The sequence below is a fragment of the Vibrio splendidus genome, assembly GCF_001557875.1.
GTDB classification, from domain to species: Bacteria; Pseudomonadota; Gammaproteobacteria; order Enterobacterales; family Vibrionaceae; genus Vibrio; species Vibrio splendidus_F.
This window is the reverse complement of the sequence record NZ_LNRF01000001.1, coordinates 1,211,101-1,268,771: the sequence shown is the minus strand read 5'-3', so window position 1 is coordinate 1,268,771 and position 57,671 is coordinate 1,211,101. Positions and strand designations below refer to the sequence as shown.

47 protein-coding genes (1 of these 47 running past the window's edge) are annotated in these 57,671 nt (G+C 42.9%); 29 read left to right on the top strand and 18 right to left on the bottom strand.

Annotation, left to right across the window (positions count from 1 at the left end; all coding sequences use genetic code 11):
- The first annotated feature begins 163 nt into the window (after nt 1-163).
- The 5 genes from ATB74_RS05425 to ATB74_RS05405 all read left to right on the top strand — a co-directional run bounded on the left by ATB74_RS05425 (nt 164) and on the right by ATB74_RS05405 (nt 8,146).
- Nucleotides 164-658 (top strand): hypothetical protein, encoded by a 495-nt coding sequence (locus ATB74_RS05425; RefSeq protein ID WP_060981371.1) that lies wholly within the window; start codon nt 164-166, stop codon nt 656-658.
- A gap of 60 nt (nt 659-718) precedes the next feature.
- Nucleotides 719-2,527, top strand: a complete 1,809-nt coding sequence (locus tag ATB74_RS05420) for an HD domain-containing phosphohydrolase (protein WP_061017055.1) — start codon at nt 719-721, stop codon at nt 2,525-2,527.
- Nucleotides 2,528-2,879: 352 nt separating this feature from the next.
- The gene (locus tag ATB74_RS05415) at nt 2,880-3,605 is read left to right on the top strand and encodes an HAD-IA family hydrolase (protein ID WP_060981369.1); all 726 of its coding nucleotides are present in this window, start codon (nt 2,880-2,882) and stop codon (nt 3,603-3,605) included.
- A gap of 351 nt (nt 3,606-3,956) precedes the next feature.
- Complete coding sequence (locus tag ATB74_RS05410; RefSeq protein WP_061017053.1) at nt 3,957-5,057, top strand: efflux RND transporter periplasmic adaptor subunit; 1,101 nt, start codon at nt 3,957-3,959, stop codon at nt 5,055-5,057.
- 5 nt (nt 5,058-5,062) lie between these two features.
- Nucleotides 5,063-8,146, top strand: coding sequence for an efflux RND transporter permease subunit (locus tag ATB74_RS05405; protein WP_061017051.1), 3,084 nt, complete (start codon nt 5,063-5,065; stop codon nt 8,144-8,146).
- 145 nt (nt 8,147-8,291) lie between these two features.
- Here ATB74_RS05405 and ATB74_RS05400 read toward each other — a convergent pair whose 3' ends face one another.
- Both ATB74_RS05400 and ATB74_RS05395 read right to left on the bottom strand, forming a co-directional pair.
- Nucleotides 8,292-9,716, bottom strand: coding sequence for a methyl-accepting chemotaxis protein (locus ATB74_RS05400; protein WP_061017047.1), 1,425 nt, complete (start codon nt 9,714-9,716; stop codon nt 8,292-8,294).
- Nucleotides 9,717-9,864: 148 nt separating this feature from the next.
- Nucleotides 9,865-11,088, bottom strand: coding sequence for an aromatic amino acid transport family protein (locus ATB74_RS05395; protein WP_061017045.1), 1,224 nt, complete (start codon nt 11,086-11,088; stop codon nt 9,865-9,867).
- 445 nt (nt 11,089-11,533) lie between these two features.
- Here ATB74_RS05395 and ATB74_RS24470 point away from each other — a divergent pair, with 445 nt between their 5' ends.
- The 3 genes from ATB74_RS24470 to ATB74_RS05385 all read left to right on the top strand — a co-directional run bounded on the left by ATB74_RS24470 (nt 11,534) and on the right by ATB74_RS05385 (nt 13,783).
- Nucleotides 11,534-11,662, top strand: coding sequence for a hypothetical protein (locus ATB74_RS24470; RefSeq protein ID WP_017059831.1), 129 nt, complete (start codon nt 11,534-11,536; stop codon nt 11,660-11,662).
- 174 nt (nt 11,663-11,836) lie between these two features.
- The gene (locus ATB74_RS05390; protein WP_061017043.1) at nt 11,837-12,448 is read left to right on the top strand and encodes an ACP phosphodiesterase; all 612 of its coding nucleotides are present in this window, start codon (nt 11,837-11,839) and stop codon (nt 12,446-12,448) included.
- Nucleotides 12,449-12,505: 57 nt separating this feature from the next.
- The gene (locus tag ATB74_RS05385) at nt 12,506-13,783 is read left to right on the top strand and encodes a DEAD/DEAH box helicase (protein WP_061017041.1); all 1,278 of its coding nucleotides are present in this window, start codon (nt 12,506-12,508) and stop codon (nt 13,781-13,783) included.
- A gap of 146 nt (nt 13,784-13,929) precedes the next feature.
- Here the strand turns inward: ATB74_RS05385 and ATB74_RS05380 are convergent, their stop codons facing one another.
- The gene (locus tag ATB74_RS05380) at nt 13,930-14,676 is read right to left on the bottom strand and encodes a TetR/AcrR family transcriptional regulator (protein ID WP_061017040.1); all 747 of its coding nucleotides are present in this window, start codon (nt 14,674-14,676) and stop codon (nt 13,930-13,932) included.
- 150 nt (nt 14,677-14,826) lie between these two features.
- Here ATB74_RS05380 and ATB74_RS05375 point away from each other — a divergent pair, with 150 nt between their 5' ends.
- From ATB74_RS05375 to ATB74_RS05365, 3 genes are read left to right on the top strand one after another with little or no spacing between them, the layout of a single operon-like run.
- Nucleotides 14,827-15,915: an efflux RND transporter periplasmic adaptor subunit gene (locus tag ATB74_RS05375; protein ID WP_061017038.1), complete on the top strand. Its 1,089-nt coding sequence runs from the start codon at nt 14,827-14,829 to the stop codon at nt 15,913-15,915.
- Nucleotides 15,915-16,970 (top strand): efflux RND transporter periplasmic adaptor subunit, encoded by a 1,056-nt coding sequence (locus ATB74_RS05370; RefSeq protein WP_060981360.1) that lies wholly within the window; start codon nt 15,915-15,917, stop codon nt 16,968-16,970. The genes ATB74_RS05375 and ATB74_RS05370 overlap by 1 nt, the downstream gene beginning before the upstream one ends.
- On the top strand, nt 16,967-20,026 hold the full coding sequence (locus ATB74_RS05365; protein ID WP_061017036.1) for an efflux RND transporter permease subunit: 3,060 nt from the start codon (nt 16,967-16,969) through the stop codon (nt 20,024-20,026). The genes ATB74_RS05370 and ATB74_RS05365 overlap by 4 nt, the downstream gene beginning before the upstream one ends.
- A gap of 185 nt (nt 20,027-20,211) precedes the next feature.
- Here the strand turns inward: ATB74_RS05365 and ATB74_RS05360 are convergent, their stop codons facing one another.
- Together ATB74_RS05360 and ATB74_RS05355 are read right to left on the bottom strand one after the other, a co-directional pair.
- Nucleotides 20,212-20,949: an EAL domain-containing protein gene (locus tag ATB74_RS05360; RefSeq protein WP_081090060.1), complete on the bottom strand. Its 738-nt coding sequence runs from the start codon at nt 20,947-20,949 to the stop codon at nt 20,212-20,214.
- Between the two features lie 576 nt (nt 20,950-21,525).
- Nucleotides 21,526-22,158, bottom strand: coding sequence for a hypothetical protein (locus tag ATB74_RS05355; RefSeq protein WP_060981357.1), 633 nt, complete (start codon nt 22,156-22,158; stop codon nt 21,526-21,528).
- 252 nt (nt 22,159-22,410) lie between these two features.
- Between ATB74_RS05355 and ATB74_RS05350 the strand changes: the two genes are divergently transcribed.
- The 3 genes from ATB74_RS05350 to ATB74_RS05340 all read left to right on the top strand — a co-directional run bounded on the left by ATB74_RS05350 (nt 22,411) and on the right by ATB74_RS05340 (nt 23,947).
- Nucleotides 22,411-22,656 (top strand): DUF2164 domain-containing protein, encoded by a 246-nt coding sequence (locus ATB74_RS05350; protein ID WP_061017032.1) that lies wholly within the window; start codon nt 22,411-22,413, stop codon nt 22,654-22,656.
- Nucleotides 22,657-22,841: 185 nt separating this feature from the next.
- A complete protein-coding gene (locus tag ATB74_RS05345; RefSeq protein WP_061017031.1) occupies nt 22,842-23,381 on the top strand; it encodes a cytochrome b in 540 nt (179 codons plus the stop codon).
- Nucleotides 23,378-23,947 carry a YceI family protein gene (locus ATB74_RS05340; RefSeq protein ID WP_061017029.1) on the top strand — a complete coding sequence of 190 codons (570 nt, stop codon included), beginning with the start codon at nt 23,378-23,380 and terminating at the stop codon, nt 23,945-23,947. The genes ATB74_RS05345 and ATB74_RS05340 overlap by 4 nt, the downstream gene beginning before the upstream one ends.
- A 259-nt stretch (nt 23,948-24,206) precedes the next feature.
- Here the strand turns inward: ATB74_RS05340 and focA are convergent, their stop codons facing one another.
- Nucleotides 24,207-25,658 (bottom strand): formate transporter FocA, encoded by a 1,452-nt coding sequence (gene focA / locus ATB74_RS05335; protein ID WP_061017027.1) that lies wholly within the window; start codon nt 25,656-25,658, stop codon nt 24,207-24,209.
- A 273-nt stretch (nt 25,659-25,931) separates the two neighbouring features.
- Here focA and ATB74_RS05330 point away from each other — a divergent pair, with 273 nt between their 5' ends.
- Together ATB74_RS05330 and ATB74_RS05325 are read left to right on the top strand one after the other, a co-directional pair.
- Nucleotides 25,932-26,837, top strand: a complete 906-nt coding sequence (locus ATB74_RS05330; RefSeq protein WP_010429535.1) for a LysR substrate-binding domain-containing protein — start codon at nt 25,932-25,934, stop codon at nt 26,835-26,837.
- Nucleotides 26,838-27,042: 205 nt separating this feature from the next.
- The gene (locus tag ATB74_RS05325) at nt 27,043-27,537 is read left to right on the top strand and encodes a DUF1097 domain-containing protein (protein ID WP_017059817.1); all 495 of its coding nucleotides are present in this window, start codon (nt 27,043-27,045) and stop codon (nt 27,535-27,537) included.
- A gap of 188 nt (nt 27,538-27,725) precedes the next feature.
- On the opposite strand, the gene ATB74_RS05320 is transcribed toward ATB74_RS05325, so the two are convergent.
- Nucleotides 27,726-29,477: an ATP-dependent endonuclease gene (locus ATB74_RS05320; RefSeq protein WP_061017025.1), complete on the bottom strand. Its 1,752-nt coding sequence runs from the start codon at nt 29,475-29,477 to the stop codon at nt 27,726-27,728.
- Between the two features lie 238 nt (nt 29,478-29,715).
- Between ATB74_RS05320 and ATB74_RS05315 the strand changes: the two genes are divergently transcribed.
- From ATB74_RS05315 to ATB74_RS05300, 4 genes are all read left to right on the top strand, one after another.
- A complete protein-coding gene (locus tag ATB74_RS05315) occupies nt 29,716-31,455 on the top strand; it encodes a bifunctional metallophosphatase/5'-nucleotidase (protein WP_061017024.1) in 1,740 nt (579 codons plus the stop codon).
- Between the two features lie 561 nt (nt 31,456-32,016).
- Complete coding sequence (locus ATB74_RS05310) at nt 32,017-33,018, top strand: TerC/Alx family metal homeostasis membrane protein (RefSeq protein ID WP_061017022.1); 1,002 nt, start codon at nt 32,017-32,019, stop codon at nt 33,016-33,018.
- 313 nt (nt 33,019-33,331) lie between these two features.
- Complete coding sequence (locus ATB74_RS05305; RefSeq protein ID WP_017059812.1) at nt 33,332-33,520, top strand: hypothetical protein; 189 nt, start codon at nt 33,332-33,334, stop codon at nt 33,518-33,520.
- A gap of 355 nt (nt 33,521-33,875) precedes the next feature.
- On the top strand, nt 33,876-35,165 hold the full coding sequence (locus ATB74_RS05300; RefSeq protein WP_061017020.1) for a DEAD/DEAH box helicase: 1,290 nt from the start codon (nt 33,876-33,878) through the stop codon (nt 35,163-35,165).
- 109 nt (nt 35,166-35,274) lie between these two features.
- Here the strand turns inward: ATB74_RS05300 and ATB74_RS05295 are convergent, their stop codons facing one another.
- Genes ATB74_RS05295 through ATB74_RS05285 form a run of 3 tightly spaced genes read right to left on the bottom strand, consistent with a single transcriptional unit; the run spans nt 35,275 to nt 37,727 of the window.
- Nucleotides 35,275-36,630, bottom strand: a complete 1,356-nt coding sequence (locus tag ATB74_RS05295; RefSeq protein ID WP_061017018.1) for an FUSC family protein — start codon at nt 36,628-36,630, stop codon at nt 35,275-35,277.
- Between the two features lie 13 nt (nt 36,631-36,643).
- The gene (locus tag ATB74_RS05290; RefSeq protein ID WP_061017015.1) at nt 36,644-37,504 is read right to left on the bottom strand and encodes an HlyD family secretion protein; all 861 of its coding nucleotides are present in this window, start codon (nt 37,502-37,504) and stop codon (nt 36,644-36,646) included.
- Nucleotides 37,505-37,514: 10 nt separating this feature from the next.
- Nucleotides 37,515-37,727: a DUF1656 domain-containing protein gene (locus tag ATB74_RS05285; protein ID WP_004730923.1), complete on the bottom strand. Its 213-nt coding sequence runs from the start codon at nt 37,725-37,727 to the stop codon at nt 37,515-37,517.
- Between the two features lie 237 nt (nt 37,728-37,964).
- On the opposite strand from ATB74_RS05285, the gene ATB74_RS05280 reads away from it, so the two are divergent.
- Complete coding sequence (locus tag ATB74_RS05280) at nt 37,965-38,879, top strand: LysR family transcriptional regulator (protein ID WP_061017013.1); 915 nt, start codon at nt 37,965-37,967, stop codon at nt 38,877-38,879.
- 72 nt (nt 38,880-38,951) lie between these two features.
- Here ATB74_RS05280 and ATB74_RS05275 read toward each other — a convergent pair whose 3' ends face one another.
- The 3 genes from ATB74_RS05275 to ATB74_RS05265 all read right to left on the bottom strand — a co-directional run bounded on the left by ATB74_RS05275 (nt 38,952) and on the right by ATB74_RS05265 (nt 43,514).
- Complete coding sequence (locus ATB74_RS05275) at nt 38,952-39,509, bottom strand: PhnA domain-containing protein (RefSeq protein WP_061017011.1); 558 nt, start codon at nt 39,507-39,509, stop codon at nt 38,952-38,954.
- A gap of 228 nt (nt 39,510-39,737) precedes the next feature.
- Nucleotides 39,738-42,242, bottom strand: a complete 2,505-nt coding sequence (locus ATB74_RS05270; RefSeq protein WP_061017010.1) for a VolA/Pla-1 family phospholipase — start codon at nt 42,240-42,242, stop codon at nt 39,738-39,740.
- 18 nt (nt 42,243-42,260) lie between these two features.
- Nucleotides 42,261-43,514 (bottom strand): outer membrane protein transport protein, encoded by a 1,254-nt coding sequence (locus ATB74_RS05265; protein ID WP_061017008.1) that lies wholly within the window; start codon nt 43,512-43,514, stop codon nt 42,261-42,263.
- Between the two features lie 357 nt (nt 43,515-43,871).
- Here ATB74_RS05265 and ATB74_RS05260 point away from each other — a divergent pair, with 357 nt between their 5' ends.
- The gene (locus tag ATB74_RS05260; RefSeq protein WP_061017006.1) at nt 43,872-44,954 is read left to right on the top strand and encodes a site-2 protease family protein; all 1,083 of its coding nucleotides are present in this window, start codon (nt 43,872-43,874) and stop codon (nt 44,952-44,954) included.
- A 137-nt stretch (nt 44,955-45,091) separates the two neighbouring features.
- On the opposite strand, the gene ATB74_RS05255 is transcribed toward ATB74_RS05260, so the two are convergent.
- A complete protein-coding gene (locus ATB74_RS05255; protein ID WP_061017004.1) occupies nt 45,092-45,880 on the bottom strand; it encodes a M48 family metallopeptidase in 789 nt (262 codons plus the stop codon).
- 139 nt (nt 45,881-46,019) lie between these two features.
- Between ATB74_RS05255 and ATB74_RS05250 the strand changes: the two genes are divergently transcribed.
- The 5 genes from ATB74_RS05250 (at nt 46,020) to ATB74_RS05230 (ending at nt 49,802) form a co-directional block, all read left to right on the top strand.
- The gene (locus ATB74_RS05250) at nt 46,020-46,445 is read left to right on the top strand and encodes a hotdog fold thioesterase (RefSeq protein ID WP_004730936.1); all 426 of its coding nucleotides are present in this window, start codon (nt 46,020-46,022) and stop codon (nt 46,443-46,445) included.
- A gap of 65 nt (nt 46,446-46,510) precedes the next feature.
- Nucleotides 46,511-46,744 (top strand): DUF3389 domain-containing protein, encoded by a 234-nt coding sequence (locus tag ATB74_RS05245; RefSeq protein WP_017064605.1) that lies wholly within the window; start codon nt 46,511-46,513, stop codon nt 46,742-46,744.
- A 154-nt stretch (nt 46,745-46,898) separates the two neighbouring features.
- Nucleotides 46,899-48,590 (top strand): SgrR family transcriptional regulator, encoded by a 1,692-nt coding sequence (locus ATB74_RS05240; RefSeq protein ID WP_061017002.1) that lies wholly within the window; start codon nt 46,899-46,901, stop codon nt 48,588-48,590.
- Between the two features lie 30 nt (nt 48,591-48,620).
- Nucleotides 48,621-49,529 (top strand): DMT family transporter, encoded by a 909-nt coding sequence (locus ATB74_RS05235; RefSeq protein ID WP_061016999.1) that lies wholly within the window; start codon nt 48,621-48,623, stop codon nt 49,527-49,529.
- A gap of 21 nt (nt 49,530-49,550) precedes the next feature.
- On the top strand, nt 49,551-49,802 hold the full coding sequence (locus ATB74_RS05230; RefSeq protein WP_017060071.1) for a hypothetical protein: 252 nt from the start codon (nt 49,551-49,553) through the stop codon (nt 49,800-49,802).
- Nucleotides 49,803-49,911: 109 nt separating this feature from the next.
- Here the strand turns inward: ATB74_RS05230 and ATB74_RS05225 are convergent, their stop codons facing one another.
- Complete coding sequence (locus ATB74_RS05225; protein ID WP_061016998.1) at nt 49,912-50,520, bottom strand: DUF2238 domain-containing protein; 609 nt, start codon at nt 50,518-50,520, stop codon at nt 49,912-49,914.
- Between the two features lie 201 nt (nt 50,521-50,721).
- On the opposite strand from ATB74_RS05225, the gene ATB74_RS05220 reads away from it, so the two are divergent.
- Both ATB74_RS05220 and ATB74_RS05215 read left to right on the top strand, forming a co-directional pair.
- On the top strand, nt 50,722-51,567 hold the full coding sequence (locus ATB74_RS05220; RefSeq protein ID WP_061016996.1) for an isopenicillin N synthase family dioxygenase: 846 nt from the start codon (nt 50,722-50,724) through the stop codon (nt 51,565-51,567).
- 308 nt (nt 51,568-51,875) lie between these two features.
- Complete coding sequence (locus ATB74_RS05215; RefSeq protein WP_061016994.1) at nt 51,876-52,496, top strand: DNA-J related domain-containing protein; 621 nt, start codon at nt 51,876-51,878, stop codon at nt 52,494-52,496.
- Nucleotides 52,497-52,627: 131 nt separating this feature from the next.
- Here the strand turns inward: ATB74_RS05215 and mrdA are convergent, their stop codons facing one another.
- The 3 genes from mrdA to ATB74_RS05200 form a co-directional block, all read right to left on the bottom strand.
- Nucleotides 52,628-54,526 (bottom strand): penicillin-binding protein 2, encoded by a 1,899-nt coding sequence (gene mrdA / locus ATB74_RS05210; protein ID WP_061016992.1) that lies wholly within the window; start codon nt 54,524-54,526, stop codon nt 52,628-52,630.
- Nucleotides 54,527-54,894: 368 nt separating this feature from the next.
- On the bottom strand, nt 54,895-56,550 hold the full coding sequence (locus ATB74_RS05205; RefSeq protein ID WP_061016989.1) for an ABC-ATPase domain-containing protein: 1,656 nt from the start codon (nt 56,548-56,550) through the stop codon (nt 54,895-54,897).
- Nucleotides 56,551-56,670: 120 nt separating this feature from the next.
- Nucleotides 56,671-57,671, bottom strand: partial view of a sensor domain-containing phosphodiesterase gene (locus ATB74_RS05200; protein WP_060981334.1) — the 3' portion only. 907 nt of this gene lie beyond the right edge of the window; only the last 1,001 of its 1,908 coding nucleotides appear in the window; its start codon lies beyond the right edge, outside the window; it ends in the stop codon at nt 56,671-56,673.

Sequence of the window (57,671 nt, the reverse complement as noted above, 5' to 3'; positions counted from 1 at the left end):
TTAAAGGGGGTTGTTGGATGATGAAAAAGATGAAGTATTTAAAGTACTTGTTGGCCTTGGTCATGCTCTGTATGCTTTCTGCTTGTAGCTCGGCACCTCAGCCGACCCTATGTCTTCCAAATAACTGCGATATTTGGGGATACTAACCGTAGGTACTAAAAGAATGAATAACGAAATACCTGAAATAGCACATAAGAAAAATCAATGGCTGTTTAGTCAGCTCGACATTGCTTACCCCGCAAAAGAGAGCCTCCTAGGCCGTGAACTTTATCAAAGCAAACTCCCATCCAAGTCATACCAACTCCTAGCTCAAGATCAAACGCCTTCCCAAATTGATGAACTGCATAAAGTCGATTTCCATAAACTGACCGTTCTGTTCTCGCTTAACCAAGCCAGTGTGTACCAAGATGAAGCCGAAAGGGCGCACATGCTTGAGTTCTTGAGCCAAATTATGCTGTCTGATGATCATGTTTTATATATTGGTACTCAAAATGGTGACGTGGTGGCGAGTGCAATTGTCACAGCAGCGGAAGGTTCGCTGTTGATATCGGACGTGGTTGCTGGGAGTGGTCAAAGTATCAACGACTTTGCTAAGCAGTTACACGATTTTTGGGCACAAGATCATGCTTCTTGCGATAAAGTGTGGATCGAGAACTAAAGATTCTTTGACAAAGCGTTAATCTAAGTACAATACCCCATCTTATTTAAAGGGTATTGTATGTACAAGCTATTGATATCAATCGCTGTATTGTGTATTAGCGCTTATTCTTCACTCAGTTTTGCTAACGACTGGGATATCAAACGCATCCTAGTTTTACACTCATACGAACCTTCTTACCAATGGACCGCTGATTTCCAAAAAGGGATAGACAGTGCGTTCAGCAAATCTCAAACCGAAGTTAAACTCTCGATCGAGTATTTGGATTCAAAGCGTATCCATAGCCCTGACTATTACGGCTCTCTCTCGAACTATTTGAAAGTCAAATATGCTGGCTACGAATTTGACGGTGTAATTGCTACTGACGATAATGCAGCCAATTTCCTTGAATCATTAAGCACTTTAATTGATCGTTCGACACCAGTGGTGGCCGTTGGGATTAATGACACCAGTACAGATATGTATGCAGTATCTGACAGAGCAACTGTGCTTTACGAGAACGATCAGATAGACGTAAATATCCAGCTGATTTCTAAACTAAGACCTAATCTAAAGAATCTCTATTTCATAAATGATTACAGTGTCACTTCTGAGCTGATCCGTAAAGAAATGAATATCAGGATGGCCAAATTCCCAAATATTAATTTGGTAGAAATACGCGATTTATCACTCGAACATACAAGCCAATTTTTGAAAGGAATTTCTGCTGACGACGCAGTTTTACTTAGTCACTACAACACCGAGTTGAAACAAGGTGTCTATCACACTTATCAAGAAATTGCGGACACTTTGTCTACGGCAAGTGCAGCTCCTGTGTTTGCTTTGTGGCAGTTCTACATTTCAGGTGATGTACTCGGTGGGTATGTTAACCATTCACAAAGTATGGGTGAAGAGGCAGTCGATGCACTCGATAAGTACCTTCCTCTTGGTTTTACGACACCGTTGACCCCCGGAGACAATAAACGTTTTGTATTTAATTACCTTGCAATGAAACGACACGGGATTAGCACAAACGCTTTGCCAGATGAGGCTGTATTTATTAACGAGCCTTCATCTTTCATTCGCAAAAATTTTCAGTTGTTATTGGGTTTATCGATGGTGATTGCGGGTTTGAGCCTGATTATTTTGATGCAATTTGTCACTTTGCGCCAAAAGAAAGAACTCGCGAAAAAGAATAAACGAATTTTAAAACTACAGAAACAAACGCTGAATATTCAGAAAGATATGATCCACGTTTTAGGGGAGGCGATTGAAACTCGCTCCGGCGAAACCGGTAATCACGTTAAGCGTGTTGCCAAACTATCGGCATTGCTTGCTAAGCAACGTGGCTTAAGCCATCGTGAGGTCGAAATGATTGAGATCATCAGCCCGATGCACGATGTGGGTAAGATTTCAATCCCAGAATCAATTTTGGATAAACCAGGTAAGTTAACCGATCAAGAGTGGGAAGTAATGAAACTTCATACCACTGCAGGTTATAACTTATTAAAGAGCGGATCTGGCGATATTACTAATTTGGCAGCAATCATTGCTAACGAACACCATGAGCGCTGGGACGGGACTGGATATCCTAGTGGTAAGGTGGGGGAAGACATTCATCTGTTTGCTCGTATCACGGCGGTTGCGGGTGTGTTTGATGCGCTACTTAGTACTCGTTGTTACAAAGAGCCGTGGCCATTAGAGATGGTTGTCGATTTGTTCGAGCGAGAAAGTGGCTATCAATTTGATCCTCAGCTTACTAAGCTTTTATTGAACCACTTACCAGAGTATGTTGCTATCCGTGATTCGTATCCAGACACAGGTAGTATTGAGCTGGTGCCTATGCCCGTGACCGAAACTAAAGTTTCGAAAGAGTCGACTATTATTTAACGGCCTTTTCTCATTTATCTTCGTTCCAGCTTAATCATCTTGATATAAATAGGTGATTGAGCTGGTTCTTATATCTCTAGTTCATCTGCCTGTTATCCTTCGTACCATCCTCTATCGTAAATTTACATTTTCAACTGCAATTGGGCTAACTTTGTATACCTATCAAGGCTTGACTTTGTAGAAACCTTGTCAATTTGGTGAAAACTGTTGCTTATGCTGAGTCATAAAGTGATCAACTGCATATTTCGCGAAGTGAAATAAGCTTGTGTCGGTAAAGTGTTACCTTAATCATCTCGACACTTCACATAACCCTATAGGATAAGGGATTGAATTCAATACGAGTGAGAGAGCTATGCGGTTAGAACAGACTAAATGTGTAATTTTCGATTGTGACGGGACACTCATCGATAGCGAAAAGCTATGTTGCCAAGCCTTGGTGAATGTATTCTCTGGCTTTGGGGCGAAGTTAAACGTTATTGATTGCTATGCCCACTTTCAAGGTGGAAAATTGGCTGACATCTTAATGGATACACAAGAACGTTTAGGGTTATCTATCTCGATTGATACACTTGAACCACTTTATCGCACTGAATTAGAAGCACTGTTCCAACGTCATTTAAAGCCGATGGATGGTGCTATTGAGCTTATTGAATTTCTAAAGAGACAAGACATTGAGTTTTGTATCGCTTCTAATGCACCGAAATCCCGAGTGGAATCTTCTTTAGCAATGACCGGAATGCTCGACGACTTTAAAGGCAAAGTGTTTTCTGCTTTCGATGCTAATAGTTGGAAACCAGAGCCTGATCTTATTATGTACACCGCAATGAATATGGGCTTTCTACCTAATGAGTGCATCTATGTAGATGATACTTTGAAAGGAATTGAGGCGGGTGTTCGTGCGGGTATTCAATCGTTTCGATTACGTCCAAGTATTGATGAAGCAGTCGTAGATCCCGAAGCCGGCTCAACAGAGCTAGCAGTTCAGGATATCTACAGTTTGGAAGAGATTTCGGTTTGGATTAATGGCAAGCACTGCTCAAGTGGTGGTATATCGAATTCTGCAGTTTTGGTGGGGTAGAGCCTAGTGAAAGGCTGATTACCTTACTAAATTGTTTTGTGTGGAAACCACAAGATGCGCAAGTGAACTTTTCTCCACTTTCTGAAAGCAGATATTCGTCGTGTTGGCATAAAGGGCATGTAATATCGTCGGTGTTTGGTGCTTCTGTTTTATTCATTATGTGTCACCTGCAGCAAGAGGGTAAGCGAAAAAGACCCGTTCAATTAGATTACCCCTAAGCTCGAATATTAGACAGTTCTGACACCTCATAATCTCCCCTTTGCGACAAACTTCATGGTAATGATAATAGAATAGTTAAATATTATACAGTTTGCTATACTGGAATGGAGCACCATAACTTCGGACCATCCCGTGAAATCTATTGCTCTGTTATTTACTGTCTTTGCCCTAACGGGATGTAAGCAACAAACTGCTATATCGGATTCTGACGCAACTAACCCCATTCGTAGCGTCAAATACATAACCACTGTCTTTCAATCACATACGCAAACTCGTGAGCTTAGCGGTATAGTGCGCAGTGCACAAACGTCTCCTTTGAGCTTTCAAGTAGGGGGAACGGTCAGTGAGCTTAATGTTTCTAAGGGGCAACGTGTTGAAAAAGGGCAAGTGCTTGCTCGACTTGAAACGAATGATTTGGTGTTTGCGTTACGCAAAGCAAGGGCGTCATTAGGAGCGGCAAAAGTCGCTAGGTTGCAAGCCGAAGACAAGTATCAACGTTCTGCAAAATTGAGTATTAAAGGCTTTGTATCAGAATCTGAGCTGATCGCGATTCGCGCAGACTTAGATGCTAAGCAGCAACAAGAGAACCTCGCTCAAACCGACTTGTTGAATGCTGAGCTGAACTTAGAGCGTGCCAAACTATACGCGCCATTTTCGGGTCAAGTCAGTCAGGTATCTGTTGATGAATTTACTAAGGTCAATTCTGGGCAGAAGATCATCGAGCTGGTTAACGATTTCGTCTACGAAGTTGATTTATTGGTACCGGAGTCATTGATCTCTGAGGTTTATTTCGGCGAAGAAGCTAAGGTTAAAATCCCTGCACTAAATGACGGCCTATTAACTGGCATTGTCTCCGAAATTGGCGCTGTGGTTGAAAGAGGTAATGCGTATTCGGTGACATTACAACTGAGTGAGCCAAAGGTTGAATTGCGAAACGGCATGTCTGCTGAAATTCAGCTCAATATTGGTACTGAAAATCGTGGCGTTGTTTTACTTCCTATCGATTCATTTAACTTCAACGATCGCGATTCAAGCTCAGAGAGAAACAATGCTGCAATCTTTGTAGTGAATCCAGAAAGTCATGTGATTGAAAAACGTTATGTTGAAATTAATCGCAGTGTCAATACTCAAGTTGTCGTGATCGGAAACCTTTTAGAGGGTGAACATGTCGTCACTGCGGGCATTCCTTATCTTTATGAAGGCCAACAAGTCACTTTGTGGGAAGGCTTGTAAGTATCATGCATAAAATTACTGAACTCGCCCTGAAATATCATAGATTTACGCAAGTGTTCTTGGTAATGCTTTTTGTCATAGGCATTAGCACCTTTAAGAATGCGCCAAGCAAAGAAGATCCGGAAATTATAATTCGTAGTGCTGTCGTAATTGCACAATTCCCTGGTATGTCACCAGACCGTATCGAAAAGTTCATCACTAAGCCCTTAGAGCGAGAAATCAAACAGATCCCCGAAGTAACAGAGATAAAGTCCTGGTCACGGACTGGGGTTACACAGATTACCGTTACCGTTCACGATAAGTACTTCGATCTACAGCCTATCTGGGACACGCTTCGAAATCGTATGGACAGTATGAAATCAAGCTTACCAGATGGTACACAAGGTCCTTTTGTTAACGATGAATTTGGTCGTGTTTATTCGTCTACGATTGCTCTTACTGGTGATGCTTTCGATGACCAAGAGTTGAGAAAAACAGCTGAAGCACTACAGGACCGATTAAGTAGCGTTCAAATGGTGTCGCAAGTTGAACTCTATGGCGTTAATGAAGAGCGAATTTGGGTTAACGCACGAAGTGATGCATTGGCCAATGAAAAGTTTCAATTTCGTCAGATCGTATCGGCACTTCAGGCCCGTAATGTTGTGTTACCCGGTGGTTTAATTGAAACAGATACTTTGCAAATCGAGATTGAACCTACAGGCAACTTCAACAGCATAGATGAGATTCTCGATCTTGATTTGATAGAGCGAGAGTCCGGAAACTCGGTTTACTTGAGAGACTTGGCCGACGTTGAGCGTGGTTATGAAAACCCATTTAATACACCCGTTTATTTCAATGGTAGGCGCGCGATTGTCATTGCTGCGTCTATGGCGTCAGGCAGTCAAAGTGATGCTTTTGGTGCTGAAGTCTTGGAGTTTATTGAATCTGCTCAAGCAGAACTGCCGTTAGGTATGAATTTAGAGCTCGCAACTTTTCAACCAGAAAAAGTTGATGAGGCAGTGAGTTCCGCAACCAATAACCTAATGCAAACCATTGGTGTCGTTCTAGCCGTTGTGATGGTGTTTCTCGGTGTAAGAATGGGGTTGATCATTGGCAGTATTGTTCCGTTAACCATACTCCTTACCGTTATTGGGATGTCGATTTGGGGTGTTGGACTGCAAAGGATGTCTATTGCAGCGATCATCATTTCACTCGGCTTGCTGGTGGATAATGGAATCGTAATCGCAGAGTTCATCAAAAGTAAAATGGCTGAAGGTGTCGACCGTGTTGAAGCGGCAGTCTCGGCATCGAAAGCCATGGCAGTTCCGTTGTTAACGTCATCATTGACGACGATATTGGCCTTTATGCCACTGTTATTGGCCCAAGATGTTACCGGAGAGTATCTACGATCTTTGTCACAAGTGATTACTGTAGCGTTATTGTCTTCGTGGTTTCTGTGTTTATTCGCAACGCCGGTTATGTGTGTTTGGTTCATGAAACCAATCAGACAAATAGCACATGACGATAAGAAGCGATCGCTTTCTCGTTTTCATCTAGGCTACCAACGCTTTATCAGTACTATTTTAAACAAGCGCTTAGTCACTTTGGCCGTGGTGCTGAGTATCTTTGCTGCCTCGATCTATAGCTTCAAGTTCGTCACTGTACAGTTCATGCCGGGCTCAGAGCGAAATCAGTATCTCGTGTTTGTCGACCTTCCAGCAGGTACTAAAGTTGAAGAGTCTGAAAGGGTGTCCGCGAGACTTGAAGATTGGTTGTTGGATAACGAACAAAACCCGAACGTCACCAGTACTATTCGATATGTAGGAGACGGTGGGCCGCGCTTTTTCTTAGCACTTTCACCAATCGATAGAGCGCCTAATCGCGTTTTTATGGTTGTTAATACAACAGACTATAAGGCCGCGTTGGCGATGGTTAATAAAACCAACCGTTTTATTGTTGAACAGTTGCCAGAAGCGAGTGGGCAAGCCAAACGAATGTGGTTGGGGGGAACTGAGTTGGGTTTGGTTGAGTACCAAGTGGTGGGTAAAGACATATCGACCATCCAGCATATTGCGAAACAGATTGAGTTAACCTTGCGACAAGTACCCGGCGCCGTTGGAGTCTCAAATGATTGGGAAAACAACGTCCCTAAACTTATTCTCGATATAGATCAAGCTCGAGCGATTCGCGCTGGTGTGAGTAGCCGAGACATAGCCACAAGTTTAGACAGCTACTTGCGTGGTAAAGAGGTCACCAGTTTTAGAGAAAATGAAGATGTGATTCCCGTTATCGTTGGTGCAGAAGATAAAGAGAAAACCATCGACAAGCTCTTTACCAAACAGATCGTGTCTTCCACTAATGGTGAGGCTTTGCCGCTTATTCAATTTGCCACCATTAAAGCAACCAGTGAACCTTCGATCATTCGTCGTTTCGATTTACAAAGAACGGTGACTGTAAGTGTTAAGCATGAAAGCTTACAAGCGAGTGAACTTAACAAGCTGGTTCAACCTAAGCTTTCTCAGATTGAGCTTCCACCGGGCTACCATATAGCGCTAGGTGGGGAACTTAAGGGTGCAAGCAAAGCTAATGGCGCTTTGTTTGGGTATTTGCCCCAGTGCTTCGCTGTGATGATTCTGTTGTTGCTGCTTCAATTCAACTCTATTCGTCGACCGCTGATTATACTGCTGACGATTCCACTGTCTTTGATTGGGGCTGTATCGGGCCTATTGATTACTGGCGCGTATTTCACGTTTCCCGCGATGCTCGGTATTTTCAGCTTAGCGGGGATCATTATTAACAATGGAATTGTGCTGATTGATTGCATTGAACAGAATCGTAATAACGAGATGAGTGTACGTGACGCCATTATTGAAGCTTGTACGAGTCGCTTTAGACCTATTGTTATGACCACGCTAACCACCATACTTGGACTCGTGCCGTTAGCGGTTTCTGGCGGTGAGTTTTGGTATTCAATGTCTATTGTGATGATTTTTGGAATGGTAGTCGGTACTATTCTGACACTCGGTGTAGTGCCTGTGCTTTATAGCTTATTCTTTCGAGAATCAGTGAGAGAACCCAATAAGAGAGGGTTGGTGTTGCCCGCTTACTGAGTCAATTCATTAGTTAAGCTCGCTCTTTGGGTTTACCAATTAGTTAAAGAAAAAGGACTCATTTGAGTCCTTTTTGTGTTGCCATACTTGGTTTTTAGGTGCCATTTGACGAAACAAGACAGATTGAGCTGAATGTTAACCCTAATTAAGTGCGGTATCGCGCCAGCGTTTGAGACAGAGAAACCGACGCTTCTGTTAGTCTAGATACGCCATTTGACGAGTTTTGAGCGACTTCTTTAATCACATCGGATTGGCTGCGAATATCGTTAAGTTCTGCTGCAATCGTGTTGGCAACGTTACTTTGCTCGTCTGCCGAGGTTGCAATCTGAATACTCATGTTCATCAGTGCTTGGGCAGAATCCGCAATAGAGTTTACATCGTGACCAATGTTTGAAATCAAATGGCTACTGGTTTGCGCTTGATCGACTGTCTGTTCGGTGATCTTGGCGATATTCTGGCTCTCTTGCTGCAATCGTTCAATCATCGCTTGGATCTCTACCGTTGCTGACTGAGTGCGACTTGCAAGTGTTCTTACTTCATCAGCAACGACAGCGAAACCACGTCCTTGTTCGCCTGCGCGAGCAGCTTCGATTGCAGCATTTAGAGCAAGTAAGTTCGTTTGTTCTGAAATAGCGTTGATCGTCGTGATGACCTCGTTAATTTGGCTTGTGTTTACATTCAAGCTCGTAACAGAAGAAGAGGTTTGCTCAATTAAAGCGGAAAGAGTTGTGATCTCTGAAATTGCTTGTTGAACCTTCGCGTGGCTATCGTTGATCTGCTGTGCGTCTTGTTCAGTTTGCTCTGTTGAGCGTGCAGAAATGTTAGATACTTCATTCGCTGAAGCCGTCATCTGATCCATTGCAGTAGCAACAGAATCTAAAGATGCGTTCTGGCTCATGATTTGAGTCTCACTGCGCTTCATCTCTGTTTCGAAAGAAGCCGACGTTTCACTTAAGGTCGCTGCACTGTGGTTTACGTTGTTGACTAACTCACTAAGCGTGTCCATTGAGCGGTCAAGAGCACAACCAATCGTTCCAAACTCGTCACGGCCAGGGTGGAAGCCAAGGCGTGATGTTAAGTCACCATCACCAATCTTTTGTGTCGTTGAATAAAGAACCCAAAGTGCGCCACCTAGGAAAGTCGCTACCCAGTAACAAAAAAGACCAAAAGGCACACACCATAAAAAACTGAGTAATAAAGAGTAAAGTGCTTGCTGCTTTTGATTCTGTATATCTTTAATTGAAACGGTAAGTGAGTAGTAGTTACCATCCTGTGCAAGTGCTGTTGCAGTCACCGAACCATTGTTTGAAAGAGAGGTTTTGTGAGGGCTGCTTTGTTGACTAACAGAGCGAAGAGAACCGGGGGAGTCTGACGCTGATAAAATGCCTTGCAGTTGATGTTCAACCTGCTGTTTAGCACTAGTATCGATTTGTTTGATTGTGTTGACGTAGTTGAGGCCAGCAAGACTTGCCACTGCGGCGACAAAGATTAAGAAAATGACCCAAAACTTGTCGTTAATAGACATTTTAATAAACAGGTTGTCTATCGTTCGAAATTGTACTTCTTTCATAAAAACTCCACGGTAAATCCTTTACCGTGGACTCTAAATAACCGACCTTAATAAAAATGTGATATTAATCGACTAATTGTGAAAATTAATGATACCAACATATCGTTTATGAGATCTCAATCAAGTATTTTTGTGCGGTATGGATTTGTTAAGCTAGAGAAGGCAATAGCCCTACTGAAATAAGGACTTGAACCGCAATGATAAACACGCCAACGCTACCTGCTAAAAACAGTGCTTTGCTTCCACCTAACACTTGGTACGTCGCTTCTGGAGCTTGAGGTTTAACTGAGAAGTCAGTGTAACGGACCTTGTATACCATGACTGTCGGTAAAAGAATCGCGAGTACTGAAAGTGCAATGGCTGCATAGCCTAAAGCCATTATGAAACCTTGTGGGTAGAACAGGGCAAAACCTAATGGCGGTAAGAAAGTGATAGCGGCCGTCTTAACACGTTTAGCACTGCCTAGTTTCTTGCTTAACGAATCGCCCATGAATTCAAATAAGCCCAAGCTCACGCCAATAAAAGAAGTCAGCAGTGCAAGATCCGCGAATACACCGACGATGACGCTTAAGTTTGATTGATGAACGGTTTGCGATAGTGATACTAAAAGTGCCCCCAAGCTTGTATCGGACAACAATTGTTCTTGGCTAACCACACCCAAAGTAACACTCTGCCAGAAAACGTAGATAACTAATGGTAGGGCAGAGCCTGCAATCATAACCTTACGTAAAGAACGAACATCGCCGTCTAGGTATCGAACAATAGATGGGATACTGCCGTGGAAGCCAAAAGAAGTAAACACAACGGGAATCGCTGCAACAATCAAACCTTGCTGTAAAGGCATGCTTAATAGGTACTGAGATGTAATGTTTGGTGCTAGGAAGCTGAGTACTAGTACCATTGCAATCAGTTTGAGTCCGAATAAAACACGGTTAACTTTATCAACACTGTGAGTACCAATCGTAACAACGCCGGCAACTAATAGGGTAAATAGTAGTGTGGTGATTTGACCATTGAGTTCGATACCCGCGATATCCGAAATACGTTGGTTAAACTGCGCACCACCGCCCGCGATGTATGCAGCGCATAGCGCGTAAAATAGGAACATAACAGCGAAGCTCGCAATCCATTTACCTTTTGTTCCTAAAATGGTGTGAGCTAAAGTGTGTAGGGTTGCGTCAGATTCTGCAAATTGGTGAAGCTCTACCATTAATAGAGCCGTAAAGGCCATTAATGCCCATAAACCAAGCATCAAGAAAAGTGAAGTTGAAAAGCCAATACCTGCAGAAGCAAGTGGAAGGGCGAGCATGCCAGCACCGATGGTTGTGCCTGCAATGATCAAAGTACTACCAAAAACCTTTGATTTATTCATTGTATATAATTCTTTACGTTAGGGTGTGTTTTGATTGTAATTCTTCTAGCTTAAGCGCATAAACCCAAAGAATATCTCGATTTTGAAGTATTCTGATTGAGTTTAATGCCAAATGCAATGCTTAATGTAATTAAAAATATCCACTGTAAATATATATTTACATCAAAGGGCGTGGCAGCATTCAAATGACCAAAGCAAACGTTTGACTATGATCGGCTTCAAAATTTGTAGAGTAATTTGTTGTACTTGGTGTAAGGTGGCAGTACATATGTCGTTCGCGTATACCCCTTTAGCGTAAAAAGCGCTAATGATCGCGAGTAGCTTCAAGCTATAAATATGGATCGGGTAGAGTAGAGTGCTTTCATCAAAGTGACATAATATAAGTCCAAGATGGTGCACTAGTTAATCGGACATCATGTCCACACTAAGGAATAGAGGGGGCACTATGAGTGACCAATCTTACAATGACGAAAGTCTTGAGTTGTTAGATGCTATGGAAATTGGCATCGATTTATCTGACTATGAACAGACGGTTAAACAATTAGCAGAAGAACTTTTTAAGTCTTCAAACTAGGTGTCACCTGAACTAAAGGTTTCTGTAGTTCAACGTTCTCAAATTAAACAATTCTTAAACTGAGCAAATCTCATTCGCTCACACGTCATAACAAAACTATCCTCATTAAAGTTCGCGAAGATAAACGAGTACGTTTACCATGTTACTTAGTTCTCGATACTTTAATGAGGTTCAATGAACTTTCTCGCACACCTTCACATCGCCAAGCACTGTAACAGCAACTTAGCAGGTAACCTGTTGGGTGATTTTGTTAAAGGCGACCCCAATAAACAGTATTCGGATTCACTTTCTGACGGCATTAGGCTTCATCGATTTGTTGATAGCTATACTGATCGCCATGATGTATCTCGTTCTGCTAAATCGCTGTTCTCAGACCAAACACGCCGCTTTGCGCCTATCGCACTTGATGTATTTTGGGATCACTGCTTAGCCAATCATTGGGCTCAGTTCTCGCAGCAGACATTAGAGCGTTTTTGTTTAGATAGCCATCAACAGATCTTTGAACATCAAGAGCTGAACTGGCCTGAGAATTTCATTATGATGCATCAAAAAATGGCAGAACAACGTTGGTTGGAAAGCTATCAAGACATGTCGTCTATAGAGGTGGTATTACAGCGAATGGCGCTGAGAAGGCCCAAGCTCGGTATGCTCGAAGCATGTTACGATGATCTCGAACGTCATTATAATACGTTACAGTGTCACTTTAATGAGCTTTATCCCAACGTTTTAGAAGAAGCGAAGCAGTTTAATGCGCTTCAAATGAAGAAAAATCAAAAGGAAAGGTAAACAGCGTAATGCAGGTTTGCTACAATCCGCGCCTATTTAATCTTTGAGCATCATACTATGTCTGAATCTACAAAATCTTTTAACCAACTAGGATTATCTGAGCATCTTCTTGCCACACTGTCTGAGCTTAATTTTACGGCTCCTACCAATGTTCAAGAACAAGCGATTCCATTGGTATTAGAAGGCAAAGATGTAATGGCTGGTGCTCAAACGGGTACAGGTAAAACGGCTGCATTTGGTTTACCGATTATTCAAAGATTAATCGAGACGAAAGACAACGTTATTCCGAATCCTAAGCTCGTTCGTGCGCTTGTGTTAGTACCAACCCGTGAATTGGCACAACAGGTTTTCGATAACTTAACTAGCTACGCAAAGGGCACCGACATTAAAGTCGTGGTGGCTTACGGCGGCGTTAGCATGAAGGTTCAAACTGATAACCTACGCGGTGGCGCAGATATTCTTGTCGCGACGCCTGGTCGCCTTATTGATCACATGTTCACTAGAAACATCATGTTGAACCAAACGGAAGTACTGGTACTGGATGAAGCAGACCGTATGTTAGATATGGGTTTCATGCCTGACATCAAGCGTATTCTTTCTCGCATGAACGAAGTGCGTCAAACGCTGTTCTTCTCTGCAACGTTTGATAACAAAATCAAAGCGATTGCACACCGTATGATGCAGAAGCCAAGTGAAATTCAAGTTACGCCAAAAAACAGCACCGCTGAAACCGTAACACAGATGGTTTACCCGGTAGATAAGTCGCGTAAAAGTGAACTATTGGCGTATTTAATTGGCTCAAAAAACTGGCAACAAGTGTTGGTGTTCACAAAGACTAAACAGGGCACTGATGCTCTCGTTAAAGAGCTTAAGTTAGACGGCATTAAAGCGGCATCAATCAATGGCGATAAGAGCCAGGGTGCGCGTCAAAAAGCACTGGACGATTTCAAGTCAGGTAAGGTTCGTGCGTTGATCGCAACCGACGTGGCAGCTCGTGGTATCGATATTCAGCAGCTAGAACAAGTTGTGAACTATGATATGCCATTCAAAGCAGAAGATTACGTTCACCGTATCGGACGAACTGGTCGTGCGGGCAACAGTGGTCTAGCTATCTCTTTGATGAGTCAGGACGAAGCTTACCTATTGGGTGATATTGAGCGATTACTTGATACGCGCTTGCCTCAAGAGTGGCTAGAGGGCTTTGAACCAAGCTTAGAAAAAGATCTAGCGCCCGATCGCGGTGGTCGCAGCAAGAGCCGCTCATCAGAAAAGCGTAAGATGAAAGCAAAGCTTAAGATTCATCAAAACCGTGGTAAAGCGAAAGCACGTCGCTAATTCTTTTGGTGGTTGATGCTTATCGCGTTATTGACGCGAAGACATCAATCTAATCCAATATAAAAATGCCCCATTACTGTCATTCAGTAATGGGGCATTTTCGTATTAAGTATTAAGTATTAAGCATTGAATTTGAAGCAGCGTGTTTAGTGTTTACTTTGCTCGTGTTCGCACTTCCACACGCAAGGTACTTCATAAACTAGCTCTTCAATCGAACTTGGATTCAATACCCATTCATCACTGATATTGAACGTATTGATCATTTGCGTGTTGAAAAGTTGCCAATGCTTTAACAACGCTTCTTCCGGTGTCGATTGCATGTCACCTTCATTCCATGTGCTTTCCATGAAAGGGGTTAGGCATACCGCTCCGTGTGCATACATAATCATTTGCCATTTAATTTCATAAATGTTGATCAAGTTATCTGGGTTCGCATCATTATATTCTTCTGCCAACATATTGATTTCTTTTTCGACATCACCAACATTGTCGATAAAGTAATCGACCAAGTTGTCTTTTTGGCGCACAGAGTCAGTGATAAGTTGCATTGGCTTACGTGAATGAATCATGTTGCTAAAGAGGCGCATGCTAAATAGATAAATAGTAATACTAGGCGCAACACCTTTTGGTAGCTCTTCCATGATTTTAGCAATGTAAGACTGAAAATATTCGTGTAAACAATCGCTTATGGAGTGCCAGATCTTTTCTTTACTACCAAAGTGATGGCGAATAAGGCTATGCGAGACGCCGGCTTTTTCACTGATGTTTCGCAGTGAAACGCTATCATAACCATGCTCACAGAACATTTCCGCAGCAACACTCATGATCAAAAATCGAGTCTCTTCGGCGTCTTTGGCGCTTCTTCTACCTTGTTTCTTTTCTGTCATCTTCATTTCACATAATTGCCTGATTACCACATTCTACACTGTTTTTACTGAAATAAAAAATACTGCACAAGTGGAAAGTAAAGCTTGAGAATTCTTTAATATTAAATATACTGCCCACCTGTGTAATAAATCATAATAATTAAATGGAGAGGCATCATGCATTCCAATTTGTCTATCAATGCCATATCGAGCAAGCGCATGGTAGCTGTTATTGCAGCATTATTGCTCGCAGGCTCTCTAACTGGATGTGACAAAGTTCAGTCAGAGGAAAATGAGCAAGTAATCAAGCCAGTCAAGCTGTTCGAAATCCCGCAACAGACTGATATTGATCTTGATAGCTTCATTGCAAAGGTTGATGCAACTGACCGTGCGGCACTTTCTTTTCAAGTCGGTGGTGATATAGAAACCTTCGATGTTCGTATGGGACAAGAAGTGAAGAAAGGACAGGTGCTAGCCGTATTAGATTCGACGGATTACCGCATTGCCGTTGATGCCGCTCAAGCTAAATTTGATCTGGCGAACAGCCAATACAAACAAGCTTCTGAGTTGTATACGAAAAAGCTGGTCAGTGCCGATTACTACGACCAAGCCGTGAACACCTTTACTGCCGCTGAAGTTGAGCTGGACCAAGCAAACACAAACCTTGGCTACACTACCTTAGTTGCACCATTCGATGGCGTGGTATCGATGGTGTTTGGAAAGCAATATCAATTGATCGCAGAAAAGCAGCCTGTACTGAATATCTTGAATCACAGTGAAATGGATGTGACGTTTTCAATTCCAGTATCAAAGCTTGAAGACCGTTCCATTCAAGACCTAACAAGTTCAAACATGTGGGTTGTGATGGACAGCCACCGCGGCATTCGTATCCCGACTCGCTTCAAAGAAATCTCAACGCAACCAGATGAAGATACCAACAGCTACCAAGCGGTTGTGTCTATCGAAAAGCCAGAAGGCATCAATCTACTTTCTGGCATGACAGCGCAAGTTGAAGTTCAGAAAAATAAATCTGACTACGGCATTGGCATTATGGATTCAGCTTGGCTAAACAAAGACGCGGATCATGGTGAACTATGGCGCTATAACCCTGACTCTCAATTGATTTCTAAAGTACGAGTCCTTCTTGATGAGCAAGGTAAAGTCATCGACGGATTGTCGTCTGGCGACCTTATCGTTGAAGCAGGTGTGGATGTGTTATCAGATGGACAGCAAGTAAAAGCTTGGCTTCGTGAGGGCGGTATTTAATGAACCTTTCAAAATTATCAGTTGTTGTTGCGTCGGCGTTGTTACTTCAAGCCTGTAACAATGAAGCTGTACACCGAGAACAACCGCCTTTGTTGGTTTCTACCTTTGACGTTGGCGCACCGCTGACTGATCAGTTCAGAAGCTTTAATGGACAGGTGATGCCAGCTGAATTGACTCCTTTGGCATTTAAGCTAGCTGGCGAAATTCAACAAGTATTAGTAGAAGCGGGCGATAACGTTGAAAAAGGGCAGTTATTAGCCACCATAGATAACGCAACGTACCTCCAAGATCTTACTGATGCTAAATCTCAATTCAAACTGGCGAGCAAACAGTTGGCTCGTGGTACAGAGATGTTTGGCAGCGAGATGTTATCGCAATCAGAACACGACCAACTGACGGCTAACTACAAGCTAGCATCGGCGAATTTGGCGGCGGCAAAACGCAAGCTTAGTTACACAGAGCTATTATCGCCATTCTCAGGAACAGTTTCGACTGTCGATAAGCAACGATTCGAAAACACAACGCCTGGAGAAACACTACTGAGTGTGTATCAAAACGATAAGGTGTATGTGCGAATTCAAATATCAGATTCGATCTTGGCATCAATTAGCCCAGACATGCGTTCAAATAACTATCGTCCTCAGGCGACGTTTGGCGGTCACACTGGCCAATATCCACTGACGTATCTAGAACACACGAGTGAACTGCACCCACAATCACGTACCTATGAATTTTGGATGCAGATGCAGCAGCCTGAAAGCGAAATTCTGCCGGGCACGAGCGTTACGGTCAATGTGGACATGGCGCAAGCGGGCCTGAGCGATGTTCAAGGCTACCAGTTACCAATGACAACACTAGAAGCGGGCTCTGACGCTAATCAGTTTTATGTGTGGAAAATGGAAGACGGACAAGCATTCAAAAGCGAAGTAGAAGTCGACAAGATCAGTGGTCAAGGCGCATTAATCGCTCATGGTGTTGAGCAAGGTGACCGACTCGTAAACTCGAATCTAAGAAAACTCCGTGACGGAATCCAATTGTCAGGAAAAGCAGAATGAACATTGCAGAATATTCAATAAAAAACAAAGTAATCAGCTGGCTGTTTCTAGTCATTTTGGTTATTGGCGGTGTGTCGTCTTTTGGCAACCTATCCCGTTTAGAAGACCCAGCTTTTACCATTAAAGATGCCATGATTATTTCAACTTACCCTGGCGCTACGTCAATGGAAGTTGAAGAGGAGTTGACGTATCCACTCGAAAAAGAGATACGACAGTTGCCTTATATCGACAAAATCACCTCAACGTCGTCGAATGGTATGTCTCAAATTATGGTTAGCATGAAGATGGACTATGGCCCGGACGAGCTACCTCAAATCTGGGATGAAATGCGTCGAAAGATCAACGACCTACAGCCAACGCTACCTAGTGGTGTTAACTCTGTTCAGATCATCGATGATTTTGGTGATGTGTTTGGCGTGATGATCATGCTAACGGGGGATGGATACGATTACGTAGAGCTCAAACAGTATGCTGATTATCTAACACGCGAAATCGAACTGGTTGACGGTGTAGGCAAAGTAAGTATTGCAGGCGACCAACAAGAGCAATTATTCGTTGAGATGTCACTTGAGCGTTTAGCGGCGTTAAACCTAGACATGTCGACAGTGACATCATTGCTCGCACAGCAAAACAGTGTGGTATCGGCAGGCGAGGTAATGCTCAACGGTCAAAGCCTAACCATCAAACCTAACGGCACGCTGAGCACGGTTGAAGAGTTAGAAAACCTGATCATTCATGGTCGTGATACGGGTAACCTCATTCGTTTGAAAGATGTCGCTGAAGTGACTCGCGGTATTCAAGAAAAGCCGGGCAATGTATTAACGTACAATGGTAAACCAGCGATCAACTTAGGTATTGCGTTCTCTTCAGGCGTAAACGTGGTTGAGGTTGGTAATGCGCTTGATGCGGAACTTGATCGCTTAGAAAGCATTAAGCCAGCTGGTGTAGAGTTGAATTACTTCTACAACCAAGCGCAAGAAGTAGACAAATCAGTAGCTGACTTCTTAATCAGCCTAGTTGAAGCTGTGGCAATTGTTATCATAGTACTTCTGTTCGCGATGGGCTTACGCAGTGGCTTGATCATCGGTTTAGTGTTGTTACTGACAGTGTTCGGTACGTTTATCTTGATGGACTACAACGAAGTAGAACTGCACCGTATCTCGCTAGGTGCTTTGATTATCGCACTGGGTATGCTGGTTGATAACGCGATTGTTGTCGTTGAAGGAATTTTGGTTGGCTTGCAGAAAGGCAAAACCAAGCTTCAAGCAGCGAAAGACATCGTGAAACAAACACAATGGCCACTGTTAGGTGCGACCATTATCGCTATTACAGCGTTTGCACCGATTGGTTTGTCGAAAGATGCGACAGGCGAGTTCATGGGTTCGTTGTTCTGGGTACTGTGTTTCTCACTGTTTTTGAGTTGGGTAACGGCGCTAACGCTGACGCCATTCCTTGCTGAGATGTTGCTTAAAGAAGAAGACAAGGTCGATGAAAACGAAGATCCTTACAAAGGCATCCTGTTTGTTATATTCGGTGCGAGTCTGAAAGTAGCACTTCGATTTAGATGGCTTACCATAGTAAGTATGGTTGCGCTATTGGCGGTTTCTGTGGTCGGTTTTGGTATGGTGAAGCAGCAGTTCTTCCCACCATCAAACACGCCCATGTTTTACGTAGATATGTGGATGCCAGAAGGCACCGATGTTCGAGAAACGATCAAGCAAACAGAAAAAGTTGAAAGCTACATTCGTCAGCAAGATGACGTTGAGTTTGTTACAACCACGGTAGGACAGGGCATGCAACGTTTTGCGCTGACATATCAACCGGAGAAAAGTTACGAAGCGTACAGTCAACTGCAGGTACGAACGACTGACCGAGACGCTATGTTTAAAGTCCTCGAAGGGCTAGATAAGGACTTGGCCAACAAATTTGAACAACCTACGTTCCAATTTAAACTGATTGAATTTGGCCCGTCGCCAGCTTCAAAAATCGAAGCTCGTATTAGCGGTGCAGACCCACACATCCTTCGCAGCATCGCTGTTGAGGTAGAAGATATATTGTTGGCGGATCCTGGTTCTCGAAATGTGCGTCACGACTGGCGTGAACGCACCAAAGAGCTAGTGCCACTGTTTAATGAATCAAAGGCACGTCGCCTTGGTATTTCAAAGACGGATCTGTCTGAGACACTACAGATGGCGTTTAGTGGTTACAACATCGGCTTACTGCGTGATGGTACGCATATGTTACCTATCGTGGCACGCCTGCCTGAAGAAGAGCGTTTTGACTTTGAATCACTGAACAATGTGAAGATTTGGAGCCCATCACTGCAAACCTATATTCCTGTAGAACAAGTGATCGATGGGGTTGAGCTTCAATGGTCTGAGCCACTGATTCAACGTCGTGACCGAAAGCGTACGTTAACGGTTCTGGCTGATCACGATGTATTAGGTGATGAAACGCCGGCTAGCTTGTTTGCTCGCGTAAAACCAAAGGTTGAAGCACTCGATTTACCAGTAGGTTACAACATTAGTTGGGGCGGTGAGTACGAAAGTTCGAAAGATGCACAAGAATCTCTATTTGGTTCACTTCCAATGGGTTACTTGCTGATGTTTATCATCACTATGCTTCTGTTTAACTCGGTTCGTAAGCCACTAGTGATTTGGTTTACGGTACCACTCTCCATCATTGGTGTTTCGATTGGTCTGTTAGGTACTAATATGCCATTCAGTTTCACTGCTTTCCTAGGCCTATTAAGTCTAAGTGGCATGATTTTGAAGAACGGTATCGTCTTACTTGACCAGATCAACAGTGAGTTACAAACAGGTAAAGACCCATATTTAGCGGTTGTCGACAGTGCGATCAGTCGTGTGCGACCGGTATCTATGGCAGCCTTAACAACTATCTTGGGCATGATTCCTTTGGTCTTCGATGCATTTTTCGGCTCGATGGCGATTACCATCATGGCAGGCTTAGGCTTTGCTACCGTACTAACGCTAATAGTAGTACCAGTGATGTTCGCCATTCTATATAGAATCAAACCGTCCACTGCGGGTTATTAGGGATTGATATAAAAAGATTCTTTTAAGCCAGCCCAGTCAATTTTGACTGGGCTTTTTTATGCACATTATTTGGCGATACAAGACCATTCTAGAGCACAACCTCAGCGAGCGTGCTCACTAATTGATGGGTATTAAAAAGCCGCTAACCAATGGTAAAGCGGCTTTGTGCGGTATATAGGGCAGTTCTAGATTGCAACGCGTATGTCCAACTCAATCGGTTTTGGCATGGCTAAGTGATAGCCTTGATACATATCGAAGCCTAAGCTCTGCATCGCTTCGAGTTGTTGTTGGGTTTCTATGCCTTCAATGACCGTTTTCGCGCCAATTTGCTTTGCAAGATCGAGTACTAACTCCATTTCGCGAGGGTCACCGTTTTCAAAATCCAACATTACTGAACGATCAATCTTGATGATATGAGGATTAATATGACGAACACGCTGCTCTGTTGATGCTTGTGTTCCAAAATCATCGACTGCGATTTGAAAACCATTCTCCGCAAGAGAGAGAGCTGCATCTTTCAAGCGCTCTTCACTTTCGGCATTCAGCTCTACCAATTCCATCACGATCTGTTCACATGAAAGATTCAACTCATGAAGGCGTTTTGCTAGAAGGCTGTCACTTACTTTTTCAGCAGCAAATAACTCACCAACGTTTGGAAGAACGTTCAAAAATAGGTGCAAATGACGAATAGATGACTGTGCAAAGTTACGAATGTGTATAGCGCGACTCAATCTCTCTACATTGATCTTGTCAGTGCATGAAGTGTCATCGGAATGGAAGAAGTGATCAGGACGAACAATATCCCCTTTGCTATTCGAAATACGCACCAAAGCCTCTACGCCTATCTGAGTCATTGAATCGTCAAATACAGGTTGATAGACACTTCTAAGTGTTAAGTCTTGATATTTCGCAATAAACTGCATATCGGCATCCACAGATATACAGCTAATAAATTCACTTCTGTCTGATAAAATCATAGTCGCTAATAAAGGTGTTTATTTAGTGACGAAAATATACGTCATGGCTGTCACAATATTGACAGGTGTTAGTAAATTGTCAATTAATAAAAACTCATTTGCAGGGTCAATATTTAAATAAATATAATTAACGAAAAATCAGCATGATAAATGATATCAATCATTATTGTAACTTATCACTTGTTGGGTTTGATAGTTGCTGTGAATTTAATGGCTGAGTAACATCTCACATATCGCTCCCAACCAATATAAAGCTAGAGCGGCGATACACCAGCGAAAAGTAGGGTTAAAGGCTTAGATTATGGGTAAATGTCAAAGTTAGAAAATAAAGATACTTGTTGGGTTACATAGAAGTGATATCTATCTCGCAAAATAGATAGGATCAGAAAAATACTCATTAATAATTTAAATTAGAACGTTCGAATAATTAATGAACAACGAAAGGACGGTTTTTATAAAAATTGAGATAAAGGTCTAAAAATTTCTTTCAATATTGAATGAAAAAGTTGACCCGTATTATCACTACCATTGAAGTACGGCATAAAGTTGCAGGTATTTACGAACTAATTGTTGATTTCCTGACCGTTTTAGCGGGTGCCCGTATTTAATAAAACATGGACTGATATTGAAGTTGTTATTTAAATCAGCGGCAAATTGAGAATCACTCTCTCTTAGTGTGATGCCTTGTTTGCTGTACTCGGTTATCTCGTCAGGGAGTTCTCCCATCCACCAATGCAATAACTCGCCACTGTTTTTACTTCGACTAATCCAATGGTCAGAGACAATGATCAAAACGTCATTCGGTTGAATGGCAAATCCATACTCTTGTTGCCAATTATGGATGTCCAACATCAACTTTCTACGACAGGTTTTCCCGGCGCTCACCATATGATGACTGATCATCCAAACGGTACCGATTTCAGAAGAGATTCGGAAGTGGCGGGGCGTTTCGCCAGATGAAAGCATTTCAAGTGGGCTGATGTTGCTTGCATGATTAAAGCTAACGAAGGTGTGCTCCATTCGGCGGGCAAATGCCTTACCTATATGGTGCTCACTGATCCCTTGATTGTGCACAGTAGGGTAGTGGCGTTCACAGAGCTTTAGGCAATCGTCTTGAAATTGATTAACGCTTTTAATCACTAGATCTAATAACAATGAAGTCCCTTATACACGGCTACTATCTTATTGATGGGCAATAGTACGGTAATTGCGATGCTGTTACCTATCGTCAAAGTGCGAGTTCTTGATCTCTCTATCAAAATTAACCATTGCTGAGTGATTTTATGAATAGCACTGGCGCTCTACTGGTCTGTATTCTAAATTATGAGGAATTCTAACTAGTTACCACGATTATAGTCTAGTCAGCAATTCGCGATTGATTTACTTACTCTTTATTTGGAAACATTTATGACCATTCAATTAGATTCAAAGCAAAAGTCTGAGCTCTCTCATACGCTCCAAAAGTACCTTCAAGATGAGCTTGATGTGGAACTTGGTCAGTTCGACACGGAATTCTTAGTCGACTTCATTAGTAAAAAGTTCGGCGCAATCTATTACAACAAAGGGATAGAAGACGCTCAAAAGGTAATGGAGCGTAAAATGTTAGACATCTCAGATGAGCTTTATGAAATTGAACAAGTCGTTGAAATTTAAACCAAACAAGTACTTTTTAGGGAAATGAATTTATCAATAAAGCAACTTGTTCAAAAATTTTGAATAACTCGTTTAATTTGAAATGATGTAACTAATGTAAAGCTTGGTAAATAATATGTTACACAAACTTAGTGTAGGGTACGCTTTTCAAAACTACACGACTCGTTAACATTCGGAAGAGATGCATGGACAACAACGTTAGAAACTACAACCCTTTAGCAAGAGCGATGCATTGGCTTTCAGCCCTCGCAATATTTGGCTTATTTGGTATAGGCCTGTGGATGGTTGATCTTTCATACTACAGCGAGTGGTACAAAACAGCACCAGACTACCACCGTTCGGTAGGCATTCTTTTGGCTGCAGTTACCGTTATCCGCTTGGTTTGGAAACTAGTTACCGCGTCACCTAAGGTGAAAGGCAAAAGCTATGAAGTTGCAGCGGCAAAGGTAGCTCATGGCTTTATGTACATTAACTTAGCGGTTTTATTTATTTCCGGTTATTTGATTTCAACATCGGATGGCCGCGGGATCGATGTATTTAATTGGTTCACAGTTCCAAGTATGGGCGAACTGTTTGCAAACCAATCTGATCTCGCAGGTACGGTTCACTACTATGCTGCATGGGTACTGATCATTATGGCATCAGTGCACGCCTTAGCGGCGATAAAACACCACGTTATCGACAAAGACGATACGCTACGAAAAATGATAGGAGCTTCAAAATGAAAAAGTCAATTATCGCTACAGGATTAGCATTTGCTATGGCAATGCCTTTCGCTGCGAACGCCGCTGATTACGTGATTGATACAAAAGGTGCGCATGCTTCAGTTAACTTTAAAGTTAGCCACCTAGGTTACAGCTTTATCCAAGGCCGTTTTAACACATTCTCAGGTGACTTTTCATTTGATGAAAGCAACGTTAAAGCGTCTACAGTAAACGTAACGGTTGACACTACAAGCCTTGATTCAAACCACGCAGAACGTGATAAGCACATCCGTAGCTCTGATTTCATTGATGCAGGTAAGTTCTCAGATGCTACTTTCAACAGCACAAAAGTGGTTGATAAAGGTGACGGCAAACTTGAAGTTATGGGTGACCTTAAACTTCACGGTGTAACTAAGCCTATCGTTATCGAAGCTGAATTCATCGGTGCTGGTCAAGACCCATGGGGCGGTGAGCGTGCAGGTTTCGTTGGTACAACTCGTCTAGAGCTTGCTGACTTCAACATTCCTGTAATGGGCGCTTCAAGCTATGTAGATATGGATCTACACGTTGAAGGCGTAAAGAAGTAATCTAGCTTTTTAGCTCTCTGACAGGTATCAACATTTTTTAGAAACATCAAAAGTTTGGTCGATACTAAGAAATAGAGAAAGGCGCAAAGTTTTCACTTTGCGCCTTTTTTATTGAGATAAATGGCAACGCGTTTAGGTCTGTTTTGTGTCAAACCGTTTAGTACGTTAAAAGCCACCATTTGCCTCTAGCCAGTCAACGTTGCCATGACTGAGTGATCTAATTGAACTACTAATCCCTAATAGTTCAACTTACGATTAGTTAAGCCGTTTCTAGTTCAGCTTGTGGAACCACGTTTAGTCGGTCACCGTAGATTGGACGCAGTGCTTGCATCACTTCAATGCGAGTCAACACACCCACCATTACGCCATTTTCTAACACTGGAAGCATATGTGGTTGGCTTACTTTCATCGCTTTTGCGCGCTCTTCTAGAGAAAGAGAAGTCAGGCGAGTTGCAAAGCCCATGCTTGTAGTCGGGTACAGTTGCTCTTTGTCGATACATAGGAATTCAGCAACGTCTACTAGCTTGTCGTTTGCATCGATTGCCACAACGTCACGGCTCATTAGGTCTACGACTTTTTGGCCTTTAGTTGGGATGTAATCTTGGCACCAAAGGTCAACCATTACGTCATGAACAGAGAAGATACCTACTAGACGACCTTCAACATCGCAAACAGGAGCGCTAACAAGTTGTGCGTCTAAAAGTGAATCAATCGCGACTGATGTTGGCATTTCTACGCTCAGTGTCATTGGTTTAGTGTTCATGATTTGCTTGATAGTAGTTGCTGTGTTCATAGTAATTTCCTTAACTGACGTAATTTCTGTTGTTTGTGTAATAGCGGTAATTTTTGCTGCTTTAAGTTGTGGGCGACGGTAGATACTCCAGTTGGCTAAGCCGACCAATACTGAACCACCTACGATGTTGCCGATTGTCACTGGTATTAAGTTTGCGGTGACAAATTGCATGATGTTTAAGTCTGCGTACTGCGCCGGTGTTGCGCCGATTTGCATCCAAAAGCTTTCTGGTGCGAATGCTTGAATTGTGATGCCTAGCGGAACCATGAACATATTCGCCACACAGTGTTCAAAGCCTGAGCTTACGAACATTGCAACGGGTAACACGGTCATCATTGCTTTGGTCATTGCGTTAGCAGAGCTGAACGTTAACCAAATGGCTAAACACACCAACAAGTTACAAAGCACCCCCAAAGCAAACGCTTGAACAGGGCTGTGGTGCAGTTTGTGTTGAGCAATGTTCAGAGCGTTTAATCCCCATTGCCCGCCATCCAGTTGATACAAGCCTGCAGCGCTTACCAAAGCCAATAGGAACATGGCACCGATAAAGTTACCGACATACACCTTGCCCCAGATAGACAGCATCTTCGTGAAGGTGATTTGCTTGTTAGCCCATGAGATACTTGATAACACTGAGCTGGTAAACAGCTCACCACCGCAAATCACAATCAAGATCAAACCCATACTGAAGGCAAGACCGCCGGCTAAGCGACTCAATCCCCATCCAGCATCTGCGCTACCGGTGGTTACCGTGATGTAGAATAAAAAAGCAAGCCCGATGAATGCGCCAGCCATGATTGCCAAACTCAATGTCATGCTGCTGGTTTTATTTGCTTTGCTTAATGCAAACTTCTCGGCTTCCGCCATCATTTCTGTTGGTGAGAACAGTTGATGATTTTCAGAAGTGCTGGTTGCCATATCCCCCCCTTGAACAATCCGTCATGTGTAATTCCTAGTGTTAATGAATTGGTTAATCCGTAATGGTTAATCAATCGTGTTTTGCAGGGCTCGTTGTGTCCTGCCATTCCAGATTAGGATGTTGAGGGGTAGAGGTAAAATTGATAATTTTTAGAAACCACATCAAATTTATTGATATAGATTTTGTTACGCGTAGAATGAAATTGATTGCTCATCGGCTTAATAATAAACGAGCATCAGGACACAAATAATTAAAAGCATTAAGGATGAATTTTGCGTTATTCATTAAAGCAACTCGCGGTATTTGATGCAGTAGCAGACTCCGGGAGCGTTAGTCAGGCAGCAGACAAATTGGCGTTGACTCAGTCAGCGACAAGTATGTCTCTTGCACAGTTGGAAAAAATGCTCGGCAGGCCTTTGTTTGAAAGGCAGGGCAAGCAAATGGCCCTGACTCATTGGGGCATGTGGTTAAGACCAAAAGCGAAGCGTTTACTGCAAGATGCGCAGCAAATTGAGATGGGTTTTTACGAGCAGCATTTGTTGAGTGGCGAACTCAAATTAGGTGCTAGCCAAACTCCAGCGGAACACCTCGTTCCGGATCTCATCAGTATTATTGATAACGACTTTCCTGAGATGCGAATCTCCCTCGGCGTGCAAAGTACCGATGCTGTCATTGATGGTGTATTAGATTATCAATATGACTTAGGCGTTATCGAAGGTCGTTGTGATGACAACCGAGTTCACCAAGAAGTGTGGTGTACTGACCATTTAACGGTGGTTGCATCGGCTCATCACCCGTTTGCAAAGCGTGAACGAGTAAGCTTGGCGCAATTAGAACAAGCAAAGTGGGTATTACGCGAACATGGTTCGGGTACTCGCAAAGTTTTTGATAGTTCTATTCACCATTTAATTGGCGATCTCGATGTTTGGCGAGAGTACGAACACGTTCCTGTTTTAAGAAGTTTGGTTGCAAACGGCCCATATTTAACGTGTTTACCTTATCTAGATGTCGAACAGTTTGTTGAGTCAGGCCAACTGGTGACGTTGAATGTTCCTGAGCTTGAAATGGAAAGAACCTTGTCCTTTATTTGGCGTGCTGACATGGCAGAGAACCCACTTGCTGAATGTATCAAGCGTGAAGGTAAGCGTATGATGAAAGGCAAACGGTCGGTTCTCTAGCGACGATTCAACACAAAAACTAATAACTATTTATGTTGAATAAGCGATTTCGGTCTCTATCTAGTGATAAATGCACATTTGCGTACATTATTAATGTGATCGTGATCGGCTAAAAGAAGGCGTTCTTACCATAGTATGCTTACTTGATTTTAAGTGAGGCTGAATCCGGTTGCGTTCAATTACGTAATTAGGCTTTAGAAATAGTATGAGTACATTAGTCGCGATTTCATTAACAACAGGTATTTTGTCAGGTCTATGGGGATGGATTGCTATCTCTTTCGGCTTATTGTCATGGGCAGGTTTCCTAGGTTGCACCAGTTATTTTGCTTCGCCAACAGGCGGCGTTAAAGGACTAGCAGGTAGCTTATTGACCAATATGACAGGCGTATTCTGGGCAATGGTGATTATCGAAAGCTCAACCTTTGCAGGTTTAGAGATTTTAGGCTACATGATTACTGCTATTGTGGCTTTCTTTATGTGTATTCAAGCGAAACAAGCGTGGCTAGGTTATATCCCAGGAACCTTCATTGGTTGCTGTGCGACGTTTGCTGCAGGTGGCGATTGGCAACTTGTAGTACCATCTTTACTGCTTGGTGGTGTGTTTGGATACTTGATGAAAGCAACAGGGCTATGGCTTCACGAGAAATCGACTCAATCTTCGGAAGTTGTTGAACAACACGCTAAACAGGCAAAGGCTTAATAAATACGTTAAGAAAGCTATGGATTAGTCACTGTGAACTCTTGCAAGATAACCCCCAATTAATTTGTATATCGATTTATACAGGCACACCATTTGGTGTGCCTTTTTTTGTTGAGGTTTTGGTTAAGGCAATCAACTAAAGATTTCATCAGTAGAGCAACTGATAGCATCTATAAAACAAATTATGCCTAGGTATTCCCGTTCGCCATGGTGATCACGCGTTTTAACGTCCACCTCAATAATAACGGAATGCATTCTTGCCCTTGGTCCTCGCAATGAGAAACGATAGCTAATGCAAGGTCGGGTTTTGCGTGTTTCTTTAATACCTTTGCGACCACTTTTTTGGGTGGGATAGGATGGTCATAAGGGATTTTAACCATATCCCGGAAAAAGTTTTCAAAACCATTCATGTACAAGTAATGCTCGATGTCTCTATCTGGTAGTTCAGTGAGGCGATGTCTTGCTTGGTCTTTTCCTAACTTCGATAATACTGTTGCGGCGTATTTCTTACCTGCCGCATCTCCATCGGTCACCACGTGCCAATCAATCCCGAACTCTTGAGCTACTTTGATTAGAGCTTTAAGCCCCGATTGAGCGAATTCTATAATTTGCACACCTTCAGCAGCAAGGTTGTAACCACATTGGTTGGCTAATTCATTGAATAACCATACTTCGGTTTCACCCTCAACTAATAACCAGCAGCGAGCAAACAGGGCACCGGAACGATGGAAACGAATATGAAACCCAATTCTTCTAAGTTCATCTTTGCTGAAGTGATTCATGTTGAGCTGATTGGCGATGGTTTTGTCTGATTGACGTACCAAGCGACGAATCGATTGAAAAGGCACTGCTGCAAGTAAATCGCCGCTATTAGTGGTAAGGATTTTCTGCATGGGTAACTTTTGCATCAAACTCCACGCCCTTGCTAAATGGGTTGGATGTAATCGACCTTCGGGATCTTCAAGGATCAGAAGAGGGCGAGCACATCGTCGTAGGTCGTTTGGCCCTTTAGCTTGCAGGTAGGCGTTAAGTAACCCCATGAATAATAAGCGGGTTTGTTTGTTTTTTGTCTCTTCAACAAGTTGATGAATGCTCTTGTCGTTCGCACCAGCTGAGTAGAGTAGGCCATCCCTTTGTTTTCTAGGATTACGACGAGAAGTACTTTTGAAAGAAAAGTAGTGCTCGATTAGGCTTTGCATCGACTCTAGGCTACTGCGCATTTCACCTTTATTGACATGGCCAGGTATCGCCATTAAGCGACGGCAGGTATTGTCGATTCGTTTTTCTATTCTTGCTTGCCGCCCATTACCATTGGTACCATTTCCGTTCGCCCCATTACCATTGCTTGTATGATTACTGCCGTTTCCATTTCCATTCGTATTACTAGCCTGACCGTTAGTTGGGAGGTGAGCATTATGATTAAGAGACTTGCCGTTGAAAGGACGATCAAAGTGCCTCGCATCACGCAAACGGATGACGGGATGTAAGGTCATTAATTCTTGAGCGAGCTTTTCGGAATGATGAAGCTTAAGCGGATTACCATCCAAACCTAAAAATGCATAGTGTGTGGTCGTTTCGTACTGTTCTAACGTCGCGCTTATTCGGTAATAGATGCGAAATACACCAAACTCATCTTGAACCCAGATAGGTTTAAGTTTGCGATAACGACCCGCGTTAAGTTCGCTCTTATCGTTAGCTTTTAATGCGAGAACAATTTGAAGATGTTGAGACTGTGGATGTGAAACAGAGTAATCGACATGAAAATCGGTCATTTCAAAGTGATATGGCACACCGTCTGAGGGCAGAACGACGGAAAGGGCATCCAACAATGAAGACTTACCCCAAGTATTTTCACCAATAAGCGTGGTTAGCTCGTCAAACGCGAGTGACATGCGCTTGATACCTCGAAAGCCAGAAATCTCGATTCTTTCTAGTTGCATAGGCTTACTCCTAACGGAAGGCTCTGCTAATTATTTGAAAGCTAACAGATATCTTTAATCATAATCGAAAAATTCAAATCCGGTATGCTCACCTGTCACAAAACCCGTTGTTTATTAATACGGTGCAAAATCAGATTTTTGATCTATCTCGAGTATTTTTTTGCAGTGCAGTTTCATAAAATTCACGATTCTGTCATGATTCTCGACCTAGTATGAAGGGACAAAGAGAGAAGAAAATATGACTAAAAAGAATAAGCCGACAAAAATAGTATTGGCACACATCAACGACACCCACTCATACTTTGAACCAACCTCGTTACAGCTATCACTTAAAATGAACAACCACATCATTGAACCTTATGTCAGTGCTGGTGGCTTTGCTCGAATTTCAACACGCTTCAAACAAATAGAACAAGATGCCCAGCGTCAGAAGGTTGGAACCTTGTTCCTGCACGCTGGCGACTGCTTCCAGGGCACTTTGTACTTTTCTTTATTCAAGGGAAAAGCCAACGCCGATTTGTTGAATGCCCTTAATATAGATGCCATGACGCTCGGTAATCACGAGTTAGACATGGGTAATGAGCCCGTTGCGATTTTTGCGAAAAGAATCAAATTCCCACTGTTGGCCGGTAACTGGAATCTATCGAATGAGGATATCAATAAAACTCATACGTTGGCGGACAACGAAATTGTTAAGCCTTATCTACCTGAAACGCGAAGTGCTTCTTTTATAACGAAAGAGTTTGATGGCGAAAAGGTCGCAATATTCGGTTTAAGCATCGACAAGATGGCAGGCATCGCTAACCCAGATATCGATACACCGTTTGAGAATGCTTTGGAAACAGCAAAAGCGACCATTGAGCAAATCCATCAAGCAGGCATCAACAAGATTGTGTTACTTAGTCACCTTGGTTATGAAGCCGACTTAGAGCTAGCTGCGAATGTGAAAGGTATCGGTGTGATTGTTGGTGGCCACAGTCATCGCTTACAAGGTGATTTCTCTGATATCGGCTTAGTTAAGGATGATGAATACGGTGTGAAAATTGGCGATACCTATGTTGTGCAAGCGGGTTTCCACGCCATGAGCTTAGGCCACTGTGAAATCGAGTTCGATGCTCAAGGCAAAGTGACACACTTTAATGGTAAGAACGAACTGTTATTAGGTCGTCGACTCTTTATAGACGCGAAATTGAGTGAAGTAGGGCAAGACGACGCACATGATATGGCGTGTGAGTTTTTAAACAATCACCCCAATATCGCAGTGTGTAAGAAAGATCCTGAATTGCAGAGCATTCTGACGGATAAATACCAGCCGCGAGTTCGAAAACTTCAGCAACAAGTGATTGCTCATGCAGATACTAAACTTCGCCATGTACGTATCCCAGATGACAAAGGCCCGAGCCAACTAGCCCCCTTGGTTGCTCAATCATTTCATCATCTAATGAACAAGAAAGGCCATCAGGTTGACTTTGCCATTCACAACGCAGGTGGTGTTAGAAATTCACTAAATAGCGGCGATGTTTCTGTTGCCGATATTGCCGGAAAACTACTACCGTTTGCCGTACCCATTGGTGTGTATGAAGTAAAAGGTGAAACGATCGCTGGCATGCTTGAAGGTGCAATCAATAACGCGATTGATAATGGCGTCGTGGGAACGGGGTCTGGCAGTTTCCCTTATACGCACAACCTGAGGTTTTGTTACCACAAAGAAGCGCCTTTAGGGCATAGGATTCACCATCTAGAAATCCACTCTGATGAATCGGGTTGGCAAACTGTTTCTCGCAACCGTATTTACCGTGGCGCGTCGTCTGCCTACACAATGAAAGGGAAAGAGGGCTATAACGCCGTGTTGGATATGATAGGCGATGGCACGGTAACCACTGACTCTATGGCAGACTGCTTCATTGAGTTTCTGCAAGACCACCCAGAGTCGCTTCAACACACTGAACCGTTGAATTGCATGGAGTGTTTTAGATAATCACGGTTGATACGGGCACTTAGAATTATTACTTGGGGTTATTTATAAAATTGGCATTGTTTATGCTTCATCTCTGCAGGTCGCCTTGTTGTGGAGATATGCATGGATAAGAAAGATTGGTTAGATGCGGTAGCGGTTGTTGGTTGGGTATCAGTTTGGTCAGCGTTAGTGTATTTGGTGCCGACTACAGGTTTGTAATGGTTTGCGTGCTGAATAAGATTGGTTTTTGAACAGCCGCAGTATTCCTATTATCAATACACGCTATAACAAGCGTAAGTGGCAGAAATAAAAAAGGAGCAGATCGCTCCTTTTTTGCTTTTTCTGTGCAAATTTATATAGACGAAACACAATCAGAGGATTATTATCCACGCGTTTGGGGAGTAGTTAGCGCAAGTTTACATATCGTCATCTCGTTAGGCCAAGAGTCTATCCGGTATGTAAAGGTGAAATCCCATATTTCACTTCAACGAGACCAACGCAATCACAGTCAAGATCCGTAATGGAACTTGATATGCTTTGTTTGCGGAAGGTCTTTGTACAGTTCTTCCGCCCGGAGGAATAATGAACTCAACTCAATCTCTATTATCTACCAATAGTGAATCCTTTTTTTCATCGCCAATCATGACGACTTATGCGGGCTTTTTCCTACTGACGGTTATTCTCGTCTCTATTGATATCTATCAGACTCGTGGCGGTAACGTTACTATCAAGAAAGCGGCAATCTGGAGTGTTTTCTGGTTTGTACTTGCGTTTTTGTTTGCTGGCTCTATTTACCTATTTTGGGACATTTATGCGCCGAATAGTGACTACACAGCGCAAAAAGCAACCGTGTCATTCATTACGGGTTACTTGTTAGAAAAATCCCTTAGCGTAGACAACTTGTTTGTTTTTGCGATGATCTTTGCTCAATACCAAGTTCCTGAGCATCTAAGACCTCGTGCGCTTCTTTGGGGGGTAATTGGTGCATTGGTGCTTCGTGCAATTATGATTGCACTAGGCGCACAGCTATTGGCGGAATACCACTGGGTGCTTTACGTGTTCGCTGCGTTCTTGATTGGTACAGGTATTAAGCTGGCATTAGACAAAGGCGAAGAGGAGAGTGTGAATACACTGCCTGAAAAGCTACTTCGTAAAGTGATGCCGGTAACCGAGGATTTCCATGGCCCTGCATTAATGGTTAAACAGGGTGCTAAATGGGCATTCACTCCAATGATGTTGGTCATCGGAGCGATCGCAGTGATGGACGTGATGTTTGCATTGGACTCTATCCCTGCGATCTTTGCGGTAACACAAGAACCGTTCTTGGTATTAGCAGCAAACGTATTTGCGCTACTTGGCCTTCGTTCGTTGTATTTTGTACTGCAAGGCATGATGGATAAGTTCATCTACTTGAAACCGGCACTGGCATTCATCATGGTGTTCATCGGTGTGAAAATGCTACTGGTTGACAGTGAGTGGGCTATCCCAACTTACTGGTCACTTGCTGTACTGATTTCGACTATGACGATTGCGGTTATAGCGTCGATTTATGCGAAGAAGCCAGGTATTGAACAAGTAAATTAAAAACAAATATAACTTATCGAAAAGTTGATAATGAACACGTGGTTGATGAAGTGGAAAATTTATTTATGTAAATTTTATGTGACATTGGCCACTGTTGTTTGCGGGGTATTTGTACTAAATGCATGATTTAAACACCATATTGAATTTATACTCACATGCTGTGCATATCTATTTTGTGGTGTTGTTAATGGTTTGTTTTGTTAGAAAAACTAATCCCAAAATCTAATTTTAGTCATTTTTTAACCTGCAAAAGATCACCTATTATTCTTGTCATCAGAACGAAACACATTAATAAATTTATAGAGAGGCAATCATGGCTCAAGCAGTACAAATGAATACTATCGCTGTTCCTAACTCTATGGATAAGAAGACCTACTCGGTTAACTTCAAAGGATTGATTGCACACATTTTCGATATTCTTTTCGTAGACAACTCTCCACGTAGTTACTACGCAAGCGACCTATCTGGTCACATGCAACGTGATATCGGTATCAACCGTTAATCTAAGCGTAAACGCATAGAATAAAAGAAAGACAGAATTAAAAACGCCAGCTTCTGAAGCTGGCGTTTTTGTATTTGAAAGAAAAATATAAGCATAGCGGTCTTTATTGAAGTTACAGTAAATTCGCTTTGTATAAGGAGCACGGTCTGTCACACGCCAAATGCGACAATGATAAAGCTAAGAATGTATGTAAACGAGTTGGATACGGTGAGTAGCGACGTTCTCACATTGATAACTTCGTTTCTGATGGGTATTAATCGATGAAATCGAAGCGAAAGGGCGATTTAGTTACGTAATACTGCTGAAATACGTTAATATAGCGCGCTATTATTTTAGCTTTGAGTTTCTGCAATTAATGACTAACACCACTACACCAACCAACTTCTCTGATCTTGGCTTAATCTCTCCTTTGATGGCTCGTTTATCTGAGCTTGAATACCAACAGCCAACGCCTATCCAAGCGCAAGTTATTCCAAGTGTGTTAGCAGGACGCGATTTAATTGCAGGCGCAAATACCGGTTCAGGTAAAACCGCAGCATTTGCACTTCCACTGTTACAAAAGATTCATGAAGATGCACCTCTGGACCGTCGTTCAGGCAAAGGAAACTTTGTTTCTGGCCTTATCTTGGTTCCTACTCGTGAACTTGCTAAGCAAGTGGCCGACAGCGTTAAATCTTACGCTGTACATTTCAACGGCGCGATTAAAACGGTGTGTGTGTTTGGTGGTGTATCGGTAAACACTCAGATGCAGGCGCTACGTGGCGGCACTGATATCTTGGTAGCAACACCGGGTCGTCTGCTTGATCTCATTTCAAGCAACGCAATCAAGCTAGACAAAGTAAAAACGTTAGTGCTTGATGAAGCTGACCGAATGCTAAGCCTAGGTTTTACCGAAGAACTTGATGCAATCTTGAAGCTATTGCCGAGCAAGAAACAAACATTATTGTTCTCTGCGACTTTCCCAGAGCAAGTTCAAACGCTTACTCACGAACTACTAAGCGATCCAATTGAAGTTCAACTTCAAAGTGCCAATGCGAGCACACTGGTTCAACGTGTATTTGAAGTAGAAAAAGGTCGCAAGACAGCGTTACTCGCACACCTAATTCAACAACACGAATGGCGCCAAGCTCTGATCTTCGTTAATGCGAAGAACAGCTGTGAGCACCTAGCAGACAAGCTCTACAAGCGCGGCATCATCGCTGAAGTATTCCACGGTGATAAAGGGCAAGGTTCACGTACTCGTATTCTAGAAGATTTCAAATCAGGTGAGATTGACGTTCTTATCGCGACAGACATTGCGGCACGAGGCCTGGATATTGAGAAGCTGCCAGTAGTAATCAACTTTGACTTACCGCGTAGCCCGTCAGACTACATGCACCGTATTGGCCGAAGTGGTCGTGCGGGCGAGGTTGGTCTTGCGCTATCTTTGATCGATCACGAAGATTACCACCACTTCAAAATCATCGAGAAGAAGAACAAGATTCGTCTTGATCGTGAGCAAATTGAAGGCTTTGAAGTGGATGAAGCAGCGACAGCTGAATTGATCGCAGCACTAAAACCTATTGCGCCACCGGCTGGTACAGGCAAGAAGAAAAAGAAGAAGAAAGCTCCACAAAACCAAGATGTGTGGCTAAACAACAACTGATCCAGAATCAGTAAACTATATGAGTCAGTAAACAATAGACATTCTAAAGGCGCTTAATTGCGCCTTTATTGTTTTTCTTATCCCAATTTTCGCCACGCGAGTGTTGAGATTAAGCGATACTTTTGACTCTAAAGAGGTCAGTGAATAATTTGCCTATCATCAAAATGATGAGCAATGTAGTTAACATCAGTAATGGTGTTTGGATTTGATAAACCGGTGTTAGATTAAGCGCACCAGATGTCAGTACGACCAGCAGGTTTATGCCAAGTATTCGATGCACCATAAGTTTAGGTGTCGCGAACACTTTCCATATCACTATGCTGTTGATGAAATAGAACAGCGCCAATTGCCACAATTCAGTCATCATCGGCATGATAAAGATATATTGAAGCAAGATAACCGTGCCGGTTCCAATAACCCCAAAAAACGCATCCTTAATAACACTCGGCGGCATAGTTGGAAGCATTGAAGAAAATATGCCAGCAATCATCGGGAAGATAAAACCACCCGGTACAGGCAGGTATATCCAAACCAATAACGATGTGACAAACATCGATACACCTTGTAAGACTTTTCGCCCATCTTCATTTAGGTGTTGAACAAACGTACGGTGCTCATGGTGCCAAGAAACGTTTTTCTTCTCACTCATCACAAATGGCACATCATCAATCAATGAAGAGTTTGGCGCCATTAACTCTAGTTTTTCCATTTTTTGGGTGAGAGTGTCCCAATCAATAACTTGAGTCAGTTCATCCGAGGCGAGTTCAAGCAGACGATCTTGAATATGCGCCATTTCGTTGATTCGTAAACGCCATGCGTGAATATTTTCTTTTAGGTGATAACTGCCAGCGAGCGGCAAATCCAACAGTTGATAGAGCTTTTCAATATTAGCGGTATTGGACTCTAATGCTTCTATATCAAGGTCGTTAGTATCGCGCATTGCTGCTATCAGCGTTTCTCTGCTTGTTTCAAATCGTTGTATAAAGTTTTGCTCAGTATTTACAGGCCAGATTAGACGATAAACAATCGAGAAGGTGATAACACCTAATAGAGTTTCTTGTATTCGAAGCACTGCAAAATAGAATGTAATTTGGTTATCGAATCCACCCATGCAAGAGATGATAGAACAGACTGCAAAGCCTATAGAAAAGACATAACCGTATTTTTCATCACTCGACATGAAGATGCATGTACCGAGAAATAAGGTGAAAAACATCAGAAATAGAAAGCGGTCCTGAGAAAACATCGCAATCAAGAAAAAGGCATAACCAGTCCCTAACAAAGTGCCCATTAATCGGTTGTGGCCTTTGTTTATTGAATGAGCAAAGCTCTCGTTCAGTGCCATGACCGCAACCGCAATTGCTGCCCAATAAGGTTTCTCCCATTGAAACCACAACGCAACACAGATAGAGATAACAATAGCGAGAGCCGCTTTAATGGCTTCTTTGGTTGATGCACTGAACATAAAAGCCATCCAACTATTTGATTATTTTGAGCGAAGCTGTAATGCCAACACGAAGTTGTAAGTTTTCAGGCACGTTATCGAGCTCTACTTTGATTGGTATGCGTTGAGCAAGGCGAATCCATTGAAAATTTGGGTTCACGTTAGGAAGAAGGTCATTACCAGTGCTGCCGTCTTGTGTTGCAATACCAAACCCAATGCTTCTGATATGGCCCTCTAATTGAATATCGTTGTGCATCATAAGAGTGACAAGCGCTTTGTCGTTAGGGCCAACATTGACCAGATCAGTTTCTTTGAGATAGCCTTCGATCCAGAAACTGTCTTCATCGATTAATGCAACTACCGGTGTGTTAGCGACCACTTGAGAGCCTTCTCGTAGGTTTAAGTTCGTGATGTAACCGTTTGTTGGCGCGTACACTTTGGTGTATTCAAGATTCAAATGCGCTTCTTCAACATTGGCTTTTGCTAGTGCTACGTTTGCTGCGTTTGTCTCAACCGCGTTATTCAGGTTATTCAACGTCAGCACTGGCATAGCGCCAGGCGTTCTCTTTTCTAAGTTCAACGCACGTTGCTCTTCGTTTTTAGCTTTTGCTAAGAGCGCGCGAGCCTGTTTCTGTGTCGCCAACGCTTTATTGTAGGCCGCTTGATAAATGCTTGGGTCGATCTCAAACAGCAAGTCGCCTTTCGCCACCTGTGAGTTGTCCTCAATATGGACTTTAGTTACTTGCCCTGTAACTCGGGGAGTAATTGAAACAATGTAAGCGCTGACCTGACCATCTCTAGTCCAGGGGTTACTCGAATAAGATTGGTAATAGCTATAAACCACAGAGCTTGCGGCAACGACCAGTAGTAGCGTGATGAGATAACGTTTAATCAAGGTGAATGCCTCAGAAGATGGTAATGAATTGACCGATAACGCCGACGAAAATTACGATCAAGCTTAATTCGGCAATTGCAGGAAAAGCGACATATTTATGTAGCCCAAGTTTTGTCGCGATTGAGCCAGTCAATATCGTCAATACATAGGCTAAAGCGATAACCAATAGCAAAGGAGGGAAGTAGATCTCACCCCACACGAGTTCATGTGGCATTGTGTTCATGGGTCTGTCTCTATCGTTTTAAGAAGATAACGATAAAGGAAATGCGGTGATGTTAATAATCGTATATAGAGGATCAGATCCATCAAATACAGACTGGTTTAGGTATATACTAGGAAGGATAGGCAGCAAAGATACAAATCAGTAGTCACTTTTGCGCTGTCTTTTTATCATTATTATTCTGATGCAGTAGATGTTTTTCTATCTCGTATGCATGACCAAGAAAGTAAGTACATCAAAATGAACTTTAGTATTGAACAACTTCTCGCGTTTGTGACCGTCTATGAACAGCGGTCATTTAGCAAGGCGGCAGTAAAGCTTAACAAGCACAGAACGACCGTGGGTCAGGTGATTACAAACTTGGAAGATCACCTTGCGGTGAATCTTTTTGAAAGGGTCGGGCGCTCTGTTGAACCAACGGAGGACGGGCACCTCCTTTATCACTACGCAAAACAGACGATTGAGCAAGCTCGTACTTTTGACAAAGTGGCGTTGAGCCTCTCTTATGGTGGGTTAGAGAAAATAACAATCGCGTATTCTAGTTTCGTTCCACAACGTGTTTTGGTGGATATACGAAAACGACTTAAACACGATTTCCCAATGATGCGAGTGAACTTTCTGGTTAGGAATAAGAACGAAATTAAACAAGGAATACAAAGTGGGGAATATCACTTTGGACTTGTGAATGCTCACAATAGCCGAGCGATGCACAGTTTTGATTCTACTTTCCTTGGGCATTTTGAGTTCTATCCATTCGGACAGAAAGGGGGAGATCTCTCACATATCGATAAAGACGAAGTATTAGTCGCACTTAGGAACTCTAAACAGTTCGTATTGAAGTCTCTGATTGACGAAGGTATGTCTGAAAAGATTATCGTGAGCTCTGACTATGAAGAGATCGATCAGCTTTCGTTAATGATTAAAATGCTTGAAGAGGGTTTTGGATGGGCACTTCTTCCTAAGGCATTTTTTACCGACTCTGAATTTTCAAAACATTCAATAGAGCCCATTCACTCTGCGCAAATGGTGGAAGGATTCAAATTTGGATTCGCGCTGTGGTGTCCGCATTCGAAACAAGTCAGTGGTATCAAAGGCTCTTTGGTGTCGGTCATTAAAGAGTACCGTGAGCAACTTATTGATAGTTTTAAGTCGTGAAAATTTGAGATATCAAAAAGGCGCTAATTATTCATTAGCGCCTTTTTAGATTTTGTTCAGCTAAAAGAATAATTACTTTTTACGGCAGAACTCAGCGATTACGTACATTGATTGACCGCCGTTTGTTTTACCAGAAACAAGCTTAGGGTCGTCACCAACGCTGATACCGCGGATAACAGTACCTTGCTTTATTACTTGGTTAGTACCTTTGATTGGCAGGTCTTTGATTACTGTTACGTCGTCACCTTTCTTAAGTTCAACGCCGTTCACGTCAAGAGGCTTGTCATCAGCAGACATACCGATTTGTGCCCAAACTGATGTTGCTTCTTCAAGGTACATCATGTCTAGCGCGTCTTGAGCCCAGCTTTCTGTGTTCAGACGAGTAAGTTGACGCCATGCTGTTACTTGAACTGGCGCTTCCTGGCTCCACATGCTGTCAGTCAGACAACGCCAGTGGTTGATATCTTTAGGATCGTCAATCTCACCAAGACATTTGTCACATACCATGATGCCGTGATCCACTGTTACGTGGCTGTGTGGCGGCACTGCGTATGCAGTAAGAGAAGAATCAGAACCACATAGTTCACATTTAGATTGGCAGCGTTCTAGCATAGTAGCTTCAGAAGACATAATGGACTCACATTTATTAGGTATTAAATTACGGGGCTATTATCCACTTTATTTACAATAAAGAAAGAGGTCGTACGGTATTCTGTCTTGATTAATTTTAGCTGAGATCAACCATTTGTGTTTTAAAGTTTTATGCAAACGGTTAACTAGGGGACTTGTTCGAACGACAGATACAAAAATGCCAGCGGTTAGGCTGGCATTTGGTTAAATTAAATTTTGCTCATGCGCTTACTTACTCGCATCTAACAAGCCAGCGGTTACGGTTGCAATGCCAGTACCTTGCGACAAGGTAAATTGTACAATTTGTGAGGTCATTTCTGCGTTGGCTGCTGCATCACCAGCATTTTGCTGAGAAATTACAGTGGAGTGGTCTGCTTCTGAAGATGCTTTGTCAAAATACGAAGCCAGCTTGTCTCCCGAAGAGTCCAGTGCAGTATTAACCAAGGATAACTTTTTAAACAGGGGTTCGGTACCTGCTGTTGGAAACTCAGCGACCGAGTTTGGTATCGTTTCGTCACCATTCGCTTGAATACCAAGCACAGGTCCCGTAGTTGTAGATGCAATATTATATGGGTCAACGTTATCTAGAACTGTTTGCGCAGCATAAGTGAATGAAGTAAGGGTCGAATCGATTGTCGCTTTGACTGCTTTGTCTGAGGCTGAAGCACTATCACTACTTAGGGCTGTGTAGTATTCATTAAAGCAATCACCACCTGACTTACTAACTGGCACACAGTTACTTACATAATGTGCTTGGTACTCGGTTACACTTGATAGGCTCACGGTGTGCTTAATCTCAGGAGAAAACGAGCCTGACTTAAGCAAGAAAGGTGCAATGCCACCACCTGGGTTAGCAAGTGTTGCACTTGTATAACTAAACATAGAATCAATAGCAGGGTTCAACGAACTGTTACCAACGGTATAAGAGCTGATACCTGTAATCGCCCCGATAGAATGCCCAAATAGAGACACATTCGTTTTGTCGAGGTTACTAAATGCTGCATCAGTAGCAGAATTTAACGCAAAACGAACTCCAAGACCATCAATGGCGCTCTGACGGATGTTATCTCGTGCAACAGGTAAATACTCAAGATTCATGTATACAGTAGGTGTTGTTGGTGTCGTAACAACATCTGCACTTAGTGCGCGTTGACCGTGAAGTGGTTGGTCGATAGCAATAATTGCATAGGGTTTGTATGGTGCTGATCCAGTAAGTGCGCCGCCAATATGCTGCATCGCAAAAGCATAAGCACTCTCTTTGATGCTAGTGATACCGTGTTGGTACTGTAAAATTGGTAAACTGCTGTCGATAGCTGCTCCTTCAGGTACAAACATAACGAATGGCACTGACTTTGCTGCTCGAATTTGCGGTACAGCGCTGTATTTCGTCATAACTCTAGCGCTATCCAATTGCTCTCCGCTTGCAAGAGTTAACTTTTCTCCAATGAGTAATTGTTGGTACTCTGCTTGATAGAGTTGAGTAGCAGGCTCTGTGATCCCTAAGCCTGCCAGCTGTGTAGCAATAGCTGTTTTGTCCGAGTCACTTCCTGAGCTGAGTACATTCAAGATAGTTAAAACACTAGGCATCGCACTGCGCCAAGGCGTTGTTTTCCACGCATTGTTAGTTAACGAATCTGACAGGAAGTACGGTAATTCAACTGTTCCTCGATACACTTGAATAGAAGCTGCTGCTGGTGTTGAAAAGTTAGTGTTATAACCCGCAGCTAATTGTGTTGCAGCATCGTCACCAAATGCACTCTTAAACATCGCGTCAGCTTGTACAGCTGTAGCAAAATCCTGTTTCGTTCCATCAACTGTAAATGTATACAGATTATCAAGATCAGCTTCCGAAATACTATTTGGATTCGCTAGGTTCTTCCATATATCAGACGGGGTAACTGCGGGGCTAACTGTTTGTGCAATTGCAGCTTTGGTCCCGTTCATAACGTTACCTGCCGACGCCGTAGTAAACCAAGATGAGTATATGATTTCATCTGAGCTTGATACAGAACCATAGCCAGCGAACAACGCTTCAACTTGATGGATGATTTTCTGTGGTAAATCGAGCGAGCCTGCTTGGTCAATATCTTTCGTTTTTAAAGATGCGTAAGAGCTTGATGTTCCAAGTGGTTCATCTGCGCTATCAACAATTGAGTCAGTTAATGCATAGATGTAGTCAGAGCTAGGATCTAAACCTTTAAGAGGTAAAACTTGTATGGTCTTAAAATCGCTAGATGCCACTAAGTAGTCAACTCCAGCAGTTAGAGCAGTAAAGTTAGACATGACACCGGTGCTCAGGTCAACATCCACTTTAGCAACTTTTACACCGGCATTTAGGTGCGCGCTAAACGGTGTCGTACCCATCATCACGACATCATTCTTCAGCGTCCTATCACTTGGAAGATTCACATTGATAGTGAACGGCATGATAGTACTCCAACCATCAGCTTCACCCATGGCTACTTTTGGATCATTCAAGAGTCCCGTTGAATTTGCATCTAACGGAATATTTAGAGTGTGATCGTTGGTATCGAACAAGAAAAACGAAGGAAGAGGAACATCCGCTTCATTACCTAGAAGAGTGAAGCTAATTTTTGAACTTCTAGCTAATGATTGGTTGATTGCATCTGAATAAGGTGCCGCTGTTGAATCTCCAGAGCTTTCACTATTGTCCCCACAGCCCGCAAGTAGTAATGCTGAGCATACGAGAGATAAAGAAAATTTGTTGTTCATGTAATTATTCCCGTACGGTTAATTGAAGGTGTAGTTAAGTTGTATCGCTGAAAGGTAAGCAACGCCTTCAGCATCAAATGTAAGCTTTTGTCCCGCCGCATCAGTTTCGGTAAACGAACCGCTTTCACTTTGTACGAGTGCAAATGCAGCATCGACAGTCATATTCTCTGAAATAGAATAGGTGAGGCCTGCTGAATACCACATACGATCGCTGTCTGGAATGCTTAATGTCGCTTCACCAGCTTGCTCGTCATACGCTAGACCCGCTCGTACCGTCCAATTTTGATTAACCATGTAGGTTGCACCTACAGACCATCTTTGATTGTCTTCGTAATGTTCGGTTTTTAAGAAACATTCATTGTTTTTACAATCTGAACTAGTGGCTTTTAACTCTTTGAACTTACTCCACTTAGTTAACTGCCAACCATAGTGTATTGCCCAAGCATCGTTAAGTTGATGAAAAGCAGATAATTCGAAGATATCGGGCAGTTCAATTTCTAGGCGCCCTGTGGTTTTACCAGGAGCGCCGTTTTCCATTTTTAGACCTGTGTAATCAGTGAACTCACCGTCATCAAAGTCGAGTTCAACGGATGATCGGTAACTAAATCCAAAACGGTTGTACTCGTTCAGTTCATATAACGCGCCCACATTCCAACCAAAAGCAAAAGTCTCACCAGTCATCGAGATTAGTTTGTCACTTGGTGAGCCACCAACAGGAAGGCTGCCTTTGTGTCTGTTGAGCTCGGCCTCTGCATAAACAAAGTTAACGCCAGCTCCTACACTAAAACTATCGTTAACTCTGTACGCGATATTTGGATTTAAGTTGACTGAAATTAGTGATGTGTCACCTGCCAAATCACCTGCATAAATATCATCTGGGTAATCAGTGGCTACTCCGTAAGTCGTGAACATGCCAATTCCCCAAGCCCATTTGTCGTTGATAGGACTAATGTAATAAGCAGCAGGGACAATTTGTAAAGGAGCGACATCTGATGATTTTTGGTTGAAGTCGCTGTCATTGATTTTGGTTTGAGTAACGTCTACCTCGGGATCAACGATAGAAACCGCGCCTGAAAATTGGGCTGTATCAAATAGGGTCATTGCGGCGGGGTTTCTCGCTAGTACACTCGCGTTATCGGCTACAGCGCCTTCACCTGAGAATGCGCGACCAAGACCTGATGCAGAATGCTCAGCAACTTGGAAGCCAGCCGCAAGTGAATTGCACGCAAATAGCACAGAAAGCGAAACGAGAGAGCGTTGTATTGTTTTCATCCTTGACCCTCCTAGGGTATCGAATTTCATTATTATTGTTTGAAAACACACTGAGCATTGTTGGTGTTGAAGCTCTAATGTAAACAGCATGTTAAATTCATGTTTTATATAAAGTCAAAGAAATAGTTGCTATTTTGTGAGGTTATATTTTCGAGGGGCGGCACTTTAACACTAATAATATAACTACAATCAATAGTTTATTTGTGGTTGGAGGTGTGACCAGAATGTTTATGTTAGCTATTGGTACAAATAGTGTTCAATAGCTCAATATGTAACAACTTTGTTTATGTTTACCGCCAATCGCTAAATCGGCATAATATCGACACTCGTTAGAAGTCATTAAATTGGAATTTAAGTTTGGAATTACTCGCGATAGAGTTTCTTGGTAAACCACTTCGATTAGAAGGGTCAATGGCAGGGTGGCAACAGTTGTATTGGGACAACACTCTGGTATCTCAATTAGATGCGACCACAGACCAAGAAGACGCACGAACACACGAATTTGCACTACGTGCTGGAGAAGAAACGTTGCAGTGTCACGTCGAATCGACCGTTCAGTGGCAACCGTTTGAGATGACGTATAAAGCATCGGTTAATGGCCAAACTATTACCGAAGGCAATCGAAATACCAAAGATATCGAGCAACAAACCCCTATTGTTGCTCCTATACCAGAGAAGCGTTTTAGCTTAATTGGGTTGGTGTCGCTTGGCATGAAAGCGCTGAAAAGCGCTAAGCTAATTAAGGTCGTTCTTGCTTCTGCGAGTTTAGCGGCTTACTCATGGTTGTTTTCAATTCAGTTTGCTCTGGCCTTAATTGCCTGTTTAATGTTCCATGAGTACGGTCATATCAGAGCGATGAAATACTTTGGCATGAAGACCAAAGGCATCTATTTGATACCATTTCTTGGTGGTTTGGCGTTATCCGATGAAAAGATTAATACGCGCTGGCAAGATGTGGTTATCTCAATCATGGGGCCATTGTTTGGCTTGATATTGTCGTTGATATTTATGGTGTTGTACTGGGCGACTGGCGAGATGTTCTTTGCTGGGCTTGCGGTATTTAATGCCTTGTTAAACCTGTTCAATCTACTGCCGATTTTGCCTCTTGATGGCGGTCATGTTCTTAAAAGTATCAGTTTCTCGATGAACAGTTTGCTTGGCATTGTATTGTGTGTCGCGGCAGCTGTTGCTGGCGTGGTATTGAGTTATCAATTGAATTTAACCCTGTTTGGTTTCTTATTGATCATGGGCAGTGTTGAAATACTGTTCGAATGGAAAGGGCGTCATCACAGTCATTTGTTGCCGTTAGACAAATACGGTCAAGTCGTGTCGTTCGTTTGGTATGTGGGTTTAGTGAGCAGTTTGATCGGTGTTATCTGGTATTTTGCATCGACAGGTGATCAGCTATTGAGCCTACCTTTACAAATTCTTGGTACTTAACCAGTGAGTTTCTGTTGTTGGGTTTATTTAACTGCATAGTGTACTTGAACTGTTAGTTAGCAATAAACTAAAAATGCCCTAACCAATATGGATAGGGCATTTTTGTATTTACACCAACTAATCGATTCTAACTTAGACTACGCTTTGCAATTTGGTCTTGGTGAACCCGATTGAGGAAGCGTCTTTATCGTTGCTTGAAGATCTTTAATACGCGTACTGTGGGAAGGGTGCGTAGAAAGCAATTCTGGCGGCTGATTTCCACCTGATGCCTTCGCCATGTTTTGCCATAAGTTGACACTTTGGTTTGGATCGAACCCAGCTCGAGCCATATACTCTAAGCCAACCACATCGGCTTCAGACTCTTGAGTTCGTCCATACGGCAGAATAACGCCATATTGAACGCCTAAACCTAACGCGGCCATCGTCATACCTTGATACTGCTTGTACTCTGATGCACCTAACGCAACATTAGTAATAGATAATCCAGTATTAGCGATTTGAGACTGAGAAAGGCGCTCATTACTGTGGTCCGCTAGAACGTGTGCCACTTCGTGACCGATAACCGTCGCGAGTTGGTCCTGATTGACTGCAACCTTAAGTAAGCCAGTGTATACACCGATTTTTCCGCCAGGTAGGGCGAATGCATTCACTTGGTCGCTATCAAAAACCACCACTTCCCATTCACTAAAACCTTGCTTAGGAATGTGTTGAGTAATACTGTTCGCTACGCACTGTACATAAGCGTTAGTTTTGGCATCTTTACTGATGGGTTGTTCTTTCTTCATTTGTTCAAAAGATTGTGCTCCGAGCTGAGACATGTCTTTATCTGAAAAAAGCAGCAATTGGTTTCTGCCTGTCGGAGAAGCGCTACATGCAGTTAGGCCTGCAAGTGTGAGAAGCGAGGCAAACTTCATCCATGACGTCATAAAATATCCTCTGTGTATTCGGTTTTTATGCATGTTAACATCAACTTGCGTAATAGCTAAGGGCTGTAAGATAACTAACAGCGGTAATATAGAAAAAAGCTATGCACGCGATAACAAGATCAATAATTAAGGAACCTATATGAGTATTTGGAAAAAGCCCGTTGACCTAGATACCTTCAACGCGACCTCAAAAAATACCTTAATTGAACACCTCAACATTGTTTACACCGAAGTAAACGATAACTCCTTGGTGGCAACCATGCCGGTTTGTCATTTTACGCATCAACCACTTGGCATGCTTCATGGAGGCGCATCAGTTGTGCTGGCAGAAACACTTGGCTCATTGGCTGCAAATTTCTGCGTACCAGAAGGTTACTATTGCGTTGGGCTCGATATCAATGCGAACCACGTAAGATCAATGCGTGAAGGCCATGTCATCGGTACCGCTGAGCCAATTCACTTGGGTGTCTCTACTCAAGTATGGCAGATCAATATCACTGATGAACGTCAACGCTTAGTTTGTACAAGTCGCTTAACCATTGCCGTGAAAAAACACAAGCGATAATAGAGTCAGCCGATTTTGTAATTAGAACGAGTAATCAGTATTTAAAGAAGTAGTCCGAGAAGCCCATGGTCATAACGTTTAAAAGTGGAAAAGTCATCGCAACCGCACATGAATTGGTTGTTCGTTTAGATGGTGAGCATAGAGTCACGTTGCAAGCTCAAGTTGATGCAATTCAACTGATCGGAAAAGGGGCAAATGTCATTTCAGCCAACGGTTCTGAGTGTAAATGGTCGATAAAATTAGACGACGAACAGCAGCTCCGTGAAATCGCTAACGAAATTGGCTGCGATGTGATGTAATCCTATACTATAAAAGCACTTAGCCCTTCAGATTGAATAACATCTTAGGATGTCATACTCAATAATTCGCAATAAAATCGTGGCAGTAATATTGATTTTACGCTACAAAATAGGGAAACTGAATTCAATGTCCTTTGAATAAGTTTTCCTCTTTATGAGCAGCCCAAGACTTCGCGTTCAATTTGAAACCCTGTTTGAATACTTCGATGGTAAAGATTCTGATGTTCAGCTCGACGACATCACGGATGTGCTCTGTTGTACCCGTCGTAATGCCCGAATGGTACTCAATAAGCTTGAAGAAGAAGGGTGGGTAGAATGGTTACCCGCAGCTGGTCGAGGCAAGTTATCTCAACTTATTTTTAAGCAGAATCGTTGTGATGTCAGCGAGAACTTAGCAAGACGCTACCTACAAGAAGGTAAAATTGGGCAAGCGCTGTCAGTGCTTGATCACAATGCAGCCAAACTCACCCAAGTTATTCAAAACTACTTGGGGGTACAATATCAAGAAGGTGAACAGGTTATTCGTTTACCTTATTACCGACCGCTTTCAATGCTCAACCCAACCAAATCGATGCGACGATCTGAACAACATATCGTTTGCCAGGTATTCAGTGGCTTAACGCGTTTGGATGAGAATGATCAGTTACAGCCCGACCTTGCTCATTCGTGGCAAAAAATCAGTGACTATCAATGGCGATTTTTCTTGAGACCGGGTGTTCGTTTCCATAACGGGGAGCCTCTGTTAACCAATCATGTTGTAGATACGCTTCTTGCGCTCGAACCTCTCAACATGTTTTCACATATCAAAGATGTCTCTTCACCTGCAAATTGTGTAGTTGATGTCTTTCTCACACGCCCAGACAAGTACTTTCCGCTCGCGCTAACGGAATCGGTCGCTAAAGTTACCTTACCAATGACTTTACGTGGTGAAGACTACGATATTCGACCGATTGGTACAGGACCTTATCGCATTGAAAAGAATGACGAAAAGCAACTTGTGTTGAACGCATTCAACGGTTATTTCGGTTTCAGGCCGTTGATTGATCGTGTGGAGGTATGGGTGGTCGATGAGGCTTATTCCTCAATGGTTTACCCAAGCTTGTCTAAACCAGTAATGGCAGACCGTAGTGAAAGTGACGAAGTAGAACTTGACCCTGGCTGTACGTATTTACTGTTGAATAGAAAGAAGGGCATCGCGCAAAACCCTGCATGGGCAGAATTTTTGTCTAACGCTTTGAATGCCGCAGATCTGTTTATGCATATTCCGAAAGAAACCTTGATCGATTTAGGCATGTTGCACGCATATGGAATAAAACCGGGTTGGTATGACATAAAGTTAAAGGCACCAGTTTGCCCACCAGCAGATTCGAAGCCTACCATAAGATTGGCATACCAATGCCAACACTCAATGTTCCCTATAATTGCCAAGGCCATTGTCACCATGTTGAAACAATACAATATCGACGTTGCTCTTTACGGTTACGAAACGGATCCTCCACATGCCGACGATGTTGATATTTGGATTAACCCAATGGGTATCGCTAATAACAGAGACGATGCACTGGCATGCTGGCTTATGGATTATAGTTTCCTCGATGAATCGAGCCCCGCAGACGATTTTGATCAATGGTGCCATATGATTGATCGTTGGCGCTCTGGTGAGTTTGAACAGTTCCCAGCAAGGCAACTCGGTAAGCAACTGGTACAAAGCAACCAATTGATTCCGATGTTCCATTGTTGGCTAGGCGTAAACAAAGACCAATGTGGTACGTTGCAAAACGCAAAGTGTAATGCATTGGGATGGTTCGACTTTAGCCAAGTTTGGGTGAAGCCTGACGTTGATTGAAATCCAAGAAAACTCAATTAGGGAAAAACGATGCAAACTATGATGGTCACATTTATTACGCTGGTGGCATTTGCAGCCAATTCAGTGTTGTGTCGCTGGGCTTTAATGGATCAAACGATTGATCCTTTGAGTTTTTCGATCGTGCGTGTCATCTCCGGTGCGCTTACACTTCTGATTTTATTGACTTTATCTTCGAACTCCAAACCTAAACAGGGTTCATCTAACAGCGGTATATCGGTATACACAAAGCTCAAATCACAGTTTCAATTAACATCAATATTGTCACTGCTCGTGTACATGTTTGGTTTTTCGTTTGCTTACTTAGAGCTTGGCGCAGGTCTTGGTGCTCTGGTGTTGTTTGTCGCAGTGCAATTTACGATGATTGCCGCGCACTTGTTTTCTGGCAACAGAATGTCACTAATTGAGTGGTGCGGATGTTTGTTATCTGTGGCAGGGCTTGTTTACTTGTTAATGCCAACGGAATCGACACAGGCACCCGACTTAGTTTCTATCATCTTGATGTCTCTGGCTGGAGTTGGGTGGGGCATTTACACATTGGCAGGAAAGAAATCCACAAACGCGTTGCAATCTACGACAGCCAACTTTGGATTTAGCTCGCTAGCGATCCTTGTGTTAGTAAGCCTGCTACTTGTTATCCCTAGTGTGGCATCGCAAACCTCCATCACTGAACAAGGTTTGATTTACGCAATATTGTCGGGCTCAGTGGCTTCTGGTATAGGTTATAGTTTGTGGTATTACGTGGTAAAAAAACTGAATACGGTGGTTGCGTCTATTGCACAGCTTTCTGTTCCAGTTATCGCCACACTTGGTGGTGTATTACTGTTATCCGAACCTGTTACCATGCAATTTGTTATCTCATCGACTGTCATTTTACTTGGGATAAGCTTGGTTCTTGTCGCTCCTAAACTTAAGAAATAATAAGGACAATCACTAACCTCTATGGCTAAACCCAACAAGAAACAACCGACCAAAACGGTTCAGATATTCTGCGCTAAATGTAAGACGCAACTTTTCAAGTATCGAAAAGGCGGTAAAGGTGCACTCGTGAAATGTTTTAAGGAGCGTATCGTTGAAGATTTCACGACAAAACCATGTGTGTGCCCTGAATGCGGGATTGAGTTTGCGCGAGATACCTTGGTTCGAGGTACGCCAGCCTACAAATTTGTTGGTGGCAAGGTAACGATGAAATAACCCGTCACGATGAAACAAGCAGTCATATTAAAACTAAAAATGCCACAGCACAGTTTGTGTGTGGCATTTCAACAACGTTGCTTTTGATACTCAGAATAAAGGATTGAGCTTAGTAAGCTCTGACACGACCTTGAAGCTTAAGAAGTAATAACGAGACAATTGCGCCCGTGGTGTCACACAGCATATCTTTCTGTGCATCCCAAATATCACCTTGTGAACCAAGGAACGCGATACCTTCATCACCACCTGCAATCTCCGCGTACCACCACTCTATAATTTCATAACCTGCAGCAACACTCATGATCGCAAATAGCGCAAAGAAACATGCCAGTACCGGTTGAGCCAGTTTTTTACTAATTAAGTACTCAGCGAGCGGGTAAGCATAAAGGCCAATAGAGAAATGGGCGACACGGTCAAAGTTATTGCGTTCAGAACCTATCACGTTATTGAACCAATCAAATGGCACTTCAGCGAAGGTATACTTCGCGCCTATCGTATGTAAAATCAGCCAGATAAACATCAAAATATACGCTGTCTTAGTGAAGGTGAGCTTTGTTGATAACCACCAAATCCCCACCAATATCGCAAGCGCTGGGACGATTTCAGCAATCCATACCGCTCTTGAAGAGGGAGCAAACGCTGAAAATAGAAACACAATTAAATACAGCGTCGTCAATGACAGTAATGGTCGATTTTGAGCAAGTGGCGTGATTGTCATATCAAGATCTCTCGTCGAAGTTTTTAATAGTGTTACACAATAATGAACAGTGTTCAATTGGACTTTAATCACCAGATTTGTTGAAAAGTAGCGTTATCGCCCAGTATCTAGACAAACGGTTGCTAGAGTTTCACAAAAGTTTGATTTACAACAAAGCGATCCTTAAAATCGCTCTATTACTACATTACAAGAAAGAAAGTCATGAAACTGGAAACTGTCGATTATCTTGCTGACGACGCAGCAGAACAATTTGTTCGCTCTCTACGTGAAACTGGTTTTGGTGTTCTTAAGAACCACCCGATCCCAAAAGAGCTTGTTGAGTCAATTTACGAAAACTGGTACCAATTCTTCATCTCTGAAGAGAAAGAGAAAGAGAACTTCCACTACAATGTTGAAACACAAGATGGATATTTTCCACCTTCAGTGTCTGAAGTTGCAAAGGGCCACACTGTAAAAGACATTAAAGAGTATTTTCACGTATACCCTTGGGGTCAAATCCCTGAGCAGTTGAAAGAACAGATTCTGGATTACTACCAACGTGCGAACGCTTTTGCTCAAGAGCTTCTCGGCTGGGTTGAAGCGCATGCCCCTCAAGAAGTTCAAGAGAAGTTCTCTATTGCATTATCAGAAATGATCAACGGCAGCGAACAGACTTTGCTTCGTGTTCTTCACTACCCACCAATGCAAGGCGATGAAGAACCAGGTGCAATCCGCGCTGCGGCACACGAAGACATCAACTTACTGACGGTACTTCCTGCTGCAAACGAGCCGGGCCTTCAAGTTAAAGCTCAAAATGACGAGTGGTTAGATGTTCCATGTGACTTCGGTAACATGATCATCAACATCGGTGACATGCTTCAAGAAGCATCAGGTGGTTACTTCCCATCGACAACTCACCGTGTAATCAACCCATCAGGTGAACGCCAAGAGAAGTCTCGTATCTCTTTGCCTCTATTCCTTCACCCGAAACCAGAAGTAGTGCTGTCTGAAAAGTACACAGCAAATGAATACCTAATGGAACGTCTAAGAGAGCTTGGCGTTATCTAATGAGTTAAATGCTCCGTCCCTAAAACTAGGATAGATGTGAAAGGTCAGCTAAGTTGCTGACCTTTTTTGTATCCACACCAAAGAAGAACGGCTTTATTGCTAACGATTGTGTTCAACTAAAGGTACTCAGTTTTTGACGATGGAAGGTGTCTTTAAGCCAAACGTTAGAAAGTTGTTTGTCCTTAAGCTCGACAAATCGTAGAAAATCGCTTTCAATTAAAGAAGATACGCAATGGATGAGAAACAGGTTACTTATAGAAGCACTGTTGTGAAAATCCATTAATTCAGAAAAGCTAACTGAGTCAACTATGTCGAATCATCAAGATGTGAGAGCAAACTTTCATTGCCATATGGAAAACCCGTTGCTTTGGCCGATAATGGAAGTGCTTAAGCAAAAGCCAAGCGGATGGAAAGTACATACATTGGCGGCTCATTTGAACGACCTTGGGTTTGTGCCAGTGTTAGACCCGATACCTGAGAAAGAGTTGTTTAAAAAGAACTTCCTCATCATGAATGCGCTTTATCAGCTTCAAGAAACTTTACACCCTGATGGTTGGCTCCAAGTCCAAGCGATGGACATTGAATTGATGAACGGTCGTTATCACGGAAGCAGCCACAGCATCGATCATCAAGACCCACTTCGAGACTACTATATTAATTGGGTTAACTATGAAGCGGATGAGGGCGAAGTCAAAAGGCTGTTGAACGAGTTTTGGACTCGATACAGAAAGTTTGTAGGTGGTGATGAACTCGATATGGATCGAAGCCGAGCATTGAACCTGTTTGAATTACCGCTGGATGCGACCCACCACGAGATTAGAAAGCGTTGGCGACAACTGGCGTTGAAATGGCATCCAGACAGAGAGCAAGGTAACACCGCAAAATTTCAGACACTCTGTGAAGCATGGCATGTATTACGAAACTCGTAATCGAACGTAGCTTTTAGCTGCCTAGTTGGTTGGACACCTAAAATAGAAAGCCCCACATTGTGAGTGATACAAGCGGGGCTCGCTAAGTGCTGTAATTACGTTATGCGTTGTAACTACTTTATTTGTTGGTGCTACGAGTGATCTTTACTCTCACCACTTTTATGCTCAAATGCATAGTCGAGTACTTTACGAATATAAGGAGCGCCGACTTTTGAACCGCCGTTACCATGTTCAATAACCACAGTCGCGACATATTCTGGGTGTTCATAAGGTGCAAAAGCCGTGTAAAGGGCGTGGTCAAGTAAGTGCCTAGCGAGTTTCTTCGAGTTGTAGACCTGATCTTTCGCAAGATCAAACACTTGTGCCGTACCTGATTTCCCACCACTCGTGTAGTCGCTTCCCTTAAATGCGCGTCTACCACTACCACGACTGCCATGGTTTACGAGTCGCATTGCGTTGAGTGGTACATCCCAAATTCTATCGGGTACTTCTGTAATCGAAGGCATTGGCTCCGGTTCGACAAGTTGCTGTGTACTAAAATCTTCACCGTGCTCTAAGGTGGCTCTTAATATATGCGGTGGCATTACCTTTCCATGGTTAACCAGCACCGAGGTCGCTTTCGCAAGTTGCATTGGCGTGGATGTCCAATAACCTTGACCAATACCAATCGGGACAGTGTCGCCTTGATACCACGGGGTACGATAACGCATCATCTTCCACTCTCGAGTCGGCATGTTGGCGGTACTTTCTTCATAGATATCGATACCCGTAGGTTCACCAAAGCCAAAGCGATTCATCCAGCTTGAAATGCGGTCGATACCCAAATCAAACGCGGTTTGATAAAAGAATGAATCAACGGACTCTTCGATGGCTTGGGTGACATCGACAGGACCGTGACCCCAGCGCTTCCAATCTCGCCATGATTTAGAGTTTCGTTTTGACCCCGGAATTCTCCAAACTCCATGATCATTACGAATAGTATCCTCAGAGATGACGTGTTCTTGCAGTCCTGCTACTGCCATAAATGGTTTAATAGTTGATGCAGGCGGATAAACACCTAAGGTCGTGCGGTTTACCAACGGATGAGCAGGATCATTTAATAGACGTTGGTAGTTCTTACTCGAAATGCCATCCACAAATAGGTTCGGGTCATAACTCGGGCTAGATGCCATCGCCAACACGCTGTTGTCTTTCGGATCGAGAATAACTGCGCTGCCAGTTCGGTGATTAAGTTGTTCAAAGACGTATTTTTGTAGCTCAAGGTCTATATTTAGCACGATATCTTTGCCGGCTACTGGCGGCACGTACTCAATAGTTCGGACAACTCGTCCACGACTATTTACTTCGACTTCTTGATAGCCTTTAGTCCCATGTAGAATATCTTCATAGTAACGTTCAACTCCAAGCTTCCCGATGATTGTTGTAGCTTGGTAATTTGCGTCTATACCTTGTTCTTCGAGCTTTCTGAGGTCGCTATCATTGATGTGTGCTACATAGCCTAATACATGGGTAAGGACTTCACCATTCGGATAAAAGCGCTTTAAGCTGGTATCAATAGATAGACCGGGGAATTGGTATTGATGCACAGAAAACTTTGCAATCTCTTCTTCCGTTAGATTCTCTAATATCGTCACTGATTTGAAACGGCGAGTGTTGTGATAACGTTTTTTGAATCGAGCGATCTGCTCGGCATCACGTGGGACGTATTTGTCTAGCTTGGCGAGCATTGCATCGACATCATCGGTTTGCTCTGGAATCATCGTCAGATCAAAGACAAGCTTGTTCTCCGCAAGCAAGACGCCGTTACGGTCGTAAATAAGCCCACGAGTAGGGGCGATAGGGAGTACTTTGATTCTGTTGCCATCGGCACGAGTTTGATAACTTTTAAAGTTTTCGACTTGGAGTCGGTACAGGTTACCAACTAAGACAAGAGTGAAGAGCAAGATCCCACAAAAAGCGACGATTACACGATTTTTGAATAGGTTTACTTCTTTTTTATGGTCACGCATCTTAACGCGTTTATGATTCATTGAAGCCTCAAGGTTTTGTTACATTTAGTTACACTTGTCGAGTCGGGACTTTATCTGAATATCACTAGGGTTTTGTAAAAGCTGTGTCATGATTTTTGGGATCGACAGTATTAGATGGTAGTAAACAGCGCCTTTAATTTTCTTATTACACAGAATGATAAGTAATTGATATAAAGATTGGTTTTATGAATTCATAGCGTTGGAGAGTCTTGATAACACTAGCGGTTAGGTAAATAGAGATTAGATAAATTTACGGCCCTCAGAATGAGAGCCGTAGAAGGTTAATTTGCTTACTTAATAGCTTAAGAAAGTTAGAAACTTAGAACTTCAAAAGCCTAGAAGTACAATAAATCCGATATTTAACGAAATCAGTTCGAAGGCTTGAACTGAGATTTACGCATACGGTTCAGAGCAGCCATCACATCTAATGTTCTTGGTTTCGCTAGGTCACCGTAATTAGGCATGTTAGCGTGCCATTCGTTTTCTAAAATAGCGTTGAACTCTTTCGCAGGGTTGTTTGACCAACCTGGAGTTTGTGCGAATTGGAACCAAGCCCAACCGATCGCGTTCACTTCAGACGGCGACTCTAATTGCTCAAGGGCAGAAAGGTCTGCAAACTCTTTACCAAAACGCAGTGACTCTTTGCCTTTCGCATTAACACGGAACTTACCGTCAGTAAGAATGTTCATGAGTGAAGCACGGTTCAATGAACGTGGCACAAACGTTTCTAAAGCCGTCTCGCATTCGTTAGTTCGCTGAGTAGGGTGCTGAGCAATAACGTCTTTTGCTTTTTCAGTCACATCTACCGCTTGGTAGTCGTGCATTTGAATCACAGTGTTCGCTACATCTAGGTAATCACCAGAACCGCCCATTACAACAATGGTAGAGATATCCATCTCTTCACGTAATTGGCCTATACGGTCAACAAGTGGGGTAATTGGTTCGTCGCCTTTTGACACTAGCGCTTGCATACGTTCATCACGAATCATGAAGTTAGTCGCTGACGTATCTTCATCGATAAGTAGAGTTTGAACACCGGCTTCAATCGACTCTTGCAACCAAGCAGCTTGAGACGTAGAGCCAGACGCATCTTGTGTGCTGAAATTAGACGTGTCTTTCTGCATTGGTAAATGATTAATGTAGTTTGACAGGTTCAAGCTGTGTACACATCGACCATCTTCAGCGCGGATCTTCATTGTATCAATCGCAGTTACGATGCCTTCACGACCGTCACCAGGAATATGGTTGTAGATAGAACGTTCAACGGCGTTCAACAGTGTCGATTTACCATGGAAACCACCACCAACGATCAGCGTAATACCTTTTGGAATACCTAGGCCTGTCACGTCACCTTGGTTTGGAGTGTTTAAAGTAACGCTCAATGATTCTGGAGCAACGAAAGGCACTGCATCTTTCATTGGTAGGTCACAGTTACCCGCGATACGTGGTAGCACGCTGCCGTTTGCAACAAATGCCGCTAGGTTGTTTTCATCTAGTTGAGCACGCAGCGCTTCTTGGTCTTCGATCGTTTCACAATGTTTAATCATTGCGTCGATGTTCAGCTCACGCTCAAGCGTCGCGCGACGAATAAACTTCGGTAAGTAAAACGTAATAATATTGTTCGCTTTCTTAGCAAGAATGCTACGACCATCAGCTGGTAGGTTGATACGAAAACGGATTTCGATGCCGTGTTCTGTGAAAACAACAGCTGTGTTGTCTAATACCGTTTGACCTGTCAGTGCGATAGACACGGTTGATTCTTGTTTTGCGAACTCAGAGAAGCTACGCGCGATAAAATCACGAGCTGCTACTTGGTATTCGTAAGACTTTTCTTTCAGCCAATCTAACCCAGTTAACGACCACGCGCGCGTTGCACGAAAACGAGAAGCTGACGCATATGGGTCACCTTGGATGTGGTCGATGTGTAATTCAAAATCAGCAAAGTCGTATTGACCTTTAATTTGTTGATATGCACGGTAGTTTTGTTTTTCGAGCTTTTTAAGCTTTGCAGTCAACTGATCCATAACGAGGAATGCCTATATAAGGGGAAAGATAAAAACAGAAAGGCGGCGATTATAAAAATCACCACCTTTAGAGTAAAGAGAAAGTAGACCTAAATCCAAAACTAACTGCTCTTTTTCGCTTTAAGCGTAACGAGTCGTCCCCAAATAGTTTTGATTGATTAAGCTGTGTTCGAATTCTTGGCTCGGCATTGGCCTTCCGTAAAGGTAACCTTGGCCCACATCGCAGCCTTCATTGATAATAAATTGCTCCTGAACTTCCGATTCTATGCCTTCAATGGTTACTTTTAGGTCGAGCTTTTTGGCAATTTGGACAATAGAACGAACAATTTCCGAGTCTTCTTGAGAGTTAAGCATTTGATCAATGAAGCTCTTGTCAATTTTAATGGTATCGAACGGAAATTTCTTCAGGTAACTGAAAGAGGCGTAGCCTGTCCCAAAGTCATCAAGTGACAATGTAACTCCAGTGTCGTGCAATGATTCCAAGGTGTTCTTAGCGACAACTTCATCTGCAATAAGGCCGCTTTCCGTGACCTCAAGCTCTAAGAAGCTAGGCTCTAAGTGGTAGGTTTCGAGTAGGTGAACCACTTGTTCCGCAAAGTGTACGTTCTTGAGTTGAATCGCAGATACATTCACGGCCATTTTGAAATCGTCGACGTATTCGGACCACTCTTTGGCTTTTTCAATCGCATTACGTAGAACAAAGCTACCCACTTCGAAAATCAAACCGTTTTGCTCAGCCATATGTATCAGGGTTTCGTTAGAGATGTCGCCCAAAACAGGATGTCGCCAACGAAGCAAAGCTTCTGCACCCACCCAGCGATGCGTCAACGGGCAAACTTTGGGTTGAAAGTAGAGCATAAGGTCATCATTACGAACGGCTTGAAGTAAATAGCCTTCGATCTTATTAATGTGGGTTTGCTCTTCGGTATGGGATTGAGAGTAGTAAGCGAATTTTTGTCCTGAATCTTTACACGCTAACATCGCTTCAGAAGATTTCTGCAGAATGCTTTCCGCGTCATCTTCGTCGTTCGTAATTGCAATCCCAATAAACGCGTGCAAATGCACTTTGTCACTTTCGATGTCGAATTCTGAATGACCAACTTTAACGAGAGTCTGGCAAA

What these genes read in the sequence shown, in the direction of transcription:
- ATB74_RS05400 (WP_061017047.1), bottom strand. Translation starts at nt 9,716, where the DNA reads ATGAAAGAAGTACAATTTCGAACGATAGACAACCTGTTTATTAAAATG.
- ATB74_RS05425 (WP_060981371.1), top strand. Translation starts at nt 164, where the DNA reads ATGAATAACGAAATACCTGAAATAGCACATAAGAAAAATCAATGGCTG.
- ATB74_RS05370 (WP_060981360.1), top strand. Translation starts at nt 15,915, where the DNA reads ATGAACCTTTCAAAATTATCAGTTGTTGTTGCGTCGGCGTTGTTACTT.
- ATB74_RS05305 (WP_017059812.1), top strand. Translation starts at nt 33,332, where the DNA reads ATGGCTCAAGCAGTACAAATGAATACTATCGCTGTTCCTAACTCTATG.
- ATB74_RS05365 (WP_061017036.1), top strand. Translation starts at nt 16,967, where the DNA reads ATGAACATTGCAGAATATTCAATAAAAAACAAAGTAATCAGCTGGCTG.
- ATB74_RS05240 (WP_061017002.1), top strand. Translation starts at nt 46,899, where the DNA reads ATGAGCAGCCCAAGACTTCGCGTTCAATTTGAAACCCTGTTTGAATAC.
- ATB74_RS05390 (WP_061017043.1), top strand. Translation starts at nt 11,837, where the DNA reads ATGAACTTTCTCGCACACCTTCACATCGCCAAGCACTGTAACAGCAAC.
- ATB74_RS05310 (WP_061017022.1), top strand. Translation starts at nt 32,017, where the DNA reads ATGAACTCAACTCAATCTCTATTATCTACCAATAGTGAATCCTTTTTT.
- ATB74_RS05215 (WP_061016994.1), top strand. Translation starts at nt 51,876, where the DNA reads ATGTCGAATCATCAAGATGTGAGAGCAAACTTTCATTGCCATATGGAA.
- ATB74_RS05320 (WP_061017025.1), bottom strand. Translation starts at nt 29,477, where the DNA reads ATGCAACTAGAAAGAATCGAGATTTCTGGCTTTCGAGGTATCAAGCGC.
- ATB74_RS05340 (WP_061017029.1), top strand. Translation starts at nt 23,378, where the DNA reads ATGAAAAAGTCAATTATCGCTACAGGATTAGCATTTGCTATGGCAATG.
- ATB74_RS05295 (WP_061017018.1), bottom strand. Translation starts at nt 36,630, where the DNA reads ATGTTCAGTGCATCAACCAAAGAAGCCATTAAAGCGGCTCTCGCTATT.
- ATB74_RS05265 (WP_061017008.1), bottom strand. Translation starts at nt 43,514, where the DNA reads ATGAAAACAATACAACGCTCTCTCGTTTCGCTTTCTGTGCTATTTGCG.
- ATB74_RS05235 (WP_061016999.1), top strand. Translation starts at nt 48,621, where the DNA reads ATGCAAACTATGATGGTCACATTTATTACGCTGGTGGCATTTGCAGCC.
- ATB74_RS05385 (WP_061017041.1), top strand. Translation starts at nt 12,506, where the DNA reads ATGTCTGAATCTACAAAATCTTTTAACCAACTAGGATTATCTGAGCAT.
- ATB74_RS05315 (WP_061017024.1), top strand. Translation starts at nt 29,716, where the DNA reads ATGACTAAAAAGAATAAGCCGACAAAAATAGTATTGGCACACATCAAC.
- ATB74_RS05395 (WP_061017045.1), bottom strand. Translation starts at nt 11,088, where the DNA reads ATGAATAAATCAAAGGTTTTTGGTAGTACTTTGATCATTGCAGGCACA.
- ATB74_RS05255 (WP_061017004.1), bottom strand. Translation starts at nt 45,880, where the DNA reads ATGACGTCATGGATGAAGTTTGCCTCGCTTCTCACACTTGCAGGCCTA.
- ATB74_RS05420 (WP_061017055.1), top strand. Translation starts at nt 719, where the DNA reads ATGTACAAGCTATTGATATCAATCGCTGTATTGTGTATTAGCGCTTAT.
- ATB74_RS05270 (WP_061017010.1), bottom strand. Translation starts at nt 42,242, where the DNA reads ATGAACAACAAATTTTCTTTATCTCTCGTATGCTCAGCATTACTACTT.
- ATB74_RS05275 (WP_061017011.1), bottom strand. Translation starts at nt 39,509, where the DNA reads ATGTCTTCTGAAGCTACTATGCTAGAACGCTGCCAATCTAAATGTGAA.
- ATB74_RS05285 (WP_004730923.1), bottom strand. Translation starts at nt 37,727, where the DNA reads ATGAACACAATGCCACATGAACTCGTGTGGGGTGAGATCTACTTCCCT.
- ATB74_RS05225 (WP_061016998.1), bottom strand. Translation starts at nt 50,520, where the DNA reads ATGACAATCACGCCACTTGCTCAAAATCGACCATTACTGTCATTGACG.
- ATB74_RS05345 (WP_061017031.1), top strand. Translation starts at nt 22,842, where the DNA reads ATGGACAACAACGTTAGAAACTACAACCCTTTAGCAAGAGCGATGCAT.
- ATB74_RS05230 (WP_017060071.1), top strand. Translation starts at nt 49,551, where the DNA reads ATGGCTAAACCCAACAAGAAACAACCGACCAAAACGGTTCAGATATTC.
- ATB74_RS24470 (WP_017059831.1), top strand. Translation starts at nt 11,534, where the DNA reads ATGAGTGACCAATCTTACAATGACGAAAGTCTTGAGTTGTTAGATGCT.
- ATB74_RS05280 (WP_061017013.1), top strand. Translation starts at nt 37,965, where the DNA reads ATGAACTTTAGTATTGAACAACTTCTCGCGTTTGTGACCGTCTATGAA.
- ATB74_RS05380 (WP_061017040.1), bottom strand. Translation starts at nt 14,676, where the DNA reads ATGAAGATGACAGAAAAGAAACAAGGTAGAAGAAGCGCCAAAGACGCC.
- ATB74_RS05220 (WP_061016996.1), top strand. Translation starts at nt 50,722, where the DNA reads ATGAAACTGGAAACTGTCGATTATCTTGCTGACGACGCAGCAGAACAA.
- ATB74_RS05360 (WP_081090060.1), bottom strand. Translation starts at nt 20,949, where the DNA reads ATGCAGTTTATTGCGAAATATCAAGACTTAACACTTAGAAGTGTCTAT.
- ATB74_RS05375 (WP_061017038.1), top strand. Translation starts at nt 14,827, where the DNA reads ATGCATTCCAATTTGTCTATCAATGCCATATCGAGCAAGCGCATGGTA.
- ATB74_RS05350 (WP_061017032.1), top strand. Translation starts at nt 22,411, where the DNA reads ATGACCATTCAATTAGATTCAAAGCAAAAGTCTGAGCTCTCTCATACG.
- ATB74_RS05245 (WP_017064605.1), top strand. Translation starts at nt 46,511, where the DNA reads ATGGTCATAACGTTTAAAAGTGGAAAAGTCATCGCAACCGCACATGAA.
- mrdA (WP_061016992.1), bottom strand. Translation starts at nt 54,526, where the DNA reads ATGAATCATAAACGCGTTAAGATGCGTGACCATAAAAAAGAAGTAAAC.
- ATB74_RS05205 (WP_061016989.1), bottom strand. Translation starts at nt 56,550, where the DNA reads ATGGATCAGTTGACTGCAAAGCTTAAAAAGCTCGAAAAACAAAACTAC.
- ATB74_RS05405 (WP_061017051.1), top strand. Translation starts at nt 5,063, where the DNA reads ATGCATAAAATTACTGAACTCGCCCTGAAATATCATAGATTTACGCAA.
- ATB74_RS05250 (WP_004730936.1), top strand. Translation starts at nt 46,020, where the DNA reads ATGAGTATTTGGAAAAAGCCCGTTGACCTAGATACCTTCAACGCGACC.
- ATB74_RS05325 (WP_017059817.1), top strand. Translation starts at nt 27,043, where the DNA reads ATGAGTACATTAGTCGCGATTTCATTAACAACAGGTATTTTGTCAGGT.
- ATB74_RS05415 (WP_060981369.1), top strand. Translation starts at nt 2,880, where the DNA reads ATGCGGTTAGAACAGACTAAATGTGTAATTTTCGATTGTGACGGGACA.
- focA (WP_061017027.1), bottom strand. Translation starts at nt 25,658, where the DNA reads ATGGCAACCAGCACTTCTGAAAATCATCAACTGTTCTCACCAACAGAA.
- ATB74_RS05300 (WP_061017020.1), top strand. Translation starts at nt 33,876, where the DNA reads ATGACTAACACCACTACACCAACCAACTTCTCTGATCTTGGCTTAATC.